The following is a 56,847-nucleotide window of genomic DNA, read 5'->3' as shown; positions in this document are numbered from 1 at the left end:
CCTCATAACTAAATTTGCTCCACAGGGAGTACAAACGAAATTTACTATCGAAGAGCTTAAAGGCTTAGGTATTCAATTTGACGAAAATAACGAGCCATACGAGTGGATATTAGAGGAGGTTACAGAATGATTTATGACGTTAATAATCAAGTAGTTGAAGTGGGAGACAGAGTAAGATTTGGTCGTATTCATCTTGACGTAAAAGGAAATATCGTAGATGGAGACGTAGAGATTATCGTTATGAACGACGATGATTTAAAGTCGTTAAGAGAGGTTACCGTTTCTGGTGTAGAAATTATCGAAAAAGGCGCACTAGAACTCGATGAATATTATGAGGTAATGGACATTACATTTTCGGGAGGAATTAATTCGCTTAATGAGAAGATTAAGGAGAAAACTTCGTGGAAACACGAAATAATATCAATGAATGTCATGCGTGATGAGTTCTCCGAAATGGACGAATTAGTTGTGTTGGTTAGATGGTATAAATAAGGAGGACGAGTATGTGGATAAGACAAACGTAATATTAATACTTAGATTACTCGCAATACTCTGGACTATGGCAATTTCTATAACGTTTATAATTACCGGAGGAACTGTTTATGGATTACTTATGTTAGTGGTATTTATAATACAGATAGAATTTTATACGGACTTATTCGTATACAGCAAGTCTTTAGAAGAGTCGTATTGGAGAGGCGTTAAAGACGGAAGTAAAATAATGGGGGATATAGAATGAAGGATAGCAGGCTAAAGAAGTTCGTATTAGGTTTGTTGTTACTTATTGGGGCGCCTATAATAGTTCCGTACAGAATAGCCGAAATGCACTTTGTTTCTAAGACGCATTGGTTAGTATCGGTTGCGGAATGGGTCAACGCTACGAAAGTCATGTTCGAAGAATCCATTACAGGAAAAGAAAATGCAGAAAACCTATTTAACGAGAATGAAATTGACTGGTGGTTTAGGACGGGGCGTTATATAAAGAAATACTCCGGACTATCTTACGGAGAAATTTCAGAGTTCAGAAACGAAATGAATTGGTTTAGATTCGCTAAATCATCGCACATGGATTACGCCGATTTTTCGAATGAAGGAAAAGCAATTTCATTAATAATGGACGTTGGAGAAAAGACTAGTTACGTTGTATTTAGGGAAGATAGAACTTACGAAATAAAGGTTGCCGAACACAAAACCGAAGAACTTAAAGGAATAGTTGACGATAGTTTTATAGAAACGATAAAGAACTGGAGGAATAACCATGAAAAATAAAGTATTAATCGAAGAATATTCTATTTACGGAGAAATGGGCGAAGCATTGTACTCGCATAATTCATACGTAAGAGATAACGATGAAAACTTACGTAAAGATATAGTAAGTAATTATAACTATGATATTTTCGAAATATTTGACGAAGAGAGTTTTATCGAAGGAAGAATTGACACCCTTTACGTGGGACTTCGTTATAGAGACGTAGACAGTCCGGACGGATATTCTATCGTAATTAATACCTACGAAAGTAAGTGTGTGGAAATTAAGGAAGAGTACAATCACAAAATGACGGAGTTAAATAAAATGTTTGGCGTAGAATCTTCCGAAGTAAATACAACCGAAGACAAACTCCGTTCAATGATCCGTTTACTAGAATCGCAAAACGAAGATTTACTGATGGAATTAGAACGAATCACAGAACACGAAAAATAAACTAACGAAAGGGTGTAAGGAATGAAAACGAAAGAATTGCTAGAACGTGTTGGCGAGATAGACTTTGTCGGTAGAGTATATTTAACAGAGCGTAATGTCGATATACAGAGTGTTATTATATGTGGCGATGATGATTGGGTGCTTATGTCTATTAGGACTGACGAAGAGTTTTCTTTAAATAGTCAACGAGGTCCACTCGTATATTTAACTTATGAACAACGTGAAGAACTTATGAAAATTGTGTGGGAATACACGAGTACGCCGAAAGAAGAACGTGAGAATATTAAGGAGGGTTAAAAATGATACCGAAATTTAGAGCGTGGGATAAAGAATACGAAGATATGCATGATGTATATTGTATTGATTTTCATAATAAAGCAGTCAAAACTCTAGACCCAATGGTTGGGCATTGCTTTTGGACGACTATGCAAGGAAAGATACTTATGCAATCAACAGGGCTAACAGACAGGAACGGTCGAGAAATATTCGAAGGCGACATTATAAAAGCGACATATCACACTGTAAATGACAAAGGAACTGAAATCGAAATAGTTAAAGTGTTAGGTTCTGTTTATTTCAACTATGGTGCTTATTATGTAGACGGTTACTATTTCAAAGAATTGAACAATTTAGAGGTTATTGGAAACATATTCGAGAATCCGGAATTAAGGGAGGATACAGAATGACAAAAGGATATACTAAAGAGCAATTAACAAACTGGAAGATTGAGTCGTTTGACAAGATTCATTGGTATATAAGTCATGTAGACGTAATTCTAACGGAGGATATGTATAACGAGGAAGAACAACAGTATGATTTTGAAGAATTGTATTACCGATTAAGAGACATTATTTACGAATTTGAAGACAGATACATGAGTTCGGAAATTGAGGAGGAGTAAAGTTGAGTAAGTTTATCGTAAAAAGAGCGTCAAGCCTATCCGGAAGCCTACCGCCTATAGAAAATTGCAGACGAGAAGAAGTTGCGTACATAAGCATACGTACACTACCCTCGTTCGAAGACTTCGATAAAAAGTATGAGCGAACGGAAGGGAGATGGATTGATAACGGTTGGGGACATTGCGTTAATAAACGTGGGTATATCCAACGTTATGAAAAGCGTGAGTGTTGGGTAGTCGAAGTCGAAACATTAGACGATATAATGTTTATGGTAGAAGATTACGGAGATATAATTGTCGGATATTCAGAGTATGTACTACCTGTTATAACGATATACGACTACTATGTGGAATAATCAAACGAAAGAAAGGAGCGTTACAATGACGCAAACAAACGAAAAAAATTGCCCGTTATCCGGAGTATGTAACGTCGCAGGAACACTCCCGCAATGTACAACAGACTGTTCTCCGTATATATCGGTCACAAGACGATACAAAGCGTCACAACTACCGAAAGACTATACAACGACATTTATGTCGAATAGTCCGGTAAGAGCGACACAGGAGGCGATCTACGCTACATTAGACACGTATATAAAGTCGTTCTCAATGGACGGGGTACGTATCAAGAACGTATATTTAATGTCGGAATCTCCCGGAACAGGAAAGACAACAACGGCTTCGGCATTATTGAACGAATATATTAGAAGACGGTTCATGTACTACGTAAAACGTAAGGAAGAAGTACCGCAAGAGTTAGCGTTATTTCTAGATATGACGGAGTGGCAGAACCGATACAACATGGCTACGATGTCAAAGGACGAAGATAAACTCGATGGAATAGCGAAAGACATTGAACGTTACTCCGAAGTAGAGTTCCTTGTAATTGACGATATAGGACTACGTACAGCAACGGAAGCCTTCCGAGGTTACGTACATACGATAATCAACGCAAGAACAACGAACTCATTGCCGATAGTATTCACGAGTAATGTTCCGATCACTGAACTACGTAACGTGTTCGACGATAGGTTATACGATAGAGTGCGAGATCAATGTATCGAATTACCATTTGACGGACAGAGTAAAAGGGGGCGAAGATAGATGAGTAATAACGTAGGAAGTATGTTATTGTCGAAAGTTATCGACGAAGAGAATTTCAACGAATTAAATAAATACGGAATTACGGAGGATTCTTTCGTAGCCAAGTCCGACAAAGACGTATATAATTTCTTGGAGAACTACGTGTTGAACAACGGAGGAAAGTTACCGTCATATGCTACCGTAGTAGATAAATACGGAGATAGATTTACGTATGTTCCCGGAGTAACTGATTCGTATGAGTATCTCGTAAGACAAGTAAAGAACCGTAAAGCACAACTGATGTTCAAGGATTACGTAGACAAGATTCCGGAAATGTTCGATACAGGAAAATCGGATATGGAAACTTTACTTTCGGACTTGACAGACGAGTTAGAGATGATTAATAATAAGACTAGACACGAACAAACGTTCGGTACAAATTTAAAGCATGATACCGATAAATTTAAGCGTGAATATATGAAACGTAAAATAGGCGAATCCGGTAAGGTATGGTCGAGTTCATTTGATTATATCAACAAGGAAATCGGAGGTTGGGCTTCGGGTTCAATGTACGTATTTTACGCACGTTCTGGACGAGGTAAGTCGGCATTGACTACGTATGACGCCGTTCATTTGGCACGAGAAGGTGCTAACGTATTGATGTGGACGCTAGAGATGTCTTCGTACGAAGTAATGTCGAGAATGTATACGTTCTATTCTGCGATGGAAGGTAAGACGATATACAAAGACGAAGAAACACTTGCCGAGTATGAAGCCGGATTTGAGGCGAACAAGATTCGAGGAGGACAATTAGACGGAAATATGGAACAAGACTTTCTCTCGATGGTAGATTCGATGAATCAGACAATGAAAGGGAATATATTTATCCGTTCAGTTGACGATGAAGATTTTTACAGTCGTGATTTAAAGCAATTAGAATCGGACATAGATTCCGTAAATGCTGATGTCGTAGTCATTGATCCGTTCTATTACATGGATTACGAAACAAACCGAAGTAAGACCGCAGGAGGAGACGCTGCCGAGACGAGTAAGAAACTCCGTAGATTATCCGGTAATAAAGACGTTGTAGTGTTCGCAATAACACAAGCCGAAGAAGACGATAAAGAGCAAGATAAGGACGAGATAAGAGCGTTAAAACTTCCGAAACGTAAGGAAGTAAAGAAGACGAAATCATTACTCGAAGACGCTTCCGTATTGATTACACTCGATACAGATTATCGACAAAAGTCCGGTATTATCGGAATTAACAAAGGACGTAATGGTGGCGAAGGAACAACGAAAGAAATAACGTATATTCCGAACGTAGGTATCGTAAAAGAACTTTCGATTGATGAAGGAATGTTCGGAGAGTTTTGATCGTGAGAAAGGAGCGTAAGCATGGCGAACATAAAGGTTGGCGATAGACATATTGACGTTGATTTAATGGCGGAATTAGAACCGTATGAGTTCCATCGACAGAAACGTTCTGGCGACAAGTTAATCGCCTGTTCTCCGTTTAGAGACGATGATACACCGTCGTTCTTTATCAACGCAGGAGATAGCGAGTATGCAGGAACGTGGGGAGATTCCGGGGCGTATGACGACTACTGGAAGAGTGGGAACTTCGTACAACTGTTGGCGTACTTACGCTCGGAAACTTACGAAGAAACTGTCGATTACCTAAGGTCGATATATGATTACGAATATGTAGATACGGATATACACATTGAGTTTAAACCGTTGTATGAACGTAAAGGATTCGTAGAAGTTCCGAAAGATAAGTACGAAGATAAGTCGATTGATTACGCATACTTAAAGTCGAGAGGAATTAATCCGAAAGTCATAGAGAAGAACGGTATATTTGATAACGGAAGTAGTATCGGAATACCTTGGCATGACATAAACGGAAGAGTGGCGAACATTAAATATAGAAGTAAGTACGATAAAGTATTTTGGTACGAGAATGAAGCCACACCAATCAATCGTTTAGTATACGGAATACACCATGTTGTACAGAATGGAATAAAACGCATTGTAGTATGCGAAGCAGAGATAGACGCTATGACGTGGCAATCTTCTGGAACAATGGCAGTCGCAGTAGGTGGTTCGGCTTTCAACCGAATACAAGCTGACTTGATTGTCGCAAGTGGTGTCGAAGAAGTAATACTCGGAGGAGATTTTGACGCTAAAGGACGGTTGTTGAACGAAAGGGTTTACGAGTTGTTACGAAACAAAGTAAACGATATTTATAGAGTACAAATTACGGAAGAAATGTCAAGACTTAAAGACGCAAATAATCTTGGTATAATACGATTAAGCGAGTTAAATTTCGAAAGAGTGAATAACTTGCCTACTATAACGATATAAAGGAGACGAATAAATGAAGAAGATTTTATCGGCATTGTTGATTACGGTAATTATGTTGACGGGTTGTGGCGAAAAGGCTTACGAAGATGAGGACGCAAAGTTAGACGCATATGTAAAGGAAACTTATTTCGCATTTATGCACTATTCGTATAAAGCAGGACTAAACAATAACAACGGATATGAGTTGGACGAAGTATTAAATATCGAACCATATATCGAAGCATACGGAAAAGACATTGATCCGGATAAATTATCGACAAGGGCTAGAGTATTCTACGAAGAATCACTAACGGAATTAGATTCGTTTGATAGTATGGTAGATAATGCCGAAAGAAATATGCCGGGATTTGTTAAAACACACTTTAATCAAAATTTTGGTTCAGACGGATTCATTTCTAAATTACGATCGTATGCAGATACGAAACATTATGAAGGGGAAGATTATCCGGAACCTGTATCGGTAGAAGAACTACAAAAAGGGAACTACACCGAAGAATAGTTCCCGAAGTATTAATAGTTGTCTGATAATCCAAGTAAGTAGTCGGCAGATACGTTTAAATAATCACACATTGCATACAATGTTTTAGCAGAAGGATTACCAGATGTAGCTGCCTTTCTAATTGTCGAAGAGTTAAGTCCGGTATTCCTAGAAATATCTTCATAAGTTAATCCCTTTCTATCTCTCAAAGAATTAAAACGGTCTATAAATACTTGTCTTTCGTACATTTTAACACCTCCTTAAAATAATTTTAAAAAACTTGTTGACATTAGGATTATATTCCTTTACAATAAATTTAGTTAGTTTTTGAGGCAACAAAAATTAACGAAAAAAAAATTACAAATTTTTGTCCCGGCGAAGGGTAAAAACTGTTATATGTATATAGGAGGAACATAAGTGAATAAAGAAAAATGTATTAGCTACATTAAAAGTCGGGGAGTAACCGACGACCATGTAGCAGAAACAATTTACAACGACGCATTACTTCAAGGACACAAGGCGATGAATTACCTTCTCGGAAACTTCTTCCAGAAAGATAGAAAGTACGGAAGAGATTTCACGACAGTAGAATCGGAAGAACATCTCCGATTAGACGCACCTGTTAGCGAAGAAGATGGATCGAGATTACTTATCGAAATTATTCCATCTGAAACATTAGATAATAAAAAACTGACGAACCAACGGCAATTGATTCGACAGTTGACTGATGAAGAAGATTCGAGAATGACGGCAATCATTAACGAATTTCTCAATCAAGATAAACCTACGATTACTAGCGTATCAAATAGTCTTGGCTTAGACAGAAAGCAAGTACGTAGGAAATTGGACGAAATTAAGAAACGATATAATCCCGAAATACACGTTAGTGTAGACGAGGCATTATGCTCTTAATTTCTACCGTGAGTATAACACGTTAGTCAATTGTAATCAATTTAGCTTATTACATTATTAATATACCCGAAAAATTAAAAAATAAACACGAAATAAAAACGAAAAGGAGACGATTAAAATGACACCGCAAGAAATGTTCGAAGAAATGGAATCGGCAATTGAGCCGAAACATACAGAAGTACTATACAACGGAGGGTTTAATTCGGACGATGATCCGATGGACTTTATTGAAGCAAGTCAAATCGTAGGAGGATTTACGTATGAGTAAAAGAACGGAATTAAAAATATTCGTAGGATTGATTTCGTTGGCAATGACGATAGTTGCATACCCGATAACTTGGTTCGTGCCACTAGAGTGGACACTCGTAATACTAGCAGCAATATCGACAATAACTGTTTCGATTTATTCATACGAAGAAGATTTAATCGAAAAGTAGAACCGTTCCATCATTACGATGGACGTTCTACGAAATAACCGAATGTTCTACCACCTTTTTCGTTCGGTTGTTTCGTAGAGCGAGGTACCCGTTCTAAATAATCCGTCATTGGAGACGTCCATAGTCGGAACAAATTATTAGGAGGAAATTAATTATGGCAAATTATTCAGTTGGTGTGGAAGCATTAAAACGTTTCAACGGAGGAACTTCGAATTACGAAGACAACAAGTTCGCTAAATTTTCTAGCGGAACAGAGTATACAGTGAAAGTGTTGGGCGAAGCAGACGTAATGTCGGCACGTACTTACTCACACTTTAACAATCCACGTATCACGACATTTACGGCGAAGGAGCCATCTTCTGTTCACAAGGATAGCGACGGAAACTTTGTTTACGATAATCCAACACCGTGGGATATTGTTTCGCAAGCTATGTACGATAAGTCGAAAGAAAACCGAGACGAGTTCGCACAGAAAGGTTACGCAGTTTCAGCGAAAACTAGATACGCATTTGGTTTCTACGATTTAGACGCAGAAGACTTCATCATCATTGATTTAACGGCTAACCAAGCGAAAGAAGTTTACGAAGAAATCAGTAAGCACGGAGAGAAACTAGGTCAACGTATCTTCAAGTTATCTAAAACAGGAAAAGGCACAAACACGAAAGTATCTTTAGACGTAGTATTTCCGGGAGATGAAACGGACAAACAGAAAGAAGCGTTTGAAAATGCTCCGGACGAGTTCCCGACAACTAAGTTCGAAGGATTATACTTCGAGAAATCTACCGAAGAAATGAAGAAGGATTTAGTTGCGATGGGTTACAAACTGGAAGACTTCGGAATTGAACCTCCGAAAGAAGACGACAACAAAGACTTGGCGGAAGATGAATTACCGTTTTAATTACAGGAGGAGATTATATGGCGAGTTATCAGACGAGTAAAGGAACGACGTCCGAGTTGATCGCACAAGAGTTACTCACGTCGAAAGGCTTTAGCGTTCATACGCCTATCTCCGACGAATCATACGACTTGATTGCGCACGAGAATGGTACGAGAGTGTCATTCCGTGTTCAAGTCAAGACGTTACAGGTTAGGACGGATAGAGAGAACGCATTGGTGGTAAAAGCCGTTAAGTCTAACGGAAGACCTTATACAGTAGATGAGGTCGACTATATTCTTGCAGTAGATTTAGATAATACGACGGGTTACTTAGTGGAAAATACCGGACAAAAAGAATACTGGTCGAAAGACTACGAAACGGCAGAACGTAAATGGTCGAAGTTGTCTTTCGGTACTAATGAATATGGAGATGTGGTTTAATGTTTAACGGTAAAAAATTGGACGAAATTAACGAACGACTTGGTTTAGGGAACGAAGAAGCGAGACTTAACAGTCGACTACAAGGAAATAGGCTTTCTAATATTTATGGAGAATTGGTTAATCTTAGAGTCGGCAGTGATGATTCGATAAAATACTTCGAAGAAATTGTAGATAGACTAGTGGATATAAATAAGACATTAATAGTAATCGGAGAATCGTTAGAGACTTCGGAAGTTAAAGTTAATTTATCGAACAGTTATTCGGAAGAAGAGGTAGAACACGACGATATTTCGGAAGAATCATTAAAAGATATTCTACAAGCCATGACTATAGTATTAGGGAGTATGAACGGTAGATTGTCAAACTTGGAAGATAACTTCGAAGAGTTAGACGACGAGGTTGAAGATTTACGAAACGCTTATGACGTGTTAGAGAAGGGGTTAGATGATAATACCGAACTTCTAACTCATAAACTAGAGAAATTAGACGAATTAGAGAAGAAACTACAACGCAAGGTAAAGTCTATGGAAAGCTTGATGTTGTTATAAATAAAAACGAAAGGAGGACGGATAAAATTGAACGTTAGACTAAATACGAACGACAACAAATCCGCCCTTACTTCGGCAATAGAGAACCGTAAGAAAGAGGGCGTTGGAGAGAGTATTTCCGACGCTTTCAATCGTATTTACGAGATGAAGAATACCGAACCAGACTTACGAAAGATTAAAGCCGTACAGGACGCAATGAATGATGGTCTTATAGGGCGAGAACAATCTTCCGTAGAGAAGGGGAAGAAACTTACGAAAGCCGAAGTAATGCGTTTGTACACGCAAGTACAGGAAGTAGAGCGAAAGAGATTGCTCGAAAAGATGGTTGAGGAAACACCGGACAATTACGAACTAGTCACTACGGAAGACCACTTACAATCGGCAGTAAATACGTTATTGGAATCGTCCATCATTGTATTCGACGTCGAGACAGAAGGTACGGACGTGTGGCACGACAGAATCGTAGGTTATGTAATGTCGACCATTGATTCGGACAAACATTACTATATACCGACAAGGCATAAGACGGAAGAATCTCAACTAGAACACGATTTAGTTACCGATAAACTTCGCCCTACATTCGAATTAGAAGACACGTTATATATCGCACATAACGCAAAGTTCGACTTGCATATGCTCGATAGAAATAATGTCGAAGTAAAAGGTCGATTGTGGGATACGATGGAAGCCATGAGACTGTTGAACGAGAATGAAGATTCGTACGCATTGAAAGTACTGGCGACAAAGTATCTTAAAATTAAATCGTACAAGTACGGAGATCTATTCGGACAAGTTGGTTTCGAAGAAGTGTCGGACTTAACTACGGCGTTATCATACGCTGCAAAGGACGGAGACTTGACGTACAAGTTATACGACTTCCAGATGAAGCATTTATCGAAAATGCCTTCGGTATTAGAGTATATAACGGAAGTAGAAATGCCGTTAATAAAAGTTATCGTAGAAATGGAGAAGACTGGATTCGTCATTGACGAGAAGTATGCCGAGCAATACGGAAAAGAGTTGAACGAAGAAATCGAACAACTTCACTCGGAATTAAACGAAGTATTTGTTCCGTTATTTAAAACGATAGAACCGGACAAAGAGTTTAACGTAAATAGTTCAACGCAGTTAAAGAAAGTTCTATCGAAGTATACTGGAAAGAATCTTCCGAATACAGACGCAAAGAAAACATTAAAGCCATTATCGAAAGAGTTTGAAATCGTAAGAAAGTTACTTCGGTACAAGGAACTCGTTAAGTTATATTCGACTTATATTACGACATTACCGAAGAAGATCACAGAGTATGATGGAAAGTTACACGCTAACTTCAATCAGAATGGTGCGGCTACTGGACGATTTAGTTCTGGTGGTGGCGGGATCAACTTGCAAAATCAGCCAGACGGAGCAAGAGCGTTGTTTGTCGCACCAGAAGGCAAGATATTAGTAGGCGCTGACTTTAAAGCGCAGGAGATTAGGTGTGTCGCCTATCTATCGGAAGAACCATCGCTAATACACGCCTTTGAAGTCGGACAAGATCCGTACGCAACAATGGCGAGTAACTTCTACAATAGACCATACGAAGAAGTATACAAGAACGAAGATGGTTCGGATACAAAAGAGCGTAAGGAAATGAAAGTCGTATGGTTGGCGACATTGTACGGAATGAGTGTTCCGTCATTAGCAGAAATGTTAGGTGTCGATAAAAATAAAGCGAAGGACTTCCAAGAAGACTTGTTCGAAAGTATGCCGAAGTTAAAGGGCTGGATTGACGATACGAAGAACTTTGCCATTAAACACGGATTTGTTTGGCTCGATAACAAGCAACGTAAAAGACGACTTCCTAAAGCGAAGGAAAGAACGTATCACATTCCATACGGGAAGTATTACGACGATGAGTTTAAGAAACAACGATTACACAATTCGGAGGTCAATCGTTCATTACGACAAGCACCGAACGCAGTCGTGCAAGGAAGTTCAGCTATCCAAACGAAAGTTACGTTAATTAAAATGTACGAAGAGTGTAAGAAGCGAGAAGGTTGGCGACTATGGTGTACGGTACATGACGAATTGATTGTCGAAGTACCAGAAGACATTACGAAAGAAGAAGTCGATGTCATTCGTAGTGTAATGGTCGACGGTTATCCTTGGGGAGAAACAGTTCCTAATGGTACGGACTTAGAGTTTATGTATCGTTGGTCTGAAAAGTATAGCGAAGAAGATTGGTTCACACGAAAATAAAACGAATGGAGATTAAAAGATGGAAACAAAAACGATTAAAGAATTACTAGACATTCAGAAAGAATTTGACGCAAGAATCCCGACAAAGAACGAGCATGACACACGTATTGCATTGATCGTAGAATGGTTCGAATTTATTAATACGTTAGAGTTATTCAAGAACTGGAAACAATCGAAAGGAAAGTCTCGTGAGACACAACTCGAAGAACTAGCCGATGTTGTAGCGTTCTCGTTGAGCGGTATGTTGATTCGAGGAGTAAGTGACTTCGATCTGTCGGCGACAGTTTTCGGACTTAATAACTTCGATGGGTATACCGAAGAATTGATTACAGACTTTAATGATGTAGGTACTTTCGAAATATTAGTGACAGAAGAAGATTTCTTAATCCATTTTGTTCTAGCATTTACTGTCGGTAAACTACTATTTTCCGAAGAAGAGTTAGTAGAAGCGTATAAACGTAAGATGGAAGTTAATCACGGAAGACAGGACGGAACACATGATACGGATAAAGGTTATACGAAGGGAGACGAGTAGATGTATACGAAAGATTTTATCGAAAAAGTTAAATCGTTTAATTGTGTTAGCGATGTATTTACGGTATTGGGGGGAGAATACATTGAGATTTACGTCTACAGCGACGAGTTTGAGTCCATATTTGCCGAGGTAGGATTAGTAAAACAACACATTATAAGTACAGATTTCGGATCTTTTGAATTTGTTCCGGATAATGAATTAAGTGAATTACTGGAAACTATTTACGAGTACGTCCAAACACCTGTGGAAGAGCGTGAGGAGCCTCAAAAGTATTTGTTTAGGCATAAGTACATGGGGAACGTTCTTGGAGATAGATTCTTAAACTTTTATAAGTACGATGGTACAGTATCGTTAAATAACTATCATTCGAATATATCTGTTAAAACACACTTCACAATCGAAGAAGCAAAAGAACTCGGAGTAACTTTCGACGAAAACAACGAACCATATGAGTGGGATATGATTCCGGTAAAGGGGGACGAGTAAATGTCATTAGCACAAGCGTTTTTAGACCAACTGAACAAGTTCCATACGTACCAAGAGCCATACGACGACGATCTAAACATTCATCTTGCAGAAGGTACAGCGAAGTATTTAAAGAAAGGTAAGAACGTAGATTGGTCGAAGACTTACTTCTCTCCATCATCGGCGTCAAAATGTCCGAGAGAGTTGTATACGAAAGGATTACGTAACGATAGAGGTTATCCTTTATACAAACGAGACAAGAAAGAGTGGAAGCCACACCAACGTAGAATTACTGCACAAGGTACGAAGATTGGCGACTGGCTACAGTACGAAATCATGTTGATGGAGAAGCATTACGAAAAGTTTACGGGAGAGAAACCGAGATTTATTTTCGCAAAGACAGAAGACGGTTATCCTGTAATGGAAGACTTCGCTTATATCTCTCGTCCTGTAGAACATAACGGACAACAGTTCCAACTCAACGGAACAACTGACGGAATATTAGTCGATACACATACAGGCGAATTAGTCATATTGGAGATTAAATCGAAACAAGAAACTCCGTCAAAGACGAATTACACACAGATGAAAGATCCGAAAGACGGACACGTCCAACAGGTTACGTGTTACTCGGAAATGTACGACATTAATCAAGCGATCATTGTTTACGTTAATACGGCTAAAGCGAAATGGTTTGCCGATGATGAAACGTTAGAGAAATCTCCGGACGTGAGAGCGTTTGATGTCGAAGTAACGCAAAACATGAAGAACGTTATTTTCGATAAGTTCGCCGACATTACACGAAGAATAAACGAAAATAATCCACCGGAATTAGACTTGTCTTCGTGGCAATTTAACGATTACAAGGAAGCTATTACGAAGACACTTACGCAAGATGAAATCGAGAAGATGGAACTACGAATATCGTTGACTAAACCATCGAAAGAGATGGCGTGGTTGAAACGGTCAATGGAGAACGCATTGGTCGACATTAAAAAGCGAAAGGAGAAATCCGAATGAGAGTACTCGGACTAGACTTGTCGTTCGCAAAGACCGGATATGCAGTATTCGACATTGATCCGGAAGACAAATCGTACAAATTAATAGACTACGGATTAATACAAACGGATTCTAAATGGTCGGATATAGAGCGTATTCAATGGACGTTATCTAACGTATCAATCTTATGCGTTCAATACCGAGTAGATAAAATCGTCAAAGAAGGAGCAGTAGTCGGTAGAGCCTCGACAGCTACTCCTGTACTAAAGACGCATGGTGCTTTCGAAAACTTCTTCGCAAAGTGGTTGCCGATACATGACATACACAATGCTACCGTTAAGAAGTATGCAAGACAAGTTGTCGATGAAAAAGGAAACGGAAAAGAAATCGTAGAGAAATCCGTAGTGTACTTATTCGGACAACTGGACGGACTTCATACGAAAAAAGGACGATACCTTGACGATGTTGGAGACGCAATATTACTTACGTTAGCTTACTCGGAATTAGTTGACGGAACCATACTTACGAAGAAGAGGAGCGATGAAGATGAATAACGATAGAGATAAAGACGTTAAGATTGCGGTAAGCACTTTATTAGCGCTAGTAGTTATCGTAGTAGTTACCGTAATGTTCAGTGTGGTTGGTACAGCAGTCGTGACGCTATTTACTCCGACGAGTTACTGGCACGACTTAAAGATATTTACAGTAGCAGTAATGGCGATTCAGTACGTGAATTATACGCTAAAGATTGCGCAAATTATGGCAACGGAGAATTACTATGAACAAAAGCGTTAAAGAAATAAAGATACTTATAAATAGTATCGTTACATTCTTTGTAGTGATAATAGCGTTGTTAGCCACGACTTTCGCAGGAGCGTTCTTGTTAAACGTAGTTACAGCCGTAATACCTTCCACGGAAGAAGTAGGCGTATTAAAATGGTTCGCTATTATTTGGATTACAGCATTTATATACAATCTTTTATCCAACGTGATGGCTCGTTCAATAAAGATTTCGAGGGAGATTTTAGATGAAGAACATTAACGTAATATACTACACGCTAAGTGGTAACACGGAATCATTCGCACGTAAGTTGACCGATGAACCATTCGACATTAAAGACGTAAATAAAACGAACCAACCTTACGTATTATTAACTCCGACATACAAGTTCGGTCAAGTACCGGACATTGTGTCGGAATGGTTGGAAGATAATCATGCGAACATGATCGGAGTTGTTTCTTTCGGTAATCGAAATTGGGGTTCGGAGTTTTTCGGTAAAGCAGGAGATATAATTTCGGAAATGTATAACGTACCTTTGGTTCGTAAAGTCGAATTAAGAGGAACGGAAGAAGATGTTGCTTATATTACCGAGTTTATACACGGATATTGAAGGAGGAATTAAAATGGAGTTATATACGTTTCAAACAATTACTTTAGAAGAGTTACTTACTAATGCGGAAGAATATAGAGGTGGGGCTGACCGAATCACAATTGGAAGTACGGACGGAGAAGTAACCGTAAAATACGAAGAAAACAAAGCTACTATCGAAGGAGATTACGACTTAAAATCGACAAAGTTTAGGGTTGATACGTACGAAACGATTACAGATAAAACTAAACTAGAAAACGTATTAAAGATTTACGAAACACCTAATGGAGAAGTTCGTACGAAAATGCACGACGGAGTTGCTTTGGAGAAATTGATTCGTGAACAATGCACTGGATATAAACTTCTGAAAGTTCATGTATTAGATTCAAAAGGAGATATTTTAGGAACGTTATTCGATTCATCTAAAGGAGGACGCTTAGTTCCAGAAGGAACTGAATTAGAAGAACCTGTAAATAATAGTTGTACCGAAGATGAGAAATTAGAAAAATTAAAAGAGAATTTAAAAAAGTCGGATTATCCGTATTGGTATATTAGTAGTGCTGTCGAATTATTCGCACAAAACTTAAAGGAGGATTAAGTATGACGACGATAGACGTATACGAAATCCATTTAAGCGATGTATTAAAAAGAAAGGGAGCGATTAGATGAGTAAGAGTTATATCGAATTAAACAACGAAGTTATGGAACGTGACGATAACGGAGAATTACAGTTTAATTCGGAGAAAGATAAGGAGGCAGTCAAACGCTACTTTATCGACCATGTGAACGTAAATATGCGATGGTTTCATTCGCTAGAAGAAAAGATCGAGTTCCTTGTTGAGAACGGTTATTGGGATTCGGAATTAATTGCGCAGTATGAGACTGGAGAGATAAAGACGGTATTTAAGATTGCCTACGGATATAAGTTCCGATTTGATTCATACATGGCAGCGTTCAAGTTCTATAATAACTACGCATTACGTGACACGAAAAAAGAACGATATTTAGAACGGTACGAAGATCGAGTGAGTATTGTAGCTTTGTTCTTCGGAGATGGAGACGTAGACAGAGCCGTAAGTTTCGTAAGACTAATGATGGAACAGAAGTATCAACCGGCGACACCTACTTTTACTAACGTAGGTAAGGATCGTAGAGGCGAGTACGTAAGTTGTTTCCTATTAGAATGTGGCGACAGTTTAAACGACATTAACATGATGAATAGTACGGCTAGACAATTGTCGAAGATTGGCGGCGGAGTTTCTGTAAATCTTTCTAAGACAAGAGCGAAAGGAGAAACTTTAAAAGGTATCGAGCAAGTTACTAGTGGCGTTGTTCCGATAATGAAAAATCTCGACCAATCATTCCGTCACATAAATCAGATGGGTTAATTAGTAGCCCCTACGGAAAGTGATTTTCGTAAGCAAACACCCTTAATTCATGGGAAATCTATAAGGAGAGACAATCATGAGCGAAGCGTTTATTGAAGAGTTTATTAAAGAAAATTTTAACGATATGAGTTTAAAGGATATGCAAAAACATTTAGGAGTTAGCGTTGGAAAGTTACAATACATTTCTCAAAAATTAGGACTTACTAAACGTAATTTATTAGATATAGACGACTTTATAGTCGAAAACTACGACAGTATGACTGTTGTTGATATGGCTAAAGAGTTAGGCGTTTCAAGAGGTACTGTTCAAAGACACGCACTTTCTTTAGGCTTGTCAAAAAATAAAGCGTTCAAACCTAATAAGTTAGAGATATTACTTCCTATTTCTGGATTAGAAAACGTTGGTATAACAAACCACGGAAGAGTTGTCAATATGAGAACTAACAAGTTATACAGGACGTGTATAAAGGACGGTTATGAGTGTTTTTCTGTACAGAATGGTGGACAAATTAAGTATAGAAGAGTTCATAAAGTATTAGCGGAAACGTTTATACCGAATCCTAAAAACAAAGAACACGTAAACCATATTGACGGTAATAAATCTAACAATTACATTTCTAATTTAGAATGGAATACTCCTAAAGAGAACGCTAACCACGCAGTCCTTTATGGTCTAGTAAAAGTGGGAGAAGATTCTACGTCTTCTAAGATTACAGAGAACCAAGCTATCCATATTATAAAACTTTTAGATGAAGGATTATCGGTAAACGAGGTTGTTGAAAAACTTCCGTACGCAACACCTTCTATCGTTAGTAAACTCAAAAATAAGTCTAGGTGGAAACACTTATTCAGAAAATAAACGAACGTGCAACGACTATCGAACAGTGAGCGTAACGTCGAGAGGATATTTCGCAATATAACTTAGTAGAGTACGGGCAAGTGTCCGGAAAAAGGGTGCGTCTAAAGTAACGATTTAGACGATGATATAGTCTATACTTTATGGCGACATAAAGCAGTCGAAAGACGTGTACGAATTAACGACTCGTACAGAATGTAATAGCAAAGAACAGGAAGTTGTTCCGTATACCTTAACGTATTCCATGCCGATATATTCGACTTCTTAGCAACGAAAAGAATCTCGGCAGACGACGACGTAAGATGTCCGACATTAAATTTAGGAGTTGTGATTCCGGATATTATGATTGAATTGGCACGAGAGAACGCTCCGATGTACTTATTCTATCCGAAGAACTTCTACGATGTTACAGGAGAACATTTAGACGAAATTGATTTATCGAAAGAATATGACCGTTTAATTAATATACCGGATTTACGTAAAGAGAAAATCGACCCTAGACGATTACTAGAGCGTATTGCAATTACGCAAATAGAATCCGGTTATCCGTATATCATGTTCTCGGACAATGTAAACCGTGTTCATGCGAACAACAATGTGTCGCAAGTTAAGTTCTCGAACCTATGTAGCGAAATCCTTCAAGCGTCACAACTATCCGAGTTTGGAGACTACGGAGAAAACGACGACGAAATCGGATTAGACATTTCGTGTAACCTTGGATCGTTAAACATTGCGAACGTAATGTCTGACGTAGAGAACTTCGTAGAAACTGTTTCGTTATCAGTAAAAGCGTTGACTAAAGTTGTACATGATACGGACATTGCAAACGCTCCGGGAGTAAGACGTGCGAATAACGAAATGAGAAGTATCGGACTTGGTGCGATGAACTTGCACGGTTATTTAGCTTCGGTAGGAATTCCTTACGAATCAGAAGAAGCGAAAGACTTTGCGAATGTATTCTTCGGACTAGTGAATTACTACACGTTAGATGAATCGAATAGAATGGCAAAAGAAACTGGTTCGACATATTACGGATTTGAAGGATCGACTTATGCGAGTGGAGAATACTTCGATAAATATTTATCAGAAGGAGTTCCGAGACCAAAGACCGATAAAGTGAAGGAGTTGTTCGGCGACTTGTTGATTCCGAATGAATCTGATTGGAGAGACTTGGAAGACCATATCAAAGAACACGGTTTATATCACAGTTATAGACTGGCGATTGCTCCTACTGGAAGTATCTCATACGTACAATCATCTACGGCTTCTGTTATGCCGATTATGGAGCGTATTGAGAATCGAACATACGGAGACAGTAAGACGTATTACCCTATGCCGAATCTAAGTCCGAAGACTTGGTTCCTGTATAAAGAGGCGTATGATATGTCGATGTATAAAATCATTGATTTAATCGCAACAATCCAACGTCATGTAGACCAAGGTATATCGTTCACAGTATTCGTTAAAGACGATATTACAACGAGAGAATTAACACGTATTCAATTATACGCACATTACAAAGGAATTAAGACGCTATACTACGTACGACAAAAAGATGTATCGGCAGAAGAATGTCTAAGTTGTGCCGTATAAAACAAGGAGGAATTTACGAATGACAAAAAAGAATTATACAGCAGGTAATTGGTCGGTTAAAGACGATCATTTTACCGAAATGTTTTTACTCCAGAATTTAAAGCAATTTTGGTTACCGGAAGAAGTTGCGTTATCTAATGACGTATTAACGTGGAAAGAGTTGTCGAAAGAAGAACAGACGGCTTATATGCGAGTGTTAGGTGGATTGACTTTACTCGACACAATTCAAGGCGATTTAGGTATGCCGGAAATTGCTTCAACTGTCGAAAGCCACCAACGTAAATCAGTTCTTACGTTCATGGCGGCAATGGAGAACGCAGTCCATGCTCGAAGTTACTCGAACATATTTCTTACGTTAGCAACACAAGACGAAATCAATCATACGTTCGAATGGATTCATGAGAACGAAAGATTGCAGAAGAAAGCCGATATTATTGCGAACTATTATAACGAAGCTAGAGGACGTAAGCATGAACAGTATATGGCGATGGTAGCTTCCGTCGCATTAGAATCATTCTTATTTTACAGTGGATTCTTTTATCCGTTGTATCTTGGCGGACAAGGTAAGTTACGTAGTAGTGCCGAGATTATCAGTCTGATTATCCGTAAACTATAGTTGCGGCTTTGGTTGGCGACAACCATCGAAAACTTATTTAATTTCGGGAACACCTAAACGAGTAATGTCGTAGGCAATCCGAAGCGAAGCCTCTACGGAGGAACGTTCAACGACTAGTCGAGAGACGTAGCCTGTAAGCACAGGCGAAACAATAAGCGTCCTTCATGGACGATGATATAGTCTAAACTCGGTAGAAATATCGAGCAGTTCATAAGAGAACGGTTGTTGTGTAGCGAACAACAACGAATGAATTGGACGAATCAATTCACGGAGTATATGTAGGACTTCTTTCGCAAGAACTCAAACGAGATAACTTTACCGAAGAAGAAATACGACACGTTGACGAAGAAGTCGTAGAGTTGTTCGATGAACTACTCGAGAACGAAATCGCATATACTCGTGAGATATACGATTCAATCGGACTGACACACGAAGTAATTGACTTTGTAAAATACAACGCAAATAAAGCATTAGCTAATCTCGGATATGATCCACGATATGAACACGATAAAGTAAACAAGATTGTATTAAACGGACTAGACACGCATAACTTGGCGATTGACTTCTTCTCGCAGAAGTCCGACAAGTACAAGAAAGCGACAGTAGAAGCCATTACAGACGATGATTTTTACTTCGAGGGCTAAATGCCCTACGGAGTATTGTCGGCGAAAGGAGACCGTACATGAGCGATTTAAACAAGCCAGTAATTCTCGTTAAGTTTTCTTTCGATATGCACGTCATGTACGAAGAAATGTACCGAGATGATTTCGAAGACTTGTTACACGAATTTATTTACGAGACACACCCGATAATTAGTTATACGAAGTTCGGAGGAATGAAAGCGTGTTTCGTGCGAGATAAACTATTACACATTTCCGAAGTACCGGAAATAGAACTCGAAGAATGGAGCGACGTATTTTATGATTGAGACGATACATGGAAACGTACAACTATACGGATTAAGAGAAAAGATGAACGTAGGTCAAGAACGATATGTCGATAGTATTATGTCGAATACAATTACGTTTTGTAACGCACCAGCAGGAACAGGTAAGACGACAGTTGCGGTAGCCATTGCGAAGTATTTGCACGAAAAAGAAGGAACAGGATTGACGTATATCTTTGCTCCGATACAAGAAGGATCGTTAGGACATCGTCCGGGAACGCAAGAAGAAAAAGAGTCGGAGTACAAAGCACCATTGATTGACGCTTTGTTGGAACTCGGAGAATTGCCCGACAATGCGATTAAGAGCGAATCAATGCCGAAAGACAAGCAATGGGTTACGGCGAAGTCTCATACGTTCATGCGTGGTACGAATATCAAAGACCAGACCGTCATTATTGACGAAGCACAAAACTTTACACGAGGAGAATTAAAGAAGATTCTGACGAGGTGTCACGATTCCTGCCGAATTATTGTGATCGGACATGACGGACAAAACGACTTAAAGAATCCGAGTAAGTCCGGTTTTGTTCCTTACTTAACGCATTTTGAACCGGAAGAATATTGTGGCGTGGTTAAGTTGACGGAATCTTATCGAGGAGAGATTTCGAAGAAAGCCGACGAATTACGTTGGGATTAAAAACGAAAAATAAACGGAGGAATAACCATCGAAAAACATAAACTGATTACAGTACTCGTAACAACGACACTATTAGCTTCATGTGGAGCGAAAGAGCAACCGAAAGAAAGGACTGATGAGAATGAGCGAGTTCAGAGCGCCATTTCTACAGAAGAACCAACAACCGAAGAACCAACAACCGAAGAACCAACAACCGAAGAACCCACGGAAGAACGTTCGTCCGAAACCGTTGTATCTGAACAAAGAGCGGAAGAAAAATCGAATGAAGTGGTTTCCGTTGAAAAACAAACGATTGAAGAACCTACTGTGGAACCTAAGACTACCGAAGTTTCTACGCAAGAAGTAGCAACGCAAGAAGTATCAACGAACGAAATAACGACGGAACAACCAACGACAGAAGAAATAACTGTAAAGGAGGTCGAAGTAGTTGACCGTAGCAATCATAGCGCTAATCATAACGACAATCATCGGAATGATACTCGCACTACCGAGAGAAGTCCATCGAATGAAACACCTAGAGAACGAACTACTGAACCGAAACAAACGAATTTAGTATCGGATAAAGGAATATCGAAACAGAATCCGAAAAAAGTCGTTAAGACTAACGCCACATACTATACGGCTTCTTGTAACGGTTGTAGTGGATTTACAGCGACAGGACAAGACGTAAGAGGTTCTACGTATGTGAACGGTAAAAGAGTTATCGCAGTTGATCCGAACGTAATTCCGTTAGGAAGTACCGTAAGAGTGACGACAGGTAACGGAGAACAATTCGAAGCAATTGCCGGAGATACGGGCGGAGCAATCAAAGGAAATAAAATCGACATACTTGTCGGAGATAAATCTACGGCACGATCGTTAGGTCGAACAAGTGCTACCGTAGAAGTCTTGAAGTAATAAACGAAAAATAAACGAAGGAGATTGAATAAAATGAAATTAATCGTATTAAAGAAAAGTAACTGTATGCCGTGTTCAATGGTCGAAAGATTCTTACAAGGAAAATTAGACGGAATTAATCACGAAATACTATCCGTAGAAGAATCAGAAGGAATGGAAGTCGCAGGAATGTACGGAGTTATGCAAGTTCCGGTATTGATTGCGTTAGACGATAACGGAGTAATCATCGAAAAGGTCGGAGGATATAATCCGGAAGCAATTGACGGAATCCTTTCGAAGTTTGGTGTCGATAATGGTTAAGACGGCATTTACTTACGCTGAAATGACGCTAATTGTCGTATTATTACTTGCGATGAAAGTCTCGTCAATTAACGGCGAGTTAGTTTCTTCGTGGTTTCTAATCGACAATTTCATTACCGTATTTTTAATCTTTTGTATCTTACGAATTTATGGCGAACTTAAAGAACGATACATTAAGGAGGACTAACGTATGAAAGGTACAGCGATTGTAACTATTCTAAGAACTGAGTATAAATGTTCGGACGGCTGTTGTTACGAAGAATGGTACGATGTAACTATCTCGATAAATGAAGAAGATATTATGACGGAAAGATATAATTGGGATTACAATGAGGACTACGTTGTAGACGCACTAGAAGCATTAGGTTACGACGTATCAGTAGAACATTTAACGGAGGATTATTAGATGAATAAACAAGTTTATTTAGCAGGAGATATGCTATCTTTTGGCGCACAACTACAACGAGAGAAAGAAGCGAAAGAAATACGTGATATTGGGTTAAAGGTGTACGCACCACAAGAGGACGAAAGTATTAACGACAAAGCGAACGTAGACAACGAAGGACTAGCCGAGAGAATTGTGCATAACGATACACACGGTATTAAGACTAGCGACATTATTGTTATCGACTGTAACGAGAACGGTAAAGGAACGCTTGTTGAACTCGGACAAATCAAAGGTATGAAGGACTTCGCAAAAATGGTTAGTGATATTAATCATGGTGTAGACGCAGGAATTTACGATCAAGATGACGCATATGACGTTATCACTAATTGGGCAAGAGACATTGTATATCAAGAAGTATTCCCACACAATACGGACATTAGACGTGCCAACACTTCGGAACAATCTGGCGACAGAAGAGAGTTCGGAGTCAATCAATACGTATATGGAGTAGCGTTGGACTTGTCTGACGGTAAAGGATTCTACGAACTGGACGAGATTTACGAAGAGTTAGAACGTATTAAATCGTCGACTGTTGATAACGACTATGACGAAGAACTCGATGATTATGAACGTGGTTATAAGCAAGGATATATAGACGCAAGTAAAATAAAATCTAACTACGAAGGAGACGAATAATTATGGTACGATTATTTACATTCGAAGAAGCGAAAGAAATCATTACGAAAGAATTTCAATACGGAAACAAGACGTATACAACCGTTCCAAACAAACCGACTATGGCTCGTCCGTGCTTGGTTTGGTACTTTGACGAAGACTTATTCGCTCAATATAACGGAGAGACGTTATACTCGGAACATAACGAACGTTACTTTACGTTAGAAATCATCGAAGACAAGGAACGAGATTACTACCACGCAAGTAAAGAACGATTAGCCGAGATTTTAGACGTTAATTACGAAGTAATCAAACGTGAAATGGAGCCGAAAGCAAAGACATTAAAAGAATACTCGACAGGTATTACCGCAAACAGTCTCTCGTTCACTAGTGACGATGTAAAGATTGAGAAAGAACTTCCTACGGTTAGTTTGCCTACGGATATTCTTTTTGAAATGCCAGAAGAAGAAGAAGAAGATGTCGTACACCACCCTACGCATTACAACTACGGAAACATTGAGACGATAGAATTAATCCGTGAGATTGTTTCCGGTTACGATGATCCGTTCCAAGCGTACTGTATTGGTAACGCAATTAAGTACCTGTCTCGTGCGCCACATAAACACGAAAATATAACGGAAGACTTACGCAAGGCGATGAAGTATATCGAGTTTGCTACGGAGAATTAATGTCCCGTAGCTTTCTCTTTGGTTGTTTTACGAAAGAACTTGTACATTTCGGTGGATTCTTCCGGAATATATTCGTAATAGTGCATACCGTCTTCATATCCAGCTTTCTTGGCGAAGTCTTTACTCGTCACATAGCTGCTTTTATCGAGATAAACTGATCCGCCTCTAGTGGTAATGATAATCGTATCATCTAGCTTATTATACGCCATGCCAATGTACGAATTCTTCCTCAAACCTAACGTTTCTATGGCTGATACGCTAAAGTAGAAACGCTTGTTCTTATGGTTAGCGTCGAAGGAAATCGTGGGGGCATGAGAGCGGTATACAATTTCGAATCCTTCTGGAAGATTTTCTCGCCAACTTGATTCGTATTTAGACATTCGTAACACTCCTTTTTGATTTTATTATACGATAAATAATAACTATTGTCAACGAAATAATAACGAATAAGAACGGAGGTTTATTTTGGGAGATTATATCAGAGAGTATTCGCCAGAAGTTGTCCGAAACTTCTTCGAGCAATACTACGAATTTAGAACATACGTAGAAAAGGCACACGTAGCACACGTCGAGATTTGGGTCGATATTCATGACGCATTAGAAGACGTTGAATTGAATGAAAACGAAAGAGAAGCGTTTTATCTATATTATCTTAACGAAGAGACTAGAGGAAATAAAACGGAAGAATTATGTTTGAGAACAAATATGAAACGTGTAACTTTTGGAAGAAATATAAGAAGATCATTAGCGAAAATAACAAACGAATTAGAGGGAACGAATTACACATATACGGACATAGAGATTCGAGAATTTTAGGAGGGGCATATGACACGAGAATTAAACGGAGTAATTGTTCCGAAATTAACCTACGATAACATTATCGAAATATCGGAACAATTGTACGAAAGAAGACGTATTGACGGAGAAGAAGTTCCGGTAGACAATCGGATCAATGATGTCGACCAACTAATACGATGGTACTATGACGAAGTAGAGTATTACGATATACAACCGAGAGCATTAGCGATATTAACTTCTTATATCCTTTACGAAAACAACAAGCGCAGGAAAGATACCGAAGTTATATCCAGAGAATACTCGTATTTAACCGACAGAAAACTTATCGAAAGAGCCACGAGAGAAGCGTCATTAGAGTTCGCTTCTAACGTTGATAGCAACGGAATAGATGTCTCTCCACCAACACGTACGTTACGTATCGAAAAAGAAGAGGCGTTAAACGTCCGTAAATGGCGTGTTAAAGATTCGCAAAAAGGATATGCGAAAGGTGTTTGATAGAGGGGGCGGTAGATGAACGTATTTAATTACGACATTTACCGTCATTTTTTCGTCCTAATTTCGGGGGGGAGTGTTCGGATCATTTCTTACGTTAAACAAACTACGGATTTTTTTTTCGCCTATAATCACGGGGGAGGGTGTCCGTAGTTTTTCTTACAGTAATTATCCTACGTTTTTTCGTCATACAGACGGGGGAGGTGCTTCGTGATTTACTTACGATAAACTTCCTACGTTTTTCTTTCGTCCATAAAGACGGGGATATACGCATGAAGTTCTTACGTTAATACTTCTCCGTATTTTTCTGTACATAGACAGGGGGAGACTTCGTTGTATTTCTTACGATTGATTAACTACGTTTTTCTGCGCCATTCTTCCGGGGGGAGTGTCGTATGAATTTCTTACGTTAAAGATACTACGGGTTTTTCTGCGGAAGGGGGTCTATCGAAAGTATTCTTATTCTATATAGTTCTGTTGTTTTTATACGGAAGGGGGAGGGCGTTTGTCTTCCGATTACTTTTCGGAGAAAGTTGTCGTTTTTCTGTCGTGTTCATATAAGCCGTTTTAAGCGTCTGTTTTTATCCGGAGGGTTATCGTACCTAAACTTCGTTTTCTCTTCGTGTGTGGCGTCTGTGTTCTTCTGACGATGTGTTACGGAGGAGATAATTAGTATGATTTGGTTCGATAGTTATTCGTAACATTACCGTAGTAATTTCGTAATATTATCGTAATACTACATCTCCGAGATCTTTGATACGTTAATATCTCCTTCGATTGTTCTTACGTTAAAGGAACTTCGTTTAAAGTAACTTCGTGTATTTAATACGTGTCTGGCGACCTACTGTACTGACGATTCTGTGACGACCTTTTACGTTAAAGTATGTCGTTAGTTTTACGGATAATTTATTACGTTGCTACATCTCCGTGATTCTTTTTACGTTAATGGGACTTCGTTTAAAGGAACTTCGTATAAAGGAACTTCGTACAAAGGTTCTTTCGATCGAGTTACGATTTCGTTGCTACATCTCCGAAAATTGCCGTTACGTTAAAGGAACTACGTGTAAAAAACTTCGTGTAAATTGACACGATTCTGTAAATCTACTTTACGTTAAAGGAACTTCGTGTAAAACATTCTTACGACAATTCAACGGAATTATATTGCTACATCTCCGATTGTTCTGATACGTTAAAGGAACTTAGTTTAAAGGAACTAAGTTTAAAGGAACTAAGTTTAAAGGAACTTCGTGTAAAGCGTTCAAAATGTTCCGTTTGTATTTTTCGTTATTATTGCCACGATTTTGTAAAACGCCTATACGTTAAAGCGTTCCTTTAAACACTGTTCAGATTTATTTGTTTCGGCTTTACTTAATATACGATTGTGTGTTCAGTTTGTTAAAGCGTTGTTATACCTGCTATACAATAATATAATATTTACGGTTGACAACGATATTTTAATGTATTATATACGTGTGTGCGCATATGTGTATTAGATGAAGAAAAAACTTTTTTAATATTTTTTAATAAATTGTGTTGACAATAGTAATATAGTACTGTATAGTTATAGACAGTTAAGCAAAGCCAAACGAAAAATAATAAAAGGTGGTAATAAAATGGTTTTTAATAATGAAGATTTAATTGAGTTTTTTGAGTTGGAATATGAAGAAAGTTACAGCGATGAAGAAATCGAAAGACAACGCAAGAACGGATTTATTAATCTAGCTTATACAGAAGATGAAAATGGAACGCCTATTCAAGTTACGTACTACCCACATGATGAAATTGTAACGAAAAAAGTCAACGGTATTAAAACGGTAGAAATTGACGCATGTAGCACGGTTCTTGATTTTGATGAATTGATAGGGATTGAATAAAAAAGTTTAAAAAAGTTTTAAAATAGTATTGACAATAGGAATATAGTACTATACAATAAGAAGTGTAATAAGGAACACGGCAACTAAGTCATATAAATATTAAACGAAAAATAAACGAAAAGGCGGAATTAAAATGATTACATTACAAGAATTGAAAGAGAAGGAATTCACGGCGGAAGAATTAATGGACATGATGAAAGAAGTCACTAGTTATAATGGAACGTTCGACAATATCGAACCATATTATATGGATAGCTTCGACGAAATTATGGACGGTTTAACGCCTACTGAAATAGCCAGACGTATGACATCAGAATTTAACATTTATGACGATTATTTTATTTTTAACGGATACGGTAATTTAGAAAGTTTAAGCGATTACGAAGTGGATAAATTAATGTTTGATAATGCCGGAGACATTACATCAGAATATTGGGAACTTGTGGACAACGGAGACATACACGACTATGAAGGATATACGGAAGAATAATAACACGAAAATAAAACGAATAATTGATTTAAAATAAAAATAATAAAAGGTGGTAATTAAAAAATGAAAAAATTTATCGAAGTAATTGAAGCGTATGAAATTGGCGAACTTAGTGGAGAAGCTAAAATTGAAGCTATAAACATTGTTAGGGATATTTACACGGAAGATGAATTTATGTGGTCAAATGACTTAGTAAAAACTTTAGAAAAGGTTACAAGCCTATTAAACGGTAACTTGTCAAACTATTCTATTGATTTATACGGAAGGTCAACGGTTGACGTCGGTAATATATACGGTGGTTATTGGTATTATGAAGAGAAAGAAGAGGAGGATTTACCAGACTTTTTGAAAGAATTTAACAACATAAAAGAATTGGCGGACGATTGGTCGTTGACGGGTGTATACACTGATAATTACGTATATAGCGCTATGAGTAATGCGGACTTATCAAAGTTGGACAAAGATAGCGACATTGACGACTTTTTGAGCGAAGTTTTAACAGAAGCAGTGGTGGACTTTGTGAACGAAATTAAGGACAACGCCTATAACGACAATTTCATCGAACAGTATAGCGCTGAAATGGGCTACAAATTTAACAAGTACGGCGCAATGGTTGACGTTGAAGGATTAAAGGAGGTAACAGCGTAATGAATAACTTAACTGAATTATATACGTTTGAAGGTCGCAGCGACTTAGGAATAAAAGAGATAGACATATGGGCGTACTCTTACGCCGACCTATATAACGAAATAGAAGAGCGAAAGGGCTATGACTTTCTTGGATTCGATTTGATTGAACGTTCATTCTTAGACTATATTGGCGTAGATTATGATGAATACGCCGAACGATTAAACGAAAATGAATTCGAAATATTTAACGAAAAATTTCACTCTACTTTTAAATCGCATGAAGAACGTGAAGCGTTTTACAAGAACGTATTTGAAAATGCTACCGGTCCAGCATACCGTGAACTGAATACGTATTATATTGTCGATAATGTGCCGGACGCTGAAATGTTCGACTTGTCGGACTTTGGAGCCGACTATATACACGGTCATACTGTCATTGAAGACCTTGAAGCGTATGAAGATATACGAGAGTTTGACCGCATAATAAGTATACTTGACAGTATTTTGTTGGACGTCAAAGACTTACAAGTCGATGAATATGGCGACTATAAAAAGTTAGTAGACTTGTATTTTAAGAACGATAAAACGGAGTTTATGGAATTACTAAAGCAGTTAGGTGGCGAACTTAATGACTAGTTTTATACTTTTGATATTTACGATTTTAGTAACTATTGTAATGTTGACGATATACATTGGCGCAGCAAACGAAAAATAATAAATTGAGAACGCTATTTAATAGCGTTCTTTTTTTTTATGCTTAAATATATAGGCGGATCCCTGCAGCGTTTTAATTAACGTTGTCCGGATCCGCTTTTTATTTTATCGTGGCAAATATAACGATAATTTTAAAACGCATTTAAAGGCGCATATTATCACGATAATAAAACGATAGACCTATAACATTAATGATTTAAAAGCGTGGCAATATGGAGCGTTTATGCGATTATATAGCGTGGTTATTGTTCGGTATATGTTGGCGCTGGTTATGTGGCGTATTATAGTATCCATTAATTTACAGTGGTATATATTACCGTGATTAAATGCCGTATGACTTTATACGCCATTTAAAGCGTCATATTAGACACGTTTTATATAAACGATATATAACACCCGTTTATAATTAGCGTGGCAATTTGGTACGTCTGTGCGCTTCTGGTGGCGTATTTATGTATGCGGTTATTTAGCACGGCTTATTATGGCGTGGCTTTGTGGCGTGGTTATATATCGGTGGTTATATATCGGTGGTATATGTGGCGTGGTTATTGCTGGTGCCGTTATTTGCCGTATTATATTGTTCGATTATATTACTGTATATACAAGCTATATTATACGTATGTATATAACGTATGTATGCAACGTACTACTCAACGACGTGCTGCATACGTATGTATGTATCGTGTGCGAATCCGTTTGATTGATAACGTATGTGTATATCGTAGTTGTGTATCGTATGTGATACGTATGTATATATCGTATGTGTGTAACGCTTGTATGTATCGTATGTGATACGTATGTATGTAACGCTTGTATGTATCGTATGTGTAACGTAAGTCTATACTATCGTATGTGTGTAACGATTGTATGTATCGTATGTGTGTATCGTATGTGTAATGCGAACGTATACGAACAGTGTTAGCGATTGTGTGACGTAAGGTTGATAACGTATCAAGTCACACGTTCATGGTAAGCGAAGCCAAGAAACCGAACCTATGTTCGTCCGTCACGGTCGCAAGTCACTAACCGAACATAAGAACGAAACACAAACGAAAGCTATCAAACGTAGTCATACCAACGGTTGAATGCTAATTCCGATGGCGTGGCTTGGTTTACATAATGTATATTATGGGAAGCAATAGGCGGAGGAGGGGGCGGGAGTGTGTTCGCTGGGCGCTATGCCTAATGTCCGAAGTTTTCGACCAATTTTTCGCAACTGGGGTCGCAAGTAATGTACTCGCAAGTAATGTCTTCGTACCAATTGTACGCAAGTAATGTATTCGTAATAAAGTAGATCGTACCAAGTGTACGCTAGAAGTATCTTTCGAAGTAACATACGTAGTAATGTACGTTAGTAACATAGTACGTTAGTAACATACGCAGTAATGTACCGTATTTTATGTATCGTATCCTACTTTACGTTATTAAAATCCCGTTGTCAACCCTTTTCGTAGTGATTTACGTAATTAATTTACGTAAGTAATGTACGATAGTACATACGAAGTAATAATACGAAAGCTATTTTCACAATGTGTGCCGTAGTTGTACAGAAGAATCTACCGTAAAACAGCTTAAACGTAAGCAATTTACGCTAATTTGTACCGAAGTTTAGTGGAAATGACGTAATAATGGCGCAGTTGATCGGAAGAAAAGGCGAAGTTGTGTCCGTAAATATTAAAATTACGTTACATTAACACGATATTTAAACGATAAAATGTAACGTGATTTTAATAATCGGATTTCAATTCGGTAATGTTCCTACGCTCGAAAATTTTCAGCAATTTTTCGTAACTAGGGTTCGGTGTAAATTTCGTAATTACTTATTCCGTTACACACTCACAGACGGACAGAGACGGGTCAATTTGCAACGAAATTACATTTTAGGTGTTATTGTATTCGGAAGTAATCTATCGCTCTTAAAACGGCTTATATGGACGAATAATGCTTTCGTATCAATATTTCGTCTATATAGGCGAAAGTTTGTTGTTTTCGTTTAAATAGACGAAAGTGTGTTTCGAATGTTGCATACGGAATTATCGGTCGGTAGTAGTTATGCGATGTAAATTTATGTAAAATCGTAAGGGGAATTCGGGAGAATATTTCGTCTAAATAGGCGAAAATTTACGTTGATTTGTCTTAATTATATTTGTAAATAAATGGGATAAATATAGTATAGTTGTATGGTAAAACCATACAGATTATATAAATTTAAAGTTTTTTAAAAGAAATTTTAATTATTTTTGAACATGAATCCCGTCACAACAGTTTAGTATTATGAGGGGTAATTACTTACGTAAGTAACTTTCGCCTTAATTAATTTCGCTATTAATAACGATAAATAATTTTCCGATTATGGTTAATATAAATTCGGTAATAAATAAAAACGCTCGTCAACAATTCGAAGAATTGTTGGAAGACGAAGTCTTCAAGTAACGATATTTAATAACGTTATTAATACCGTATATAATATAGTAACTTCGGAATAAAGAACGTTATATATTATACGGATAAGAAAACCATAGAGGCTTCGCCTCTCTATTCGAGAATCAAAGATTCTCTCATAGACGTATATAACCTCGATATAATTATTATATATTCGGTAGAACTTGTAAAGAACGGATCAATTAATCCGTAAATATATTACGCATTATTATATAAACATCGGAATACATAGAAGAAGATACGGAACACCTAATGAAACTACGAGAAAGTTGGGCAATGTTCCGTCATACATAACTGAATAAATAAACGAAAAACAAACGGAAGGAGGAGTGCTTATGAAGAACGATACATTCGATGATTTATCGGACGTGCAAAAGAAAGCAGCGGAATTATATGTTCGCAATGTAATCGAATATAAGACGGACGCAGATAACGAAGTAACGCTATTAAAGGACAAGGAAATCGCCGAAGAAGTCGGAGTAGATAGAACGACATACTACCGATGGAATAAAGATCCACGATTCCTTGAATACGTAATTTACTTATCGTTACAACAAGCTAGAAAGCACGTACCTATGTTTATCGCAACATTAGTATCGAACCAAATGGGCAAGAATCCTTCGACAAAGCAGTTAGATTTATACGCAAAGGTTGTCGGACTACTTGGCGATTCAAGTCAAGGCGATTCAAGTCCGGTATCAGTTACGTTCAATTTAACGGACGCACAACAACGTGTTAAAGAACTTCGTGAATCTAACGTTGTTCCTAACCACACGTCAGAACGTCAAATAACGACGTCTGGAGGCGATTCAGATGTCGAATAGTATAAACGTAGCATTATCGGAAGAAGGCTTCTTACGAAGCCGTGAGGAGCGTGTAGAACTACAACGAATCTTGACGGAAGAATTAACGTTACTATCGCAAATAATAGAGAACGGAAAAGCAAGTCCGAAAGAAGTTGAACGATTCTTTACAGTCGATGAACAACTTCGCCAACTCAAACGAATCAATGAGTGCGAGTTCGATGTCGCAAGATTCTCCGTAGAGTATTTCTCGGACGACGCTAATCCAGACAACGACGAAAACTTAATTCCGAAAGGAAGTAATTACGATAATATGTCGGAGTTCCACAAGGAATTGACCGGTATGTTGTCGAAAGTATCTAGTAAGGAAAAGGACGATAACATCGCTTGGGCGTGTCCTAGACGTCACGCAAAGACGGCATATGCTTCGAATATATTCCCGGTACACCAAGCCGTATATAAACATCGTCAGTTCATGGTAATCGTATCAGAGACGGCGGATATGGCAGGAACATTTATTACGTGGGGTAATCGTCAGTTTAAGTTTAACGATAAGTTAATTCGTGATTTCGGAATGTTGTTACACGAAAGTCCTTCGAAGAATGAACTCGACAACAAGCAAGAGTATGTGACGCTTAATGGCGTAAAGATAATGGCTCGAGGAGCCGGAGGGCAAATGCGTGGTATGCGTTACGGTAAGTCGAGACCGGAATTAATTATCTTCGATGATTTAGAGGGCGAAGAAAACGTATCAACTCCGGAGCAAATGAAAAAGATGGAAGCGTGGTTTAACGAAACAGCACTTCCGGCATTGGCACTCGATGGTATAGCCGTATACATTGGAACGATCCTTTGTTACGACAGTTTGCTCGATAAGGTTCTTCGGAATGATAGACGTTTTGAAGGTCGGAGATACAAAGCCGTTAAGAAGTTTCCGAGTAATACGGAGATGTGGACGAAATGGAAGAAGATTTATCTATCGGACAAAGAAGGCGCAGTTGAACAGGCGAAACAATTCTACGAAGATAATCGTCAGAAGATGGACGAAGGTGTGGAATTACTTTGGTCGGAGTATTACGGATATTATTGGTTCGTAGTACAACTCGTAAACATGGGAGCGAAAGCCTTCAACCAAGAGTATCAGAACGAACCAACGGACGAAGAGCGACAGATATTCAAGCCAGAGAACTTCGTGTATTACGAAGATAAAGACTTACTTGGAAAAGAACTCGAGTATTATTGCGGAATTGACTTCGCCATGGGTAAAGAAAAAGGCGACTTTAGTTCGATGATTACAATCGCTAAAAACATACATACAGACGTATGTTATATCGTCGATGTGTATAACGAAAGGGTACACCCGAAAGAGTTCTTAGAAGCGATAATAGATAACGTAAAGATTTATCAGTATGAAGGAATTGCAGTCGAGACACAAATGGCACAAGAGTTCTTCGCAGACACATTGTCGGACAGATTGAACGAGATAGGTTATCCGGCACATTTACGAGTGACTCCTATTAAGCAACGTACAAGAAAGTCGTTACGTATCGAAGCAATGTCTCCGGACGTAAACAACGGACGTATTCGATTTAAGTACGACCAGACGGACATTATCGGACAGTATACTATGTACCCTATGGCGCCACATGACGACATGATTGACGCTTGTGAAATGGCGTATGGATTGGCTACGAACCATGCACAAGGAACAATCTCTAACTTCGGTAATTACTACAACCGACAGTTGTCTAACGAACCAAAACACGCAAGATATTCACGATATTTAAACAAATTAAGTTACGAACGAAAGAGAGGAGGATAACCTATGACGGCACCAGACTATAACTTGCTTACTCCGGCAGTTCTTGATTCGTTATTAAAACGACCGATTGAAAAAGCATTAGGAGAACGTGAGATAAAGCGTATTAACGATATATACGCAAACTACGATTATTACAACGGAAAGCAAGACGTCAATGAGTTCGGACAGTATATTTATCCGACGGAAAGTACCGATAGAAAAGGTCGTGATTTTGAACCGACTAGGTATTGGACGAACTACTTTAAAGCATTTATCAAACGTAAGTCACGATGGCAAATGGCAGGTCAACATAGTATCGACGTAAAACCTACGAAAGACGATAGAGCGTCTAATGAAAAGTCTCAAAAGGTCGAAGACTTGCTTACGAAGTTGTGGCACGATAATCAGATGGACGCAAAGAAAATGCAAATCGCACGGGATAGATTGATCGCCGGAAGTGTTGCCGTCAAATTATCGTTTAATCCAAGAACGGGAAAATTACACTGGATATGGCATAATGCGTCAGAAGTATTTCCGATTTATTCTAAAGATGGATTTCACGATTTAATTGGTTGCGACATTATTATTGCGCAAGAATCACGAGAAGAAGTTGACAGACTAGAGTACGTAAGACAATCATTCCGATTAGACGAAAGTAGAAACGAGTGTTGGGTTGACGAAAGAGTATTCGATGAAACGTTACAGGAAATCGAAGTTATCCAAGATAAAACGTATTTAGGATTCGACTTTATTCCTATGGTTATGTTCGATGTAGAAACCGTTAATTCAAATACTACAAACTTCGACGACCTAGAGGATATGAAAGTTTTAACACGAATTTTAAACGATATGATGGAAGACGCAAACGACTCATTGAAGTTTGAGATGTTTAGTATGACGGTTATTAAGAACGCTAAATTAGATAATCCGGACGACATCGTAGTTGCTCCCGGTTCATTGTTAAAGGTTGATTCTGCACAAGGCGGACACCCAGCAGACGTAGAATCGGTACAGAACGGATTCAAATGGAAAGAAGCGTACAAAGACCAGTACAACCGAATTAAATCGGCATTGCACGAATTAAGTGGATTACCGATGATCGTTCCACAAGAACTTAATTTCGGTGGTATGAACGACAGAGCATTGCAAGTCTTGTATCAAGATATTATCCAAGAAACGCAAGAACATTGGTTAAAGTACAACGAAGATTTTAAAGAGTTATTCGAGAAATCACTAATGTATTTACAAGCTAGAAAAGATTCGAAGAAATTTTCGTATGATAAATCTACCGTAAGTTCTGTCGAATTGTCGGAGTTAGACATTTCAATGAACTTCATCTTACCGTTACCAGACGACAGAGAAAACCTTGTAGACCTACTTACGAAAGAAGTTGACACAGGGTTCGAATCACGCAAGAACGCTATGAAGCGACTAGGCGTTAAGAATCCGGGAGAGAAGGAAAACGAGATTTTCGAAGAGTTAATGCAACAACGAAACATGGACGACCCTTTGGGCGATGGATTACGTAACTTACGCAATTCGGCTACGTCTCCGATAGAGGAAGAATTGACGGAAGATAACACGATACCCCAAGAACAGGAAGAATTGATGGACGAGGAGTAAATCACTCGTTCCTTGACCGAACGTTAAGTCGCTATAAACTAAACGGAATTATTAACGGTCAGACGTGACCGGTTCAAAATACAGGAGGAAATAAATATGAATAAGACAGACGATAAAACACTAAAGATTAATTTACAATTTTTCGCAGAAGGTGGAGACGAAAGTTCTACAACTTCGGACGAACAACCGAAAGACGAGACTCCGAAAGTAGAAAACGAAGAAGTCGACACAACTCCGGAAGATACTAACGCACAATTCACGCAAGAAGATATGAATAAATTAGCGGCTAAAATTCGCCGAGAAGAAAAAGAACGTTACGAGAAAGCTAAGCAAGACGCAGAAGAAGAGGCTCGTAAGAAAGAACTCGAAGAAAACGAACAGTATAAAGAATTGCTAGAAGACGCTAATAAAACTATTGAAGAATTGAAGCGTGAGAAATCCGAGAGACAACGTAGTGATTATATCGTAGATAAGTTGTCGGAGAAAAAACTTACTCCGGAACAAATTAAACGATATTCAAAATACGTTACAGGTCAAAGCGAAGAAGAGTTAAATGAATCTATCGAAAGTGTTTATCAAGATTTCATTCAAGGTACGCAAGAGGCTAAAGGCGATCCAAGCGCTGGTTTCGGTGTAACACCGGCTCAACCAAAAGCTAAAACAGATGAAGATTACGGTAGAGAATTATTCGAAAGACTAAAGCGATAATTTATTGTCGCAAATAAAAATTAAAGGAGAAGATTATTAATGGCTTACACATTAAAAGCAACAGAGCAAGAATTTCGTAGTGGTAAAAACATCTTAGCGTCAGAACACGTTCAATACGTACATGGTGGCGCAACTTTAGACGGAACTAAATTTCCAGAAGGTTTAATCGAAGTAGGTACGTTGATTGCACGTAACGACGATACTGGTAAATACGAACCATTCTCGGCAACAGACGGATTCCAAAACTTCTACATTTTAAACGAAGACCACATTCACGATGGAGAAACAGACGCAGTTTCTGGCGCAGTAATCATCGAAGGTTCAGTTTACGAAGCGAAGTTACCTGTTGAAGTACCATCAGAATTTAAAACAGCTAATCCAAACATTCACTATGTAAACCACATTCCAAACGCATAATAAAAACGAATAAAAACTAAAATATATTTAAAGGGGAAGATTATTAATGGCTTCAATTACACAATACAGAGAATTTCAACCGAAAGCATTAAAAGGAGTATTAGACGCTTCAATCGAACAATCAGAACCAACATTCGCTGATGAGTTCGTAGGAAACGAAGTATCTTACGACATTCGTTTTGCTTACGATATTATCCAACGTAAACAACACATCGCAGCTATGATTGGTTTAGGAGCGGAGAAACCGGTAATTGACCGTCACGGTGCTGCTAGTCGTATGGTAGAGTTAGCACACTTCGGTTTAAAAGACATCGTTACAATCGAAGAGTTATACGAAATCAATGCGGCACGTAATGACGCAGACCGTCAAAACCGTATCAACCGTTTATTAAATCGTTCTGTTGATTTAGTAAATTACTTACAATTACGTAAGCGTGTTGAGAAAATCAAGGCAGTAGCTTTCGGTTCAAACACTTACGATAAAAACGGAGTTAAAATCGAATTAGATTACGGAGTTCCAGAAGACCACAAAATCGCATTGACATCTGGTAATGACTGGAGCGACCTTGACCGTGACATCATCGGAGATTTAATCGGTTGGGTTGAAACGTACAAAAAGAATAACGCTGGTAAAGCACCAGAAGCAATGTTAGTTTCTCGTAAAGTATTCGGTCAATTAGCATTAAACAGAACGTTAATCGCAGAAGCTGGTCGTCCAGAAACTGCAACACGTATTTCAGAAGCAGAGTTAAACGAAGTATTAGGACGTTATGGTATTCCGACTATTAAAGTCGTAGAAGAAACTACGTTCACAGTAAACGACATTTATACTGGCGAAGATGAAGTTATCGAAGTATTCCCAGAAAACCGTGTAGTATTCATCGCTAAAGGCGTAGGTAACTTCATTACTGGACCTAACCCAGACGCACCAAACATGGAACCTATCGCTACGTTAGAGGCGTACAACGAGCGTACACCACGCCGTGACATCATCGAAGTAGCAGAATCTGGATTCGTTGTTCTTGACAATCCTTCATTATTATTACACGCAGATGTAATAGAACCATCTGAAACAGTTTCAGAGCCTGTTACAGAACCTGTTACAGATCCTGTTACAGAAACAACACCATAAATCACGGAGGTATTGATATAGATGGCTAAAGTAAACGTAATTACGAAAGCAGTTATCGACGGTAACCCCGTCGGTTCTGCTATTCAAATAGACGAAAAAGATTTCGCTAGATTCGAGAGTATTGGTTACGTTGTAAAAGACGAGAGCAAGAAAACGACAACTAGAACACGTAAGAAATCTACGCCAAAGAAAGTCGAAGAAAATAAAGACGAGAAGAAGTAACTGATAGGAGGTCGTTGGTTTGAATAAAACGGAGTTAGCTACCAAGCTAACGGTAACGGAAGAAGTTGTTGACGAGTTTATTCTCGCCAACGGCTTTGATGTTACTTTAGAAGATTTTGACAGTAGGCAAACGTATTTAATCAAGTTGTATTCGGAATATATCTCGGCGAATGAAGAAGCCGCAGAGGCACGTAAAGGATTCCGTTATCAAGATGGCGAAGAGATGGTCGATAAGTCGAAACAATACGAAGCATATCGTAGATACGCACTAGACTTATACAATCGTTGGAAAGAAGAGTTAGACGAGTATAACGACGATAAAGACGCTGGAGGGTCGTTCTTCGTACTTCGCAATAGAGCAGGGTGGTTGAATGAAAGAAATCGCTATTAAGGTCGAAGAAATATCCGAAGAAAGCGAACAACAAATCGTCGATAACTTAGAGACGTTAATTGCACGAGTAACTCGTGTATTAAAGAATAACGCTACTAAAGAAACGGTAACACTTCAAGACGGTACGACGAAAGATATAACGTCGGTTAAACGACAGAAACTTCGTGCCATACTTTCCGAGTTACGATCAATCGAAAAAGAAGTAGAGAACGTTGTTTATGACGGAGTATTGTCTTCGGTAGAATTATCTATCGTAGCAACAACTTCGGCATTGTCAGACGAGTTAGAGAAGGTAGAGTCGATGGATTCGAAAGAAGTTGTCGAAGAGCCAGACGAAGATAATTTCACGTTATCAGACAAGGCAGCATTTACCGCACTCACTTACTCGCAGTTGTTACAGAAAAAGATTCGAGAATCAATCAACCGTGGAGACGCATTAGACGGAACAATAGCTAATGTAAACGAAGCGTTGGAAGAGAAACAGTGGGTATTGCGTAGGCTAGTGGTCGATGAATCCTTTACGGTTTATCGAAGACAGTTCGTCAATGTGATGGAAGATAACGGACTCAATTGGTTACGAATACACGAAACATTCCCACGACACCCAAGACGTAAAAGTCACGAATGTTATTTCTATGCTAATGAAGATAAGTACGGTAAAGGTGCTGGAGTCTTTCGTACAACTGATACGAAGATATACAAACCGCACTTACAATGCACGTCATGGTTAGAAATCGTATATGACGACGAAGGAGGTAGCGAATAATGTTGACCGAAGAAGACTTACAGTTTATCAAAGATACACGAGAAGAAGTTATCGCAAACAGAACGGTGGATATTATCGTTACATTCGCCACAGAAGGCAAAGAGAATCCGTTTACGGGCGAAGTTTCGTCAGTAGAGTACGATAAGACCTTACGTTCAGTTGTGACCGATAGAACGTCTCGTGTGGCTGCACAAGACCGTATCTATCAAGGAGAGTATATCGAACAAGGCGACTTGTGGTTCTCGATAGATATAGACGAGTTTAGTGCGGAAGACAAACCACGAGATATGAAGTACGTTATCCATGACGGATTAAAGTATTCGGTAAGTTCGCACGATCCGAAAGGTATTGGCGAGATGGTTACTCGTTGGGAGTTCGTCGGGAAGAGGGTGTATTAATGGCGAGAAAGTTAGCGAAGATACGTGTAAGAGGTATGACAACGTTAATGCGTGATATATCTCCCGTAAAAGCTACGAAAGCATTGCGTGAAGTCGACAGAGAAATCGGTTTAATCGCTGATGAGTTGTCGAATAAGATGGCTAACGACGCTCCGATATTAACCGGTGCGTTAAGAAACTCGTTATTAAACGGAGTTATGAAGACGGGAGACTTACAGTATGACATTAACGTAGACCTCGACAATGTTCCGTACACATGGCGACAGAACTACGAACATAAAACTAAACGTTATTTCATTACTCGTAACGCTAAGATATACGACAAAGGTTTCGGACAAAGATTGCAAGAAAGGCTTGATAACGTATGGTAATAACTTATTACGAAATTATCGGAAGCCTTCGACATTACTTACAGGACACTACGAACGTTCCTACGATTTGGAAGTATTACGGATATTCAAAACCAGATACAAAGCCATTCGCAGAGATTGAATACGTAGTAAGTACCGAAGATATAAAGACGAAGACGAAAGAGTTAATCACGGAAGACATTACGTTAGTTATCGGAGTTCATGGAGGCACAATGTCCGAGATGTCTTTAGCGTATAAAGATATTATTTCGATATTACGATACGGTAACATTCCGATATACAACGAAGGTTTCGAAAAGATTGGATCGTTTTCTCCGGAAGTTGAGAACGTCTCTAATATTATGTTTGGTACGCATGAAGAAAACGAAGGTAATACACACAGATTATATATAGAAGTTTCCGTGCCTATTTACCACGTAAAAGAACGTAGGTAGACACGAATTAAAAACGAAAAGGGGAAATAATTAATGGCAATTTCAAAAGGTTCAAAGACGGTATTGTTCTTCCAAGCAATGGACGACGCAAACACAAACGGTAATGACTTACGCTTAGCGTTCCAAACGGAACACCAATTCAATTCAGAGCGTGAGACTATCGAAGAGTCTACTAAAGACGGAGTAGTTAAGGAATCGGGAGAAGTAAACGCTAATATCGACTTAACTTGTTACGTAGTACGTGACGACGCTACTTACCTTCTTTTAGAAGAAGCATATGACGCAGGAGAAATTATTCAAGCGTGGGAAGTAGACATTACGGAACAAACTGATTCTGGTAAATATCCAGCAATCTACGCACAAGGTTCATTAGGTAGCTTCAACCGTTCTTCTTCTGTTGATTCATTCACAGAATTATCAACGACATTCAACATTAACTTAACGCCACAAAAAGGCGAAGTTACTTTAACTCCAGACCAATTCGCAGCAGTTCAATACGCTTTCCAAGACTTCGGAGAATTAGCCGGAGGAACAGCAACAGCACCAGAAGGAGTTTAATAAGAGAAATAAAGTCGGACATCTTGTCCGGCTATACATATCTTTTGCACGGATAACTTCCGTGATACATAGCTACGAAATATACATCGTAGCGAAATTACGGACAGACGTGTCCGGTTCAAAATACAGGAGGAATTAATTATGAACATTACTATCAAAAACAAAGAGTACGAGTTACTATTCGACATTGGATTCGCAGAAACACTTGACAAGAAATATTCGGCTAAGCAATACATCGGAGAACATACGGGAGTAGAGTTCGGACTAGGTGTACAAATGATTAACGCTAAGCTATTAGCCGGGGACATTAGAGGAATTAAAGAAACGATTAAAGCCGGACTTGAAGACGTTAAAACAGTTACGTATTCAGAGAAGGACTTAAATAAAGCAGTATCAGAAAAGGCGAGAGAACTTGGTGGATTCCAAGCATTAGCAGAAGAGTTAAGGAACGGTATCATTGCGTCGGGTTTGTTCAATCACATCTTCGAGACAGAAATGACCGAAGAGGAAGCGAAGAAGATCTTGACGGAGAACCAAGACGCCAAGTAAAGCCGACAACATATAAAGACATAATTTCTAACGCATTTAGATTCCTAGGTATTAATGACGTGAACCAACTCCGTAGACTTACGTTTGCGGAGTACACGGCTTTAATGGACGGATACAAGAAGAAGAACGTAGACGACATCGAGAAAATGCACCTCGAAGCATGGTTGCATGAGATTGTCGGTCAAGTTAAAAAGAACGGTAAACCGAATTATCCTAAGTTCGAAAAGTTCTTCAAACGTTCAGATTGGGAAGATAGAGAAGTTACAGAATACGACATAGAAGCTATCGAAAAGTTCTCTGATTCTAAACAGAGAGCCGAGGCTTTATTAAGTGGTAATTTGAGTTTCTTAGAAGACGAAAAAGATTAACGAAAGGGGATTAAATAATGGCAGTAAAGCATACAGTAGCCGCTAGGTTGGTAGCCGATACGGGTCAGTTTATTGCGGGATTCGCAGCCGCAGAAGCAGCCGTGAGAAAGTTTAACGGATCATTAGTAGGCGTTCGTGCCAACGAAGCAGTTAGTAGCGTAAACAATATGAACCGTTCTTTCGCACAAACGGACAAAGACGCCGGTAAGGCTGCGAGACAACTAGACCGATTTAACAGAACAGCGAGAGGTTTCTCAATGGTCGGAATGGGTGCGGCGGTTGCTGTTGGCGCTGCCGTTCAACAATCCATAAAGTCTTTCTCGGGTTATGAATCGGCGTTTGCCGGAGTTAAGAAAACGGTAGAAGCAACGAATACAGAGTACCGTGAACTTGACAAAACATTCCGAAAAATGTCAACTCAAATGCCGGCTACATACGAAGAAATTTCGAAAGTTGCCGAGATGGCAGGACAACTAGGGGTTAAAAAAGATAGTATTGCCGACTTTACGGAAACAATGATTCGATTAGGAGAATCGACTGTACTATCGGCAGAAGACGCAGCAACAAGTATTTCTAGGTTTACTAACGTAATGGGTACGTCAATGGACGAAGTAGATAATATAGGTTCCGCTTTAGTAGACTTAGGTAACAACTTCGCCACTACCGAAGATGAAATCATGCAAATGTCTCTAAGACTAGTCGGTATGGGTAAACAAATGGGTATGTCAGAATCAGACGTACTAGCACTAGCAGCGTCAATGTCTTCCGTAGGTATTAAAGCCGAGATGGGTGGCTCGGCGATGTCACGAGTAATGACGAAGATGAATAAAGCGTTACAAAGTGGCGGTAAGGAAGCACAAGCGTGGGCAGACGTTATGGGACTCTCGGTAGAAGAAGCAAGTAGACTTATGAAAGACGACGCATATGAAGCGTTAATGGTATTGCTTGAAGGATTCGAAAAATCTTCCAAAGGTGGAGCTAACCTAGACCAAATATTAGGGGAACTAGGTTTAACAGAAATAAGAGAAGTCGACACATTAAAACGTTTAACAAACGCAACAGACCTTTCAAGAGACGCTAGAGATAAAGCCGGACAGTCTTACAAAGAGAATACGGCATTGGTCGAAGAATCTAGTAAGAGATTCGAAACATTCGCTTCACAAGTGGAAATGGCTAAAAACAAAGTGAAGAACATTTTAGCTAATTTAGGAGAATTGTTCGTCAAAACTTCTGATGATATAGGTGGAGCGATTAACGGAATATTAGACTACCTAGAGGATATGACGAATAAGTTCTTTGACGCAGAAGGTAACGTAACAGAGTTCGGTAAAGCCTTCGCAGATACGGCTAAGACTATCGGAGGTATTACTGGAGTTCTTGGTCTTGCAAGTGCGGCGTTCTTTGCTTTCGGACCAAAAGGAGCCGTTACAGTCGCAGTTCTTGGAGGACTAGGCTTAATAATAAAAGGAGTTAGTGACGTTAAGAAAGAGTTCTCTAAAGGCGATTTAGAGAAGAGTATGGGTAAAATCGAAACTATATCCGATGAAACTTCTCGTAATTCAGCTAAAAGTTATCTTGAAATGAAAGATAACATTAACACGTATATGGGTCAGTTAAAGACTCAGTCTGGTAAAGAAGCCGAAGAAACTCGTGGTAAAATCGTTGGAGAGTTCGAAAAATTAGCGAGTGAAGTTACTCGTGCGTTAGATAAAGAACAAGCAGAAATAGAAGGATTTATAGACGCAGCGATGGAAGGTGCGACAGAACCACAGAAGCAAGCGTTAATTAAGACTCGTAATGAAGTCGAGAAGCAATACAACGCTATGCGTGAGCAAGTTTCTCAGCACCATAAGACGATTACTAACGTTATTAAAAACGAAACAAACGAACAAGGTCAGATTACACAAGCCGGTATGCAAAAGATGGCAGAAGCTGTTTCCGGAATGGACGCAAAGTTCGGTACGGCAGTAGCAGGTTCCGTTCGTGAACTCGGAGTTTTAGGTGCGGAGTTAGATAAGATCGTTGTTACTGGTTCTCCGAAAGAGATTCAGAAGCAAATGACTGAAATGGGTAAAAACTCGGCAGACGCTATCGGAGAGTTATCGAAAGCACAACGCAAGCAAGCCGAAGAAATTAAGACTTGGAATTTAGCCGAGGAAGAAAAGCAACACTTACTCGCAGCAAGTGACGAGATGTACGAGTCCGAGAAGTTAGCTATTTATCAAAACTTAGCGGCTCATGAAGAGAGAGCGCAAGAAGTTGACGAGAATATTAAAGCAACGGAAGGATTATCAACGGCTCAACAAAGTGCGTTAGGAACTTACGAAGATTACCGAGGTGTAGTTAAGAGTGCGTCAGAAGGTATGGAAGTACAACGTAAAGCATGGTCTCGTGCTAATGACGCTTTAGATGAACACGTAAGTAAGATACGTAATATGTCTCGTGATTATGGCGACTTCAAAACACGATTAGTGGACTTAGGAAACTCTACGCAAGAAGTTGCCTTCGATATTGGGGAAGGATTTGTTTCTAAGGTAGAAGAAGGCGTTCAGTACGTTGACTTAGGTAAAGCCGGAGAAATGAAGTTAGAAGAGTTTATCGAGAAGTTTAAAGCCGGAGAAATTTCAATGGAACAAGCCGGTCTAGCACAGATAAATGCTTTCCGTAATATTATCGGACAAGAATCGTTATCAGAAGTCGGAACACAAAAGATAAACGAATTTGTAACTTCTTTAAAACAAGGAGAAATGTCGGTAAAAGAGTTTGCAAGTCAGTTCGGACTTACATTTAAAGAAGGTATGAAAGTCGACTTAGGACCAGCCGGAATTATGTCTATCGAAAAGTTCCAAGCAGGACTTCAATCCGGAGAATATGGTGCGATGGAAGTCGCATACTTAATGACCGAAAACCTTGCTACAGCATTAACGAAAGACTTGTCCGCAGTAGGTCAACAAGATATTCAAACGTTAGCTTCCGGACTAAGTTCGGGAATGATCTCGGTTGACGAAGTAATGTCGGCGTTAGACGGTAAGGTCAAAGAGGGCGCAACAATTGAACTCGCAGGACACGGAACGCAAACAATGCAATCGTTAGTTGCCGGATTACAAGAGGGCGAGATTTCAGTCGCAGAGTTCCTTACGGGAGTAGAAACGTTAGTTAAAGACGGATTAACGATGGATATGACCGAAGAAGGTAGGAACGTCTTAGAAACGAAAGCTAATGGTATTGGCGAAGGTATTCCATCGTTAGTCATGAAAACTACCGAAGCGAGAACGTCTGTCGAAAATGAGTTAGGTAAAACGACAGACGGAGGCGGCGGAGATAACTCGATGAGTGTTTTCGAACAATCAATATCCGGTAAAATGCCGACATTAAACGAAACTGTCTTAGGTGCAAAAGGTTCCGTAGAGGATACTCTCGGAAGCACTACAGACGGCGGTGGCGGTGCTGGTTCGATGGATACTTACGGAGGTAGTATTAAGAGTAAGTCTGGCGAAGTTAATCAGTTAGCCGAAAGTGTTCGTCTCGGAGTAGAAACAGCGTTAGCTAAATACGCACAATTCGGAGTTATCGGATCTGATTCCGGTAGCGAATACGCCGGAGGAATCGAACAAAAAGCAGCGTTAGCAACCGCAGCCGGAGATACGTTAGGATTCGGAGCATTAAACGGAATCATGGGAGTAGCCGGATTTGATTCAGAAGGTAGTGAAGACGGTTCAAACTACGCTAGTGGAGCAGAGAGCAAAGTTGGCGAAGCAAAAGGTTCCGGAGAGGGACTTGCGTTAGGTACTATCAGCGGAGTTAGACTCGTAAACCTATTCTTCAAAGAAGGTGGAGAAGATGGTGGAGAGTATAAAGACGGAGTTCAAAACGTCGTTGGTGCCGCTAAGGCAGCCGGTAACGCTATCGCAACTAGTGCGAAAAATGGTATCTCGGCTATTTTCGGATACTCTAACGAAGGACGTAGCGATGGTAGAGAATATAGCGATGGAGTAAACGGACAGTCTGGTGCCGCTAGAAACTCTGGTCGAAGTGTTGCACAAAGTAGTAAAAACGGAATGGGTTCTATCGGAGGAGCATATTCGCTAGGACGAGATTTAGTTTCGGGATACATTCGAGGTATTCAATCGTTAGGAGGAGCTGTTTGGAGTGCCGCTAAAAGTATAGCTTCTCGAGCGTGGAGAGCCATTAAACGTACTCAAAAATCGAACTCTCCGTCGAAAGTAACGATGGGGTTAGGTAACGACTTTGGAGACGGTTATGTTCTCGGAATTGAAGACCGTCAACGTAAGGTCGCTAAAATAGCCGGAGACATGGCAAAGTCTGGTATGGACGCATTAGGCACTAACCACTTAAACAGAAAGTTCGGAGAAGTGAACGGTTCTATGAACGCCAACGTAACAAGACGAGTGAACCAAACGATGAACTTAACTAATAAACAACCGGCTTATATAACGGTAGATATTGGCGGACAAGAGTTCAGAAGATTCTCCGATAATATACATGATGAAAATAAAAGAACGGTAAGAATAAACGAAATATATAGCTAATAAAAACAAAGGAGGAGGAAGCGCATGAAATATTCGTTTGTAGAGTTCGGTCAGAAACAACAAAATGAACCGCTTTCTCTTCGGTTGGTTATAGATGGAGAAGTTTTTGACGACATAGTATCTGATGAAACTTCTTCATTCATCACTACCGGAGTAATTGGAAGAAATCAATTAAGCAAAAGTTTAACCACGTCTAAACCGTTAGCTTATAACGGAGAATTATTAACAGAACAAACGTTAAATCCTAGAGAACTTACTGTTTTCGGTAGAGTTAAAGGAGATAGTAACGAATCGTTTAACGAGTTAATGAGACGAATTAAAAACAAATTATATAAAGAAATAGTTGAGATAAGTTTTACGGACGAGAGATTTATTTATTACGGTACATTGTCCGACATAATCGAAGAGGAAGAAAGAAGTAATAATCTTCCTATACAACTAAAGTTCATATGTCACGACCCGTTCAAATATACGCCACAAAAAACGTTCAACTATTCAAACTCAAGCGTATTAAACATCGACTCAGATTATCCTGTGAAAGCGAATATCGGTATCACTTATACAGAGCCAGTTGACGAATTCACGATTACGAATACATCAACGAATAAAGTTTTTAGATACAAGTCAGATGTAGCGAATACTAAATACGAGGTTATGTTCCCTCATAATGATGTTGTGGATAATTTAGGGGCGAGTATTAGCAGCGGAGGAAACGAAAATCTATTAAAAGATAGTAATAATTTTGAGAACTACACCGCTTATACAGGGTACGACAGAACAATCACTCAAAACTACGCTGTTGAAGAATGGGGTACAAATGACGCCACTCGATTGACTTATGTTCCGAACTCTAATATAAGCAAAAATCCATATAGTGGTTTATCTACTACACCTAGAATTTATGGTGTAGGAGAAGAAGAGATGACTTTTAGTTATTGGGTTAAAAATTTAGGGGATAAGCCTTTTAAATTTAGGTACAACGGTTTTAGTGCGAACAATGTTTGGCTACAACCGGGAGAACAGAAACGTATCATATCAACAGGAGTAAACAATGTTGGAACAGTCTCTTTCCAACACCAAATTTATCCAGAATCAGTTGGAGACACTGTTGACGTTGCTTTATGGAGAGCGAAGTTAGAAGTAGGTAGCCAATCGACTGATTGGTCGGTATCTCCGAAAGATATAGAAAAATCAAACAGTCTCACGCAATACATCTCACTCAACAGCGATTTAGAAGATTTCACAATCGACAAAAGCGACCAACTCGTCATTCGACCTGTTCCAAACACGATAAATATTAGTTACGAGGGAGTTTTCTTATGATTTATTTATTCGATAGTAAAAAACAACTTAATAAGATTATACCTCGTAATAATATCATCGAGGCATTACAGACGATTGAATTAAACGGACTTTATACGTTTTACATGGAGTTACCGTTATTTCATAAAACAAACAAAGGTCAGATATTCAATCACAAGAAGTCTGTAGATAATGCGACTTTTATCGGACATTTTGACAAGCAAGATAGATTTCAATTGTACAAGATACATGACCGCATTGTTCAAGACGATAGCTTAATTGTCGAGGGAGTTCATCTGTTCTTTGACGAGGCTTTGGCGGGGGATATTATACGAGACAAGAGACCGACAGACGATACGGCAGATGTAGCGTGTGATGTAGCATTTAACGGAATTGGTTGGCGAGTGACAGAGTATGATATAACTACGCCAAAATCAACGAACTTTTATTACGAAAGTCCTTCTGAATGTCGAACTAAAATCCTCGAAACGTGGAACGTAGAACTCGATTACAGTTTAACGTTTGACGGTCAGAAGATTGTATCGAAGAATATCCACGTTAAGAATAAACTAGGCGAATGGACTGGTAAGCGATTTGCTTACGGCTCTAACGTATTACAAATCAGACAAGAGCAGTCGGACGCAGAAATTGTAACGGCGGTAATTGGTCGTGGTAAAGGCGAAGAAGTCGGAGACGGTTACGGTCGTAGAGTTAATCTCGCTAACATGAGCTGGTCTAATGATGTCGTTAAAAAACCTTACGCACAAGACTATATCGAATTACCAAGTGCGACTGATCAATACGGATATTACGAAAACGGAGTATTAAAGCCTCGATTACAAGTCGTTGTCTTTGAGGACATCGAAAATAGAAGAGAGTTAGCACAAGCAACGTATGAGTATCTAATTCAGAATTGTGTTCCGAAAGTAAGTTACGAAACTGATGTAGTATCTGTTGGCGACTTAAATCTCGGAGATGAAGTCGGAATTATATACAAAGAAATTGACATATTACGAAAAGCCAGAGTGCAGAAATTAGAAGTAAACTTATTGAATACTGAATTAACTAAAATATCTCTAGGAGATTATCAGTATTTTAAAGAAGATAAAGCGAAAATCAACTTACAGAAAAAGATTGATAGAGTTGAGCAAGATACAGTCGACTACATTACGCAATTAAAACTCGCTTTTGATACAGAGTATAATGCTCAAACGGAGTATATCGAGGATAAATTTAACGAGGCAGTCGATACTGCACAAGCAGAAGTTAAATCAGCGGAAACTAGAATGAATACAGTCATTGATAACACTCGAAAAGAGTTAGAGAACGACATATCAACTGCGAAACAAGACGCTATCGAACAATCAGAAACAAATGCTAAATCGTTGACTGATAGCGTGAGAACAGATTTAAACAGTGCAGAAAGTCGTATCAATACATCGTTGTCTGATTTAGGTAACGACATATCAGACGTTGACACGAAAGTGGTTAATGTATCGAATGATCTAGCGACTAAAGTTGATAAGTCGATATACGACACTACGATTAGCGATTTAAAGACAAGTGATACTTCGATAAAAAAAGATATTGCTAATGCTAAAAAAGATTTAAGTAATGCGAAGACTGATATATCTAACGCTCAAAACTTACTAGAAGAACACGGTACTAAAATTGATTCGCATGATGTAGAGATTACGAATGTTAAAGGTCAACTATCATCTAAAGCAAGTCAAACATCGCTAGACAGTTTAAAAGGAACAGTTGATAAACACACGACTTCGATTACTCAAAATGCGAATGATATTAAAACAAAAGCTAATCAGTCTACTGTTGATACGTTAAATCAGACAGTGACTAATCAAAATACGTTAATTAGCCAAAATGCTAACGAAATAAAATCTAAAGCAGAAAAAGCATATGTTGATACGATTAATAATACTGTAGAGAAGAATAGCACTTTAATAAGTCAGACATCGGAAAAGCTACAATTAACAGCAAAGTCTATTGATAACATGAAAATCGGTGGAAGAAACTTATTAGAAGATAGTGCTAACATTAAAAAGGTATATGGAGAATCTTTCAACAGTTTAACTTATATTTATCGAGTTGATATGTCACATATCAATGATAAAGTATCATTTGGCGATGAGATAACAATTAGTTTTGATGTTCAAATGCAAAAAGGTTTATCGTTAAGAGCGTATGATAGTAACGGTCAAATAGATAAATCTTTTGGTATGGAATGGTTTAAAAATATCGGAACTAATCGTCAAAGACTGTCATTCACGAAAACCTTAAAAGATCCTAATAATATAACGGGTAGTTGGATATTGGACTTTTATAACGAAAATGACGAAAACGATGATTTTATTATCGAGAACATTAAAATCGAAAAAGGAAACATCGCAACAGAGTGGTCTCCAGCGCCAGAAGATTTAGAAAAAGAAGTAGAGAAAAATAAAGCGGCTATCGAATTAACTTCAAAAGAGATTGCTTTAAAAGTTGATAGTAGCGTTGTTAATGACTTAAAAGGGATAGTCGATAGAAATAGCACTTCAATTGTACAAAATGCAAACGACATAAAGTCAAAAGCAAGTCAGTCTACTGTTGATTCAATAAGCAACACAGTAAGTAACCACACGACATTAATCAATCAAAATGCTGATAACGTTAAAATAACAGCGAGTAAGATTGATAATTTAAGCGTTGGTGGTAGGAACTACATTAAGAATAGTAATAATTTTGAGAAATATACCCCATATACAGGGTACACAAGAACAATCACTCAAAATTATACTGTTGAAGAGTGGAATACTAGTGACGCCACTCGATTGACTTATGTTCCGAACTCTAATATAAGCAAAAATCCATATAGTGGTTTATCTACTACACCTAGAATTTATGGTGTAGGAGAAGAAGAGATGACTTTTAGTTATTGGGTTAAAAATTTAGGGGATAAGCCTTTTAAATTTAGGTACAACGGTTTTAGTGCGAACAATGTTTGGCTACAACCGGGAGAACAGAAACGTATCATATCAACAGGAGTAAACAATGTTGGAACAGTCTCTTTCCAACACCAAATTTATCCAGAATCAGTTGGAGACACTGTTGACGTTGCTTTATGGAGAGTGAAGCTAGAAAAAGGCAACATCGCAACAGACTGGACTCCAGCGCCCGAAGATATAGAGAGTGAAGTCGAGACAAATAGAGCAGAGTTAAACGTTCAAGCAGATGAGATTGCAGGACTTGTGCAAAAGACAAGTGGACACGATACAGTCATCTCTAATCTGTCGCAACGTGCTGATAACATTAATCTGTCTGTTGCTGATCTAGAAAAATGGAAAACAACCGCACAATCTAGCATTGACGTAAACAGTCAAGCGATTACTAATGAAGTGTGGAAACGAGATATTAACTCTGCAACAAACACGCTAAATCAATCTATCAATCAAGTTAAACAGACGGCAGAGGGTAATAAGACAACTATCCAAAATCAAATATCACGCATTGATAGGGCTGATGATTGGATAGCAACGAACGGTCAGACTGTCATTGAAAATGCGGATATGTTCGAACGTAAAGTATGGAACGCTGATATTGAGGCGATTGAAGTTGGTGGACGTAACTTAATACCAAATAGTGATTTTTCTAAAGGTTTAGACGGTTGGAGTATACCATATGGTTCTACAGCAACTAAAGATAATGAAAAAAATGATTATATGTTTTCTAATACAGCAGGCAGGTATGTAGGTGTAAGAACACCTACTTTTGATGTGGTTGCTGGACAAACATACACATTAACAATTGAAGGGTCAAGAGGCAGTAATATGCAACAACTCAATTATGTATATATGATGTATGACATTTCTGGCGTACCAAATCAACCTTTATCAGTAAAATCTTTTAGTAGTACATTGGGAGAATTCACAAGAGTGTCAGTGACTTTTACAGCAACAAACACTAAAGTTGGAGGAGACATCTTAATTGCGAAAAGACCGAACGCAAATATTGATTCGTCATATTTACATGGATTTTATATAAGAAATGTAAAATTAGAAAAAGGGGATAAAGCAACAGACTGGACTCCCGCAGTCGAAGATACTGTACAACATTCCGAAGTCAAACTTCTGTCAGACGGCTTTAGCATTGGAACAACAAAAGTCGGTGGAGACACATTCGCAAGTGCTATCGTAGGTAATAAAGACGGACTAGCATTAATCGGCGATAATGTCGATGTGTCGAATAACTTAACGGTTAAAAACACGATTACATCGGAGGCAATCAAAGCAGTTAGAGCAGACTTCGCAAGTGTCACAACTGCGTATTTGACATCGAATATTATTGATACGAATATGCTTAAATCAGAAGTTGTTGACGCAAGTAAGTTGAAAGTGGATAGCGCATTGGTTAATAAGATATCAGCGAACAGTATATTTGCGAACGACATTAAGACGAAAGCAATCAGTGCTGTTCATGCAGATTTAAAGAGCGTTTCATCGGAAATCATGGAAACGAATATCCTTAAATCAGAATGGTTGCAAGTCGATAATGCGTTGTTCGATAGAATAACGTCTAATTCGGCGTTTATTGATAAGTTGACATCTAAATCAGCGTTTATACGAGATATAAAGTCGATTGATTTAAGTGCCGACAGGATAACTGGTGGAGTGTTGCGGAGTTTAGACAACACGATGAAATTTGACTTAAATAAAAACCATTTAGAGTTTTTTGGTAATTCTACAATTGATTTTTATGACTCTGATAATATGTTCAGAATGATTTACCCATCAACCACACGAGATGATAGAGATGTTATCGTCGGTTTTGGTATGACAGGCTTATCAAACGGAAGTAATGTCGCATATTTTGGCGGAGGTCATTATAATATTGACGGTACAATACGTGTGAACGATGAAGGTTTTGCAGGACTTAGAATTGGAGGCGGAAGTAATGACGCTAGATTGACTGGTACTAACGTTGAAATCGGAAGCGGAAATGAGCCAAATGATATGTATTTCAAGTTCGATTTTGAGAATTCTGATTCTAGTCGATATGCACGGTTCAGACCACCATCAAGTGCAGATAATTACGTGCTTGGTGGAAGCAATACACCATTCCATAGTATTTATAGTTGGAGAATAAACAGGTTAAGATTTACCAATCTGTCAGGTGATACTGAATTAAGGTTTGATAACGGTGATACTACGGGTGCAGGATTTAGATTCACCAGAAATGATGTTTATTTTGTTCGTGGTGGATTATTCAGTATTAAACAAACAATAAACAGAGCTGAATCGGCATACGATAGTATTAACGCTAGTAACGGTCTTAGAGAACAAATTAGAAGTTTAGCGACTAGAGTTTCCGCACTAGAACGTTAATAAAGGAGGCTAACTAATGGATATTAACTTTGAAAAATCAGAACAAATTTTAGCGCAAGAACTAGCTCAAAAGAATTTAGAGAACGCAAGACTAAAAGCTATGGTCGATGATTTACAGAAAGAAAACGAACAATTAAAAAATAAACAGGGCGATGTTGAGTAAGCATTGCCCAAATTGAAAAAAAGGGAGTAGATAGTATGGCAAATGTAACAAGTCAAGAAATCGTATTTTATGTAGCGAAGGTAGGTTTGAGAGATAAGCAAGTGAGATATATTTCTATGAATGATTATAACGGTTTATTCAGAGAACAAGACCAAAAGGACGGTATGGGTATCGTAGACCAAACGCAAGCAGGTAAGTTGATGAACTTTTTAAATGCTTTATATGAGGCTTTTGAATATGACTTTCATTGCTATATAGTCCAAGACGTAGAAAATAGCACTCATGTTGTTACGAACTTACCAGAAGAATATCAAGCAATCGTTAATGATTTATATGGAGAGTCAGAAACGTCAGAGGAAGCAACGGACGAATCAACAAATGCTTAATATATAGATAGAATAAACGTTAGAGGTGTTGCGATGAAATGGTGGTAGAACAGCATAACCAACGTATTAAAAGGTTGGAAGAAAAAGACGCAGAGAACGACAAAAAGTTCGAACGAATCTACGAACGTATTGATGAGACTGAAAAGAAGTCCGCCGAACAAATCAATCGAGTTTATGCGTCGTTAGAACAAATACGTTCGGGTCAACATTCGCAAGAACTTACGAATCAGAAAATGGACTTCACACTCGATCTAATAAACCGTGAGAGAGACGAGGAGAAAGAAAGGCGTAAGCAAGAACAGAAAAAGTCGGAAGAGAATATGCGTAAAATAAAGTTCTGGTTATTAGGTTTAATCGGAACCGTTATTACGAGTATGGTTATAGCACTACTCCAACAATGGTTCGGATTATAACTTTGATAAAGGAGGTGTTACGTATGTTTGAATTCGTATTAGGCGCAACATGGTTGACGTGTTGGTGGTTCGGAAATTGTAGTTAGAAAAAAGTATACGGGCGACCTTAACGGGTCGTCCTTTTTAATAGAAATTAATCAATGAAAGGGTCGATATAAATGCCACAAAACAAAGGAACATGGATTCGATTTATCCTACTCGCAGTTTCGTTAATCAGTACGGGATTAGTTCTATTCGGAAAAGAACCGTTAGAGTATGACGAAGTACAACTCGAACAAACATTGACGTTCTTATTCACGGTAGGCGCTTCTGCTTATGCCGCATTTAAGAACAACGACACAACGAAAGAGGGCGCTATTGGTACGGAGATCACGAAACAATTAAAGCGTGATAAGTTGACGAGTAGACAAATCGAAAAAGTAGAGCGCCAAGTTGACGAGGAAGAAGAATTGAAAGGAGACTCGTAATATGAGCAAGGATTTAAGTAACGAAAGATTCGACGGAATTACCGAAGAAGAGTTAGCCGAATTACAATCTGATGAGTTTGATTACGAAGAAGAAGACGAAGAACAGATTGTCGGATTAGCTGCCGATGAAATCGTGGAGGTGGAAGACGATGAGTTATAAAATCGTTAATATGTGGACGCCAAAGTCGAAGTGGGCGATTAAAGCAACGTACCCTATGAAGCCGACAACAATTACCGTACACAATACGGCTAATACGGCGAGAGCAAGAGGCGAGGCTTCGTACATGAACTCGAACAACAATTATACGTCATACCACGTCGCAGTAGACGATAAAGAAGTCGTACAATTGATTCCGTTCAACCGTAACGCTTGGCACGCAGGAAACTTAACGGGGAATAGAACGAGCATTGGTGTCGAGATTTGTTACTCTATGGATAACGGTTATAATGGTTCGAAGTCAGAGCGATACAAACAAGCCGAAGACAATGCTGCGACATACATTGCTCACGTATTAACTCAATACGGTTGGGGTGTCGATAGAGTACGTAAGCACGAAGATTGGAGCGGTAAGTACTGTCCGCACAAAATGTTATCGACAAACTCGTGGAGAGATTTCTTGCGTTTGATCCAACGTAAGATGGACGAAATCAATGGCGATAAGAAGACTTCGAAACAAGTAACGAAGAAAGTTAAGAAGCAACGTAATACGTATATTGTCCGTAAAGGAGATACGTTGTGGGGTATCGCAAACGACCACGGAATTACTGTTTCGCAATTGAAGTCGTTGAATAACTTACGTAGTAACGTATTACAAATCGGACAGAAACTAACGGTAGTCAAGCCGAAGTCCGAGCCAAAGAAACCGAATACAGATTGGGATTGGTCGGGAACATTTACGTCGAATAGTTCGATTGTAGTACGTAGAGGTTATCCGTCATTGAAGTCGAAGAAAGTTCCTTCGAATAGTTACCTACGTAAAGGCGATTGGGTAAACTTCGACCACTTGTTCTATAAAGACGGATACTGGTGGATTCGATTTAAGTATTCTACGAAAGGTTCTTCTACGGCATACTTCTTCGCTCCTGTCGGAAAGAAAGAGACGGGAATCGGATTTAGTTCTGCGAACCAAAAAGGACGTTTGTGGGGCGAAGTGACGAAATTGAATAGCGGTGCTACGTCTGGAGTAAAATCGTGGTATACTAAAGGCGCAGTCAACCATCATTAATTATAGTACGGAGTGTATTAGATATACACTTCGTATTTTTTATTTCGTGTAAAATATTGTATAATGTTACCGTAACATATTACGGTATTGGAGATGGTAGATAGTGAACGTAAGTTATGACTACTCGCAATTAATTGACGAATTGAAGTCGGATATTGATGAAGGACTAATTGATCCGGAAGAAGTTATCCGAGTACAACGTGGCGAGACAAGATTGTTCGATCATTTTATCGTTGATGGTATCGGAGCATATACTCCGTATGTAGATTACTTCTTTTCTAGCGATGACACTTCCGAAATAGAAGTCGAAGAAATAAAAGCGAAAGACTTCCTCGAGTACATGGAGCGAATGAATAAGATAATGTAGCGTAATTTCTCTCGACAGAATACTGTCGGGAGTATTTTTTACGCAAAACACGAACGTTTAAAATTTATCGTTGACACGGCGTTTTATTCGGTATACAATAATAACTACGCTTTAGTCGGCGAAACACGGTATCTTGTGCGATGGTTACGAACATCACGCAGTCTAACACGGTTCAAACCGTTGGTGTTATCGTATTTATACCGGAACTGGCAGACGCACAGGACTTAAAATCCTGCGGTAAGTGATTACCGTACCGGTTCGATTCCGGTCCTAGGCAC

Annotated in this window: 72 protein-coding genes, 1 tRNA gene and 2 pseudogenes (1 of these 75 only partly in view); 73 read left to right on the top strand and 2 right to left on the bottom strand. The window is 38.8% G+C overall.

The window, feature by feature from the left end; genetic code table 11:
- The 13 genes in view from EDD62_RS08605 to EDD62_RS08545 are tightly spaced (at most 25 nt apart) and all read left to right on the top strand, a layout consistent with a single transcriptional unit that may run on beyond the window.
- Positions 1–130, top strand: the 3' end of a protein-coding gene (locus EDD62_RS08605; protein ID WP_123808703.1) for a hypothetical protein. 326 nt of this gene lie to the left of the window's left edge; the window shows 130 of its 456 coding nt (coding positions 327–456); its start codon lies off the left edge, out of view; its stop codon occupies positions 128–130.
- Entirely contained in the window at positions 127–492 is a 366-nt protein-coding gene (locus EDD62_RS08600) for a hypothetical protein (protein WP_123808701.1), read from the top strand. Before EDD62_RS08605 ends, EDD62_RS08600 begins: the two co-directional genes overlap by 4 nt.
- A 13-nt stretch (positions 493–505) precedes the next feature.
- Positions 506–739 (top strand): hypothetical protein, encoded by a 234-nt coding sequence (locus tag EDD62_RS08595; RefSeq protein ID WP_123808699.1) that lies wholly within the window; start codon positions 506–508, stop codon positions 737–739.
- The gene (locus EDD62_RS08590; RefSeq protein ID WP_123808697.1) at positions 736–1,269 is read left to right on the top strand and encodes a hypothetical protein; all 534 of its coding nucleotides are present in this window, start codon (positions 736–738) and stop codon (positions 1,267–1,269) included. The genes EDD62_RS08595 and EDD62_RS08590 overlap by 4 nt, the downstream gene beginning before the upstream one ends.
- A complete protein-coding gene (locus tag EDD62_RS08585; protein WP_123808695.1) occupies positions 1,259–1,702 on the top strand; it encodes a hypothetical protein in 444 nt (147 codons plus the stop codon). The genes EDD62_RS08590 and EDD62_RS08585 overlap by 11 nt, the downstream gene beginning before the upstream one ends.
- Before the next feature lie 21 nt (positions 1,703–1,723).
- Positions 1,724–1,999, top strand: a complete 276-nt coding sequence (locus tag EDD62_RS08580) for a hypothetical protein (protein ID WP_123808693.1) — start codon at positions 1,724–1,726, stop codon at positions 1,997–1,999.
- A gap of 2 nt (positions 2,000–2,001) precedes the next feature.
- On the top strand, positions 2,002–2,388 hold the full coding sequence (locus tag EDD62_RS08575; RefSeq protein ID WP_123808691.1) for a YopX family protein: 387 nt from the start codon (positions 2,002–2,004) through the stop codon (positions 2,386–2,388).
- A complete protein-coding gene (locus EDD62_RS08570; protein WP_123808689.1) occupies positions 2,385–2,603 on the top strand; it encodes a hypothetical protein in 219 nt (72 codons plus the stop codon). Before EDD62_RS08575 ends, EDD62_RS08570 begins: the two co-directional genes overlap by 4 nt.
- 2 nt (positions 2,604–2,605) lie before the next feature.
- Entirely contained in the window at positions 2,606–2,956 is a 351-nt protein-coding gene (locus tag EDD62_RS08565) for a hypothetical protein (RefSeq protein WP_123808687.1), read from the top strand.
- Positions 2,957–2,981: 25 nt separating this feature from the next.
- Positions 2,982–3,704: an ATP-binding protein gene (locus EDD62_RS08560; protein WP_170152816.1), complete on the top strand. Its 723-nt coding sequence runs from the start codon at positions 2,982–2,984 to the stop codon at positions 3,702–3,704.
- On the top strand, positions 3,705–5,060 hold the full coding sequence (locus EDD62_RS08555) for a DnaB-like helicase C-terminal domain-containing protein (protein ID WP_123808683.1): 1,356 nt from the start codon (positions 3,705–3,707) through the stop codon (positions 5,058–5,060).
- Positions 5,061–5,081: 21 nt separating this feature from the next.
- Positions 5,082–6,050: a toprim domain-containing protein gene (locus tag EDD62_RS08550; RefSeq protein ID WP_123808681.1), complete on the top strand. Its 969-nt coding sequence runs from the start codon at positions 5,082–5,084 to the stop codon at positions 6,048–6,050.
- A 13-nt stretch (positions 6,051–6,063) separates the two neighbouring features.
- A complete protein-coding gene (locus EDD62_RS08545; RefSeq protein ID WP_123808679.1) occupies positions 6,064–6,549 on the top strand; it encodes a hypothetical protein in 486 nt (161 codons plus the stop codon).
- 11 nt (positions 6,550–6,560) lie between these two features.
- On the opposite strand, the gene EDD62_RS08540 is transcribed toward EDD62_RS08545, so the two are convergent.
- Positions 6,561–6,776, bottom strand: a complete 216-nt coding sequence (locus EDD62_RS08540) for a helix-turn-helix domain-containing protein (RefSeq protein ID WP_123808677.1) — start codon at positions 6,774–6,776, stop codon at positions 6,561–6,563.
- A gap of 169 nt (positions 6,777–6,945) precedes the next feature.
- Here EDD62_RS08540 and EDD62_RS08535 point away from each other — a divergent pair, with 169 nt between their 5' ends.
- From EDD62_RS08535 to EDD62_RS08410, 28 genes and pseudogenes are all read left to right on the top strand, one after another.
- Entirely contained in the window at positions 6,946–7,440 is a 495-nt protein-coding gene (locus EDD62_RS08535; protein WP_123808675.1) for a hypothetical protein, read from the top strand.
- 118 nt (positions 7,441–7,558) lie between these two features.
- Positions 7,559–7,708: a hypothetical protein gene (locus EDD62_RS09255; RefSeq protein WP_170152815.1), complete on the top strand. Its 150-nt coding sequence runs from the start codon at positions 7,559–7,561 to the stop codon at positions 7,706–7,708.
- Positions 7,701–7,877, top strand: a complete 177-nt coding sequence (locus tag EDD62_RS09250; RefSeq protein WP_170152814.1) for a hypothetical protein — start codon at positions 7,701–7,703, stop codon at positions 7,875–7,877. The genes EDD62_RS09255 and EDD62_RS09250 overlap by 8 nt, the downstream gene beginning before the upstream one ends.
- A gap of 154 nt (positions 7,878–8,031) precedes the next feature.
- Positions 8,032–8,775 (top strand): hypothetical protein, encoded by a 744-nt coding sequence (locus EDD62_RS08530; protein ID WP_123808673.1) that lies wholly within the window; start codon positions 8,032–8,034, stop codon positions 8,773–8,775.
- 17 nt (positions 8,776–8,792) lie between these two features.
- Positions 8,793–9,194, top strand: a complete 402-nt coding sequence (locus tag EDD62_RS08525; protein WP_123808671.1) for a group I intron-associated PD-(D/E)XK endonuclease — start codon at positions 8,793–8,795, stop codon at positions 9,192–9,194.
- Positions 9,194–9,742 carry a hypothetical protein gene (locus tag EDD62_RS08520; RefSeq protein WP_123808669.1) on the top strand — a complete coding sequence of 183 codons (549 nt, stop codon included), beginning with the start codon at positions 9,194–9,196 and terminating at the stop codon, positions 9,740–9,742. Before EDD62_RS08525 ends, EDD62_RS08520 begins: the two co-directional genes overlap by 1 nt.
- Positions 9,743–9,769: 27 nt before the next feature.
- Positions 9,770–11,980 (top strand): DNA polymerase, encoded by a 2,211-nt coding sequence (locus tag EDD62_RS08515; protein ID WP_123808667.1) that lies wholly within the window; start codon positions 9,770–9,772, stop codon positions 11,978–11,980.
- A 19-nt stretch (positions 11,981–11,999) separates the two neighbouring features.
- Positions 12,000–12,515, top strand: a complete 516-nt coding sequence (locus tag EDD62_RS08510) for a dUTP diphosphatase (RefSeq protein ID WP_123808665.1) — start codon at positions 12,000–12,002, stop codon at positions 12,513–12,515.
- Positions 12,516–13,001, top strand: coding sequence for a hypothetical protein (locus EDD62_RS08505; RefSeq protein WP_123808663.1), 486 nt, complete (start codon positions 12,516–12,518; stop codon positions 12,999–13,001).
- Entirely contained in the window at positions 13,002–14,000 is a 999-nt protein-coding gene (locus EDD62_RS08500) for a PD-(D/E)XK nuclease family protein (RefSeq protein ID WP_123808661.1), read from the top strand. It abuts the gene before it with no gap.
- Positions 13,997–14,533: a RuvC family protein gene (locus EDD62_RS08495; protein WP_123808659.1), complete on the top strand. Its 537-nt coding sequence runs from the start codon at positions 13,997–13,999 to the stop codon at positions 14,531–14,533. Before EDD62_RS08500 ends, EDD62_RS08495 begins: the two co-directional genes overlap by 4 nt.
- Complete coding sequence (locus tag EDD62_RS08490; protein ID WP_123808656.1) at positions 14,526–14,774, top strand: hypothetical protein; 249 nt, start codon at positions 14,526–14,528, stop codon at positions 14,772–14,774. The genes EDD62_RS08495 and EDD62_RS08490 overlap by 8 nt, the downstream gene beginning before the upstream one ends.
- Positions 14,758–15,021 carry a hypothetical protein gene (locus EDD62_RS08485; RefSeq protein ID WP_123808654.1) on the top strand — a complete coding sequence of 88 codons (264 nt, stop codon included), beginning with the start codon at positions 14,758–14,760 and terminating at the stop codon, positions 15,019–15,021. Before EDD62_RS08490 ends, EDD62_RS08485 begins: the two co-directional genes overlap by 17 nt.
- Positions 15,008–15,370 carry a class Ib ribonucleoside-diphosphate reductase assembly flavoprotein NrdI gene (gene nrdI, locus EDD62_RS08480; RefSeq protein ID WP_123808652.1) on the top strand — a complete coding sequence of 121 codons (363 nt, stop codon included), beginning with the start codon at positions 15,008–15,010 and terminating at the stop codon, positions 15,368–15,370. Before EDD62_RS08485 ends, nrdI begins: the two co-directional genes overlap by 14 nt.
- Positions 15,371–15,383: 13 nt before the next feature.
- On the top strand, positions 15,384–15,947 hold the full coding sequence (locus tag EDD62_RS08475) for a hypothetical protein (protein WP_123808650.1): 564 nt from the start codon (positions 15,384–15,386) through the stop codon (positions 15,945–15,947).
- Between the two features lie 67 nt (positions 15,948–16,014).
- The gene (locus EDD62_RS08470) at positions 16,015–16,737 is read left to right on the top strand and encodes a ribonucleotide reductase N-terminal alpha domain-containing protein (protein WP_123808648.1); all 723 of its coding nucleotides are present in this window, start codon (positions 16,015–16,017) and stop codon (positions 16,735–16,737) included.
- 76 nt (positions 16,738–16,813) lie between these two features.
- Positions 16,814–17,596, top strand: a complete 783-nt coding sequence (locus tag EDD62_RS09295) for an HNH endonuclease (RefSeq protein ID WP_211329125.1) — start codon at positions 16,814–16,816, stop codon at positions 17,594–17,596.
- A gap of 201 nt (positions 17,597–17,797) precedes the next feature.
- Positions 17,798–19,186 (top strand): annotated as a pseudogene (locus EDD62_RS08460) (ribonucleoside-diphosphate reductase subunit alpha); the annotation flags it as partial.
- A gap of 19 nt (positions 19,187–19,205) precedes the next feature.
- A pseudogene (locus EDD62_RS08455) lies at positions 19,206–19,793 on the top strand (ribonucleotide-diphosphate reductase subunit beta); the annotation flags it as partial.
- Positions 19,794–20,053: 260 nt separating this feature from the next.
- Positions 20,054–20,446, top strand: a complete 393-nt coding sequence (locus EDD62_RS08450) for a ribonucleotide-diphosphate reductase subunit beta (RefSeq protein WP_123808642.1) — start codon at positions 20,054–20,056, stop codon at positions 20,444–20,446.
- A gap of 38 nt (positions 20,447–20,484) precedes the next feature.
- Positions 20,485–20,730: a hypothetical protein gene (locus tag EDD62_RS08445; RefSeq protein ID WP_123808640.1), complete on the top strand. Its 246-nt coding sequence runs from the start codon at positions 20,485–20,487 to the stop codon at positions 20,728–20,730.
- The gene (locus EDD62_RS08440; RefSeq protein ID WP_123808638.1) at positions 20,723–21,385 is read left to right on the top strand and encodes a PhoH family protein; all 663 of its coding nucleotides are present in this window, start codon (positions 20,723–20,725) and stop codon (positions 21,383–21,385) included. Before EDD62_RS08445 ends, EDD62_RS08440 begins: the two co-directional genes overlap by 8 nt.
- A 267-nt stretch (positions 21,386–21,652) precedes the next feature.
- The gene (locus EDD62_RS08435; RefSeq protein ID WP_249037363.1) at positions 21,653–22,282 is read left to right on the top strand and encodes a 3D domain-containing protein; all 630 of its coding nucleotides are present in this window, start codon (positions 21,653–21,655) and stop codon (positions 22,280–22,282) included.
- Between the two features lie 33 nt (positions 22,283–22,315).
- Positions 22,316–22,582 carry a thioredoxin domain-containing protein gene (locus EDD62_RS08430; protein WP_123808634.1) on the top strand — a complete coding sequence of 89 codons (267 nt, stop codon included), beginning with the start codon at positions 22,316–22,318 and terminating at the stop codon, positions 22,580–22,582.
- Positions 22,575–22,769 (top strand): hypothetical protein, encoded by a 195-nt coding sequence (locus tag EDD62_RS08425; protein WP_148086850.1) that lies wholly within the window; start codon positions 22,575–22,577, stop codon positions 22,767–22,769. The genes EDD62_RS08430 and EDD62_RS08425 overlap by 8 nt, the downstream gene beginning before the upstream one ends.
- 3 nt (positions 22,770–22,772) lie before the next feature.
- The gene (locus tag EDD62_RS08420; RefSeq protein ID WP_123808630.1) at positions 22,773–22,988 is read left to right on the top strand and encodes a hypothetical protein; all 216 of its coding nucleotides are present in this window, start codon (positions 22,773–22,775) and stop codon (positions 22,986–22,988) included.
- On the top strand, positions 22,989–23,666 hold the full coding sequence (locus EDD62_RS08415) for a nucleoside 2-deoxyribosyltransferase (RefSeq protein WP_123808628.1): 678 nt from the start codon (positions 22,989–22,991) through the stop codon (positions 23,664–23,666).
- Positions 23,667–23,668: 2 nt separating this feature from the next.
- The gene (locus EDD62_RS08410) at positions 23,669–24,334 is read left to right on the top strand and encodes a DUF3310 domain-containing protein (RefSeq protein WP_123808626.1); all 666 of its coding nucleotides are present in this window, start codon (positions 23,669–23,671) and stop codon (positions 24,332–24,334) included.
- On the opposite strand, the gene EDD62_RS09140 is transcribed toward EDD62_RS08410, so the two are convergent.
- Positions 24,331–24,714, bottom strand: a complete 384-nt coding sequence (locus EDD62_RS09140; RefSeq protein ID WP_148086849.1) for a hypothetical protein — start codon at positions 24,712–24,714, stop codon at positions 24,331–24,333. The two genes, EDD62_RS08410 and EDD62_RS09140, sit on opposite strands and share 4 nt — an antisense overlap.
- 85 nt (positions 24,715–24,799) lie before the next feature.
- On the opposite strand from EDD62_RS09140, the gene EDD62_RS08400 reads away from it, so the two are divergent.
- The 32 genes from EDD62_RS08400 (at position 24,800) to EDD62_RS09235 (ending at position 56,843) form a co-directional block, all read left to right on the top strand.
- Positions 24,800–25,150, top strand: coding sequence for a sigma-70 RNA polymerase sigma factor region 4 domain-containing protein (locus EDD62_RS08400; RefSeq protein ID WP_123808622.1), 351 nt, complete (start codon positions 24,800–24,802; stop codon positions 25,148–25,150).
- Between the two features lie 9 nt (positions 25,151–25,159).
- Positions 25,160–25,627: a hypothetical protein gene (locus EDD62_RS08395; RefSeq protein ID WP_123808621.1), complete on the top strand. Its 468-nt coding sequence runs from the start codon at positions 25,160–25,162 to the stop codon at positions 25,625–25,627.
- 1,610 nt (positions 25,628–27,237) lie between these two features.
- Entirely contained in the window at positions 27,238–27,498 is a 261-nt protein-coding gene (locus tag EDD62_RS08390; protein WP_123808618.1) for a hypothetical protein, read from the top strand.
- Between the two features lie 133 nt (positions 27,499–27,631).
- Positions 27,632–27,988 (top strand): hypothetical protein, encoded by a 357-nt coding sequence (locus EDD62_RS08385; protein ID WP_123808616.1) that lies wholly within the window; start codon positions 27,632–27,634, stop codon positions 27,986–27,988.
- A 63-nt stretch (positions 27,989–28,051) separates the two neighbouring features.
- On the top strand, positions 28,052–28,636 hold the full coding sequence (locus EDD62_RS08380; RefSeq protein ID WP_123808614.1) for a hypothetical protein: 585 nt from the start codon (positions 28,052–28,054) through the stop codon (positions 28,634–28,636).
- Positions 28,636–29,253 (top strand): hypothetical protein, encoded by a 618-nt coding sequence (locus EDD62_RS08375; protein ID WP_123808612.1) that lies wholly within the window; start codon positions 28,636–28,638, stop codon positions 29,251–29,253. The genes EDD62_RS08380 and EDD62_RS08375 overlap by 1 nt, the downstream gene beginning before the upstream one ends.
- Before the next feature lie 2,855 nt (positions 29,254–32,108).
- Positions 32,109–32,597, top strand: a complete 489-nt coding sequence (locus tag EDD62_RS08370) for a phBC6A51 family helix-turn-helix protein (RefSeq protein ID WP_123808610.1) — start codon at positions 32,109–32,111, stop codon at positions 32,595–32,597.
- Complete coding sequence (gene terL, locus EDD62_RS08365; RefSeq protein WP_123808608.1) at positions 32,587–34,398, top strand: phage terminase large subunit; 1,812 nt, start codon at positions 32,587–32,589, stop codon at positions 34,396–34,398. Before EDD62_RS08370 ends, terL begins: the two co-directional genes overlap by 11 nt.
- Positions 34,399–34,401: 3 nt before the next feature.
- Positions 34,402–36,000: a phage portal protein gene (locus EDD62_RS08360; RefSeq protein WP_123808606.1), complete on the top strand. Its 1,599-nt coding sequence runs from the start codon at positions 34,402–34,404 to the stop codon at positions 35,998–36,000.
- 96 nt (positions 36,001–36,096) lie between these two features.
- Complete coding sequence (locus tag EDD62_RS08355) at positions 36,097–36,708, top strand: hypothetical protein (RefSeq protein WP_123808604.1); 612 nt, start codon at positions 36,097–36,099, stop codon at positions 36,706–36,708.
- Between the two features lie 39 nt (positions 36,709–36,747).
- Positions 36,748–37,125 carry a hypothetical protein gene (locus EDD62_RS08350; RefSeq protein ID WP_123808602.1) on the top strand — a complete coding sequence of 126 codons (378 nt, stop codon included), beginning with the start codon at positions 36,748–36,750 and terminating at the stop codon, positions 37,123–37,125.
- Positions 37,126–37,171: 46 nt separating this feature from the next.
- Complete coding sequence (locus EDD62_RS08345) at positions 37,172–38,257, top strand: major capsid protein (RefSeq protein ID WP_123808600.1); 1,086 nt, start codon at positions 37,172–37,174, stop codon at positions 38,255–38,257.
- A gap of 21 nt (positions 38,258–38,278) precedes the next feature.
- Positions 38,279–38,479, top strand: a complete 201-nt coding sequence (locus EDD62_RS08340) for a hypothetical protein (RefSeq protein ID WP_123808598.1) — start codon at positions 38,279–38,281, stop codon at positions 38,477–38,479.
- A 19-nt stretch (positions 38,480–38,498) separates the two neighbouring features.
- On the top strand, positions 38,499–38,870 hold the full coding sequence (locus tag EDD62_RS08335; RefSeq protein WP_123808596.1) for a hypothetical protein: 372 nt from the start codon (positions 38,499–38,501) through the stop codon (positions 38,868–38,870).
- The gene (locus EDD62_RS08330; RefSeq protein ID WP_123808594.1) at positions 38,851–39,636 is read left to right on the top strand and encodes a hypothetical protein; all 786 of its coding nucleotides are present in this window, start codon (positions 38,851–38,853) and stop codon (positions 39,634–39,636) included. The genes EDD62_RS08335 and EDD62_RS08330 overlap by 20 nt, the downstream gene beginning before the upstream one ends.
- Positions 39,636–40,034, top strand: a complete 399-nt coding sequence (locus EDD62_RS09135) for a hypothetical protein (RefSeq protein WP_148086848.1) — start codon at positions 39,636–39,638, stop codon at positions 40,032–40,034. The genes EDD62_RS08330 and EDD62_RS09135 overlap by 1 nt, the downstream gene beginning before the upstream one ends.
- Positions 40,034–40,405, top strand: coding sequence for a hypothetical protein (locus tag EDD62_RS08320; RefSeq protein ID WP_123808590.1), 372 nt, complete (start codon positions 40,034–40,036; stop codon positions 40,403–40,405). Before EDD62_RS09135 ends, EDD62_RS08320 begins: the two co-directional genes overlap by 1 nt.
- On the top strand, positions 40,399–40,839 hold the full coding sequence (locus tag EDD62_RS08315; RefSeq protein WP_123808588.1) for a hypothetical protein: 441 nt from the start codon (positions 40,399–40,401) through the stop codon (positions 40,837–40,839). Before EDD62_RS08320 ends, EDD62_RS08315 begins: the two co-directional genes overlap by 7 nt.
- Positions 40,840–40,872: 33 nt before the next feature.
- Positions 40,873–41,397, top strand: a complete 525-nt coding sequence (locus tag EDD62_RS08310) for a phage major tail protein, TP901-1 family (RefSeq protein WP_123808586.1) — start codon at positions 40,873–40,875, stop codon at positions 41,395–41,397.
- Between the two features lie 141 nt (positions 41,398–41,538).
- Entirely contained in the window at positions 41,539–41,946 is a 408-nt protein-coding gene (locus tag EDD62_RS08305) for a tail assembly chaperone (protein WP_123808584.1), read from the top strand.
- Positions 41,947–42,005: 59 nt separating this feature from the next.
- A complete protein-coding gene (locus EDD62_RS08300) occupies positions 42,006–42,314 on the top strand; it encodes a hypothetical protein (RefSeq protein ID WP_123808582.1) in 309 nt (102 codons plus the stop codon).
- Positions 42,315–42,331: 17 nt separating this feature from the next.
- The gene (locus EDD62_RS08295; RefSeq protein WP_123808580.1) at positions 42,332–46,864 is read left to right on the top strand and encodes a phage tail tape measure protein; all 4,533 of its coding nucleotides are present in this window, start codon (positions 42,332–42,334) and stop codon (positions 46,862–46,864) included.
- Between the two features lie 24 nt (positions 46,865–46,888).
- On the top strand, positions 46,889–48,187 hold the full coding sequence (locus EDD62_RS08290; RefSeq protein WP_123808578.1) for a distal tail protein Dit: 1,299 nt from the start codon (positions 46,889–46,891) through the stop codon (positions 48,185–48,187).
- Complete coding sequence (locus tag EDD62_RS08285) at positions 48,184–53,547, top strand: phage tail spike protein (RefSeq protein WP_123808576.1); 5,364 nt, start codon at positions 48,184–48,186, stop codon at positions 53,545–53,547. Before EDD62_RS08290 ends, EDD62_RS08285 begins: the two co-directional genes overlap by 4 nt.
- Positions 53,548–53,563: 16 nt before the next feature.
- Entirely contained in the window at positions 53,564–53,710 is a 147-nt protein-coding gene (locus EDD62_RS09245) for a hypothetical protein (RefSeq protein ID WP_170152813.1), read from the top strand.
- A 35-nt stretch (positions 53,711–53,745) separates the two neighbouring features.
- Positions 53,746–54,096, top strand: a complete 351-nt coding sequence (locus EDD62_RS08280; RefSeq protein ID WP_123808574.1) for a hypothetical protein — start codon at positions 53,746–53,748, stop codon at positions 54,094–54,096.
- Positions 54,097–54,134: 38 nt separating this feature from the next.
- A complete protein-coding gene (locus EDD62_RS08275; protein WP_123808572.1) occupies positions 54,135–54,509 on the top strand; it encodes a DUF2951 family protein in 375 nt (124 codons plus the stop codon).
- A gap of 158 nt (positions 54,510–54,667) precedes the next feature.
- Positions 54,668–54,976: a phage holin gene (locus tag EDD62_RS08270; RefSeq protein ID WP_123808570.1), complete on the top strand. Its 309-nt coding sequence runs from the start codon at positions 54,668–54,670 to the stop codon at positions 54,974–54,976.
- A gap of 1 nt (position 54,977) precedes the next feature.
- The gene (locus EDD62_RS09240; RefSeq protein WP_170152812.1) at positions 54,978–55,136 is read left to right on the top strand and encodes a hypothetical protein; all 159 of its coding nucleotides are present in this window, start codon (positions 54,978–54,980) and stop codon (positions 55,134–55,136) included.
- Complete coding sequence (locus tag EDD62_RS08265) at positions 55,126–56,202, top strand: N-acetylmuramoyl-L-alanine amidase (protein WP_123808568.1); 1,077 nt, start codon at positions 55,126–55,128, stop codon at positions 56,200–56,202. The genes EDD62_RS09240 and EDD62_RS08265 overlap by 11 nt, the downstream gene beginning before the upstream one ends.
- A gap of 103 nt (positions 56,203–56,305) precedes the next feature.
- Entirely contained in the window at positions 56,306–56,569 is a 264-nt protein-coding gene (locus tag EDD62_RS08260; protein ID WP_123808566.1) for a hypothetical protein, read from the top strand.
- A gap of 199 nt (positions 56,570–56,768) precedes the next feature.
- Positions 56,769–56,843: transfer RNA gene (locus EDD62_RS09235), tRNA-Leu, on the top strand.
- The last annotated feature ends 4 nt before the right edge of the window (positions 56,844–56,847 follow it).

This window comes from Abyssicoccus albus (assembly GCF_003815035.1).
Classification (GTDB): domain Bacteria; phylum Bacillota; class Bacilli; order Staphylococcales; family Abyssicoccaceae; genus Abyssicoccus; species Abyssicoccus albus.
Note: the sequence above shows the minus strand (reverse complement) of the source record. Positions and strands in the feature narration are given on the sequence as shown.

What these genes read in the sequence shown, in the direction of transcription:
- EDD62_RS09250 (WP_170152814.1), top strand. Translation starts at nt 7,701, where the DNA reads ATGAGTAAAAGAACGGAATTAAAAATATTCGTAGGATTGATTTCGTTG.
- EDD62_RS08375 (WP_123808612.1), top strand. Translation starts at nt 28,636, where the DNA reads ATGAATAACTTAACTGAATTATATACGTTTGAAGGTCGCAGCGACTTA.
- EDD62_RS08485 (WP_123808654.1), top strand. Translation starts at nt 14,758, where the DNA reads ATGAACAAAAGCGTTAAAGAAATAAAGATACTTATAAATAGTATCGTT.
- EDD62_RS08385 (WP_123808616.1), top strand. Translation starts at nt 27,632, where the DNA reads ATGATTACATTACAAGAATTGAAAGAGAAGGAATTCACGGCGGAAGAA.
- EDD62_RS08295 (WP_123808580.1), top strand. Translation starts at nt 42,332, where the DNA reads ATGGCAGTAAAGCATACAGTAGCCGCTAGGTTGGTAGCCGATACGGGT.
- EDD62_RS09140 (WP_148086849.1), bottom strand. Translation starts at nt 24,714, where the DNA reads ATGTCTAAATACGAATCAAGTTGGCGAGAAAATCTTCCAGAAGGATTC.
- EDD62_RS08505 (WP_123808663.1), top strand. Translation starts at nt 12,516, where the DNA reads ATGTATACGAAAGATTTTATCGAAAAAGTTAAATCGTTTAATTGTGTT.
- EDD62_RS08525 (WP_123808671.1), top strand. Translation starts at nt 8,793, where the DNA reads ATGGCGAGTTATCAGACGAGTAAAGGAACGACGTCCGAGTTGATCGCA.
- EDD62_RS08410 (WP_123808626.1), top strand. Translation starts at nt 23,669, where the DNA reads ATGGTACGATTATTTACATTCGAAGAAGCGAAAGAAATCATTACGAAA.
- EDD62_RS08360 (WP_123808606.1), top strand. Translation starts at nt 34,402, where the DNA reads ATGACGGCACCAGACTATAACTTGCTTACTCCGGCAGTTCTTGATTCG.
- EDD62_RS08265 (WP_123808568.1), top strand. Translation starts at nt 55,126, where the DNA reads ATGAGTTATAAAATCGTTAATATGTGGACGCCAAAGTCGAAGTGGGCG.
- terL (WP_123808608.1), top strand. Translation starts at nt 32,587, where the DNA reads ATGTCGAATAGTATAAACGTAGCATTATCGGAAGAAGGCTTCTTACGA.
- EDD62_RS08380 (WP_123808614.1), top strand. Translation starts at nt 28,052, where the DNA reads ATGAAAAAATTTATCGAAGTAATTGAAGCGTATGAAATTGGCGAACTT.
- EDD62_RS08550 (WP_123808681.1), top strand. Translation starts at nt 5,082, where the DNA reads ATGGCGAACATAAAGGTTGGCGATAGACATATTGACGTTGATTTAATG.
- EDD62_RS08280 (WP_123808574.1), top strand. Translation starts at nt 53,746, where the DNA reads ATGGCAAATGTAACAAGTCAAGAAATCGTATTTTATGTAGCGAAGGTA.
- EDD62_RS08540 (WP_123808677.1), bottom strand. Translation starts at nt 6,776, where the DNA reads ATGTACGAAAGACAAGTATTTATAGACCGTTTTAATTCTTTGAGAGAT.
- EDD62_RS08355 (WP_123808604.1), top strand. Translation starts at nt 36,097, where the DNA reads ATGAATAAGACAGACGATAAAACACTAAAGATTAATTTACAATTTTTC.
- nrdI (WP_123808652.1), top strand. Translation starts at nt 15,008, where the DNA reads ATGAAGAACATTAACGTAATATACTACACGCTAAGTGGTAACACGGAA.
- EDD62_RS08315 (WP_123808588.1), top strand. Translation starts at nt 40,399, where the DNA reads ATGGTAATAACTTATTACGAAATTATCGGAAGCCTTCGACATTACTTA.
- EDD62_RS08470 (WP_123808648.1), top strand. Translation starts at nt 16,015, where the DNA reads ATGAGTAAGAGTTATATCGAATTAAACAACGAAGTTATGGAACGTGAC.
- EDD62_RS08270 (WP_123808570.1), top strand. Translation starts at nt 54,668, where the DNA reads ATGCCACAAAACAAAGGAACATGGATTCGATTTATCCTACTCGCAGTT.
- EDD62_RS08570 (WP_123808689.1), top strand. Translation starts at nt 2,385, where the DNA reads ATGACAAAAGGATATACTAAAGAGCAATTAACAAACTGGAAGATTGAG.
- EDD62_RS08575 (WP_123808691.1), top strand. Translation starts at nt 2,002, where the DNA reads ATGATACCGAAATTTAGAGCGTGGGATAAAGAATACGAAGATATGCAT.
- EDD62_RS08580 (WP_123808693.1), top strand. Translation starts at nt 1,724, where the DNA reads ATGAAAACGAAAGAATTGCTAGAACGTGTTGGCGAGATAGACTTTGTC.
- EDD62_RS08290 (WP_123808578.1), top strand. Translation starts at nt 46,889, where the DNA reads ATGAAATATTCGTTTGTAGAGTTCGGTCAGAAACAACAAAATGAACCG.
- EDD62_RS08395 (WP_123808621.1), top strand. Translation starts at nt 25,160, where the DNA reads ATGACACGAGAATTAAACGGAGTAATTGTTCCGAAATTAACCTACGAT.
- EDD62_RS09255 (WP_170152815.1), top strand. Translation starts at nt 7,559, where the DNA reads ATGACACCGCAAGAAATGTTCGAAGAAATGGAATCGGCAATTGAGCCG.
- EDD62_RS08445 (WP_123808640.1), top strand. Translation starts at nt 20,485, where the DNA reads ATGAGCGATTTAAACAAGCCAGTAATTCTCGTTAAGTTTTCTTTCGAT.
- EDD62_RS09135 (WP_148086848.1), top strand. Translation starts at nt 39,636, where the DNA reads ATGTTGACCGAAGAAGACTTACAGTTTATCAAAGATACACGAGAAGAA.
- EDD62_RS08585 (WP_123808695.1), top strand. Translation starts at nt 1,259, where the DNA reads ATGAAAAATAAAGTATTAATCGAAGAATATTCTATTTACGGAGAAATG.
- EDD62_RS08500 (WP_123808661.1), top strand. Translation starts at nt 13,002, where the DNA reads ATGTCATTAGCACAAGCGTTTTTAGACCAACTGAACAAGTTCCATACG.
- EDD62_RS08510 (WP_123808665.1), top strand. Translation starts at nt 12,000, where the DNA reads ATGGAAACAAAAACGATTAAAGAATTACTAGACATTCAGAAAGAATTT.
- EDD62_RS08425 (WP_148086850.1), top strand. Translation starts at nt 22,575, where the DNA reads ATGGTTAAGACGGCATTTACTTACGCTGAAATGACGCTAATTGTCGTA.
- EDD62_RS08545 (WP_123808679.1), top strand. Translation starts at nt 6,064, where the DNA reads ATGAAGAAGATTTTATCGGCATTGTTGATTACGGTAATTATGTTGACG.
- EDD62_RS08520 (WP_123808669.1), top strand. Translation starts at nt 9,194, where the DNA reads ATGTTTAACGGTAAAAAATTGGACGAAATTAACGAACGACTTGGTTTA.
- EDD62_RS09295 (WP_211329125.1), top strand. Translation starts at nt 16,814, where the DNA reads ATGAGCGAAGCGTTTATTGAAGAGTTTATTAAAGAAAATTTTAACGAT.
- EDD62_RS08440 (WP_123808638.1), top strand. Translation starts at nt 20,723, where the DNA reads ATGATTGAGACGATACATGGAAACGTACAACTATACGGATTAAGAGAA.
- EDD62_RS08475 (WP_123808650.1), top strand. Translation starts at nt 15,384, where the DNA reads ATGGAGTTATATACGTTTCAAACAATTACTTTAGAAGAGTTACTTACT.
- EDD62_RS08415 (WP_123808628.1), top strand. Translation starts at nt 22,989, where the DNA reads ATGAATAAACAAGTTTATTTAGCAGGAGATATGCTATCTTTTGGCGCA.
- EDD62_RS08330 (WP_123808594.1), top strand. Translation starts at nt 38,851, where the DNA reads ATGAAAGAAATCGCTATTAAGGTCGAAGAAATATCCGAAGAAAGCGAA.
- EDD62_RS08560 (WP_170152816.1), top strand. Translation starts at nt 2,982, where the DNA reads ATGACGCAAACAAACGAAAAAAATTGCCCGTTATCCGGAGTATGTAAC.
- EDD62_RS08530 (WP_123808673.1), top strand. Translation starts at nt 8,032, where the DNA reads ATGGCAAATTATTCAGTTGGTGTGGAAGCATTAAAACGTTTCAACGGA.
- EDD62_RS08590 (WP_123808697.1), top strand. Translation starts at nt 736, where the DNA reads ATGAAGGATAGCAGGCTAAAGAAGTTCGTATTAGGTTTGTTGTTACTT.
- EDD62_RS08305 (WP_123808584.1), top strand. Translation starts at nt 41,539, where the DNA reads ATGAACATTACTATCAAAAACAAAGAGTACGAGTTACTATTCGACATT.
- EDD62_RS08320 (WP_123808590.1), top strand. Translation starts at nt 40,034, where the DNA reads ATGGCGAGAAAGTTAGCGAAGATACGTGTAAGAGGTATGACAACGTTA.
- EDD62_RS08370 (WP_123808610.1), top strand. Translation starts at nt 32,109, where the DNA reads ATGAAGAACGATACATTCGATGATTTATCGGACGTGCAAAAGAAAGCA.
- EDD62_RS08345 (WP_123808600.1), top strand. Translation starts at nt 37,172, where the DNA reads ATGGCTTCAATTACACAATACAGAGAATTTCAACCGAAAGCATTAAAA.
- EDD62_RS08420 (WP_123808630.1), top strand. Translation starts at nt 22,773, where the DNA reads ATGAAAGGTACAGCGATTGTAACTATTCTAAGAACTGAGTATAAATGT.
- EDD62_RS08555 (WP_123808683.1), top strand. Translation starts at nt 3,705, where the DNA reads ATGAGTAATAACGTAGGAAGTATGTTATTGTCGAAAGTTATCGACGAA.
- EDD62_RS08600 (WP_123808701.1), top strand. Translation starts at nt 127, where the DNA reads ATGATTTATGACGTTAATAATCAAGTAGTTGAAGTGGGAGACAGAGTA.
- EDD62_RS08390 (WP_123808618.1), top strand. Translation starts at nt 27,238, where the DNA reads ATGGTTTTTAATAATGAAGATTTAATTGAGTTTTTTGAGTTGGAATAT.
- EDD62_RS08340 (WP_123808598.1), top strand. Translation starts at nt 38,279, where the DNA reads ATGGCTAAAGTAAACGTAATTACGAAAGCAGTTATCGACGGTAACCCC.
- EDD62_RS09245 (WP_170152813.1), top strand. Translation starts at nt 53,564, where the DNA reads ATGGATATTAACTTTGAAAAATCAGAACAAATTTTAGCGCAAGAACTA.
- EDD62_RS08495 (WP_123808659.1), top strand. Translation starts at nt 13,997, where the DNA reads ATGAGAGTACTCGGACTAGACTTGTCGTTCGCAAAGACCGGATATGCA.
- EDD62_RS08350 (WP_123808602.1), top strand. Translation starts at nt 36,748, where the DNA reads ATGGCTTACACATTAAAAGCAACAGAGCAAGAATTTCGTAGTGGTAAA.
- EDD62_RS08430 (WP_123808634.1), top strand. Translation starts at nt 22,316, where the DNA reads ATGAAATTAATCGTATTAAAGAAAAGTAACTGTATGCCGTGTTCAATG.
- EDD62_RS08275 (WP_123808572.1), top strand. Translation starts at nt 54,135, where the DNA reads ATGGTGGTAGAACAGCATAACCAACGTATTAAAAGGTTGGAAGAAAAA.
- EDD62_RS09240 (WP_170152812.1), top strand. Translation starts at nt 54,978, where the DNA reads ATGAGCAAGGATTTAAGTAACGAAAGATTCGACGGAATTACCGAAGAA.
- EDD62_RS08310 (WP_123808586.1), top strand. Translation starts at nt 40,873, where the DNA reads ATGGCAATTTCAAAAGGTTCAAAGACGGTATTGTTCTTCCAAGCAATG.
- EDD62_RS08490 (WP_123808656.1), top strand. Translation starts at nt 14,526, where the DNA reads ATGAATAACGATAGAGATAAAGACGTTAAGATTGCGGTAAGCACTTTA.
- EDD62_RS08285 (WP_123808576.1), top strand. Translation starts at nt 48,184, where the DNA reads ATGATTTATTTATTCGATAGTAAAAAACAACTTAATAAGATTATACCT.